This is a genomic window from Luteococcus sp. H91 (assembly GCF_038433135.1).
Taxonomy (GTDB): domain Bacteria; phylum Actinomycetota; class Actinomycetes; order Propionibacteriales; family Propionibacteriaceae; genus Luteococcus.
In genome coordinates, this window is sequence record NZ_JBCDMV010000001.1 from 1 (window position 1) to 56,924 (window position 56,924).

Sequence of the window (56,924 nt, forward strand, 5' to 3'; positions counted from 1 at the left end):
CCGACGAGCTGGCCACGCTGAACCTGAGCCCGTACACCGACGGTGACCAGGTGGATGCCGTCGTGGTGCAGGCCAACCACCCCGAGTTCAGCAAGCTCGGCAAGGACGACTTCCCCGGCGTGCAGGTCCTGGTCGACGGCCGCAACTGCACCGACCCCGCCCTGTGGGACGGCGTCAAGCGCTTCGTGATCGGCGACGGCGAAGCCTGATCCCAGCCTCATCACCCCCACGGCAAGACCAGACAGGGCCGCCCCGGAATCTCCGGAGCGGCCCTGTGGTCGTGCTGGATGACAACTCAGGCGAGCAGCCGGACGCCATTCCAGTTGCGCCCGATCCGCTTGCCCTTGGAGATCTGTCCGTCGACCAGCTGGTAGAGGTAGAGGTTGCCGTCGCTGCGGCGGGCCACGATGTCGGAGTAGGCATCGCCATCGACCGACCCGGGGGAGGTGACCAGGCTCATCGGATTCCACCCGCCACCGAGGCCTACGCAGTCATTCAGCAGGGAGTACTGGAAATCATGCTCGAAGTCGTAGTACGGAGCCGGGATTCGGGTGCACAGGGAGGCCTGCCCCGTGGCGCTGCGCGTGAACAAGCTACCCTGCCCCGTCGAGTTGGCGTGCTCGATCGAGACGAGCAGATCCTCTGAGGCCAGGTGCTCCTCCACCGTCCGGCCGGTGCGCTCGAAGCTGTCGGACGTGAGCACCCCGGCCTCGGTGATCACCTTGCCCGTCATCCCCAGCACCCCGGGCTGGTCCCAGTAGCGCTCGGTGTTCGCGCTGGTCACCACCCACGACTTCTGGCGTCCCAGACCCGTCGCGATCCGCTTGCCGTTCAGGAGCCGGCCGTTGGCGGCAATCGAGTAGAGCCACAGGCTCCCGTCGGAGCGGATGGCAGCCATCTGGGCGGGCTTGGCGAGGGAGGGGCGGATCCGCTGCAGGTGCACGATCGCCGACCAGTTGCGGCCGACCTTGCGGCCGTCGGCGAGCCGGTTGCCCAGGGAACGGTACAGGTAGAGGTCTCCGGTCTTGGTGATGCCGTAGACATCGGCCCGGGAGTCGCCGGTCTGGTCACCGGGGGCCAGCGGACGAGCGGTGGCCGAGCAGGGCTTCACTGTCGCCCAGTCACCGCGGGTGATTCCCCACCCAACGTCGTGTCCCTGCGTCGCCCAGGCTTCGATCCAGGCGTACTGGCCACCCGGGAGGTTGGTCCAGGTGCGGGTGCGCTGCTCCTCCCCGACGTAACCGGGCAGGCCCTGCACAACGCCGGTGACCCTGAGCCCTGGATTGTCGGACGTCTTGCGCCAGGTCATCGTGAGCGTCCCGCACCTGGGGCTGGTCACGGTGACCGCCTGGGACTCCGCTCGGGCTGGCGAGGTGTGGGCAAGGCTGCTGAGCATCAGGGTGGCAGTCATGGCGGCTGCGGTGGCGCGGCGCATTGGGGGTCTCCTCGCACATGGTCAGTAGTCCCAATCCAACCTCACCGCAAGCTCTCGCGGGGGTCTTTCGCCCGAGTGGTGGACCGCCCCCAGATTCATGTCGTCTCCCCCTGGCGTGCGCTGCCCGCATAGAGTGGATGAACATCGGATATCAATGGAGGTTCGCATGCGCTGGTTCGAGCACGCCATCTGGTGGCAGGTCTACCCGCTGGGCTTCACCGGCGCCCCGGTCCGCCCGTCGGGCGACCATGAACGGGTGCTCACCCACCGGCTTGGTCACCTGCACAACTGGCTGGACTATGCCCAGCGGCTGGGCACCAATGGCCTGCTCCTGGGGCCGGTCTTCAGCTCGTCGACCCACGGCTACGACACCCTGGACCACTTCAGCATCGATCCGCGGCTGGGTGACGACGCCGACTTCGACCAGCTGATCGCCGCCTGCCGCGAACGGGGCATCGTGGTGCTGCTGGACGGCGTGTTCAACCACGTCGGGGTGGAGCATCCGCTCTACCGTGCCGCCCTGGCCAACGGCCCGGATTCAGAACAGGCGAAGCTCTTTCGGATCGACTGGAGCCAGAACCCGCCGCGGGCCGAGGTCTTCGAGGGGCACGGGTCGCTGGTGGCGCTCAACCACGACGAACCCGCCGTGGCGGATCTGGTTGCCGACGTGATGAAGCACTGGCTGCGGCGCGGCATCCACGGTTGGCGGCTGGATGCCGCCTACGCCATCAAGCCGGAATTCTGGCAGGCGGTGCTGGAGCGGGTGCGCCCGGAATTCGGCGAGGCGTGGTTCGTCGGCGAGATGATCCACGGCGACTATGCCGACTATGTCCGCCGCTCCGGCCTGGATTCCATCACGCAGTACGAGCTGTGGAAGTCCATCTGGAGCTCGCTGAAGGACGCCAACCTGTTCGAGCTGGACTGGACGCTGCAGCGGCACAACGGCTGGCTCGACGGTGGTCTGGTGCCCCAGACCTTCGTCGGCAACCACGACGTCACCCGGATCGCCACCCTCGTCGGGCCCGAGCGGGTGCCCGCCGCCCTGACGGTGCTGTTCACCGTCGGCGGTATTCCGAGCATCTACCACGGCGACGAACAGGGCTTCCAGGGCACCAAGTTCGATCGAGAGGGTGGCGACGACGAGGTTCGGCCGATCTTCCCGGAGAATCCCGACCACCTGTCCCCGCTCGGACAGCCCATCTTCCGGCTGCACCAGGAGCTGATCGGCCTGCGTCGGCGCAATCCTTGGCTGGTGCATGCCCGCACCGAGAAGATCGAGCTGCGCAACGAGTTCTACCGCTATGCCGTCAACGGGCCGGGCGGTGAGCGGCTGGTGGTGACGCTGGATCTGGCCGGCGGGCAGGTGCGGATCGAGGACGGCGGGGGAGCGGTCCTGCTGCAGTCCTGAGACCGGCCCCGACGAGTGGTTGGTTTCTGTACCATCGCGGCCAAATTCTGGACGATTCTCGCAGATTGAGACGATCCGTCTACCATTTCGCCGTGACCCAGACTGAGCAAAGCCTTGACGCGGACCGCCGCGTCTCCGACGAGCACGCCCTGCACCGTGGCCTGACCAGCCCCCAGGTGGCGATGATTGGCCTGTCGGGGGCGCTTGGCACCGGCCTGTTCCTGGGCTCTGGCTCGATGATTGCCATCGCCGGCCCCTCAGTGATCGTCTCCTATGCCCTGACCGGCATCCTCTCCCTGGCCGTGGTCTGGGCGCTGGCCGAGATGACCGTGGTGCACCCGGTGGCCGGCGGTTTCGGAGCCACCGCGCACGCCTACCTCGGCCCGATCGGGGGCTGGTTCATGCGCTGGAATGTGGCCGTGGTGATGTGCATCGCCGTCGGGGTGGAGGTGGTGGCCACCGGCAAGTACCTGCACTGGTTCTGGCCCGGGCTGAGCGTGGAGCTGGGCACCGTGCTGTCGTCGCTGGTGATCGTCGCGATCAACATGGCGACGGTGAAGGCCTACGGCCACTCCGAATACTGGTTCAGCATCATCAAGGTCGGCATGGTGATCGCCTTCATCATCCTGGGCATCATCCTGATCTTTTTCGGTCTGCCCAGCGCCCCGGCCATCGGCCTGCACAACCTCACCAACGGTCACGGCTGGCAGGGCTTCGCACCCTTCGGGCTCAAGGGGATCCTGGTGGGTGCCGTGATGGCCATCTTCTCCTTCGGTGGCGTGGAGAATGTCTCCGTCGCCTCCGCTGAGAGCGAGAACCCGGAGCGCGACGTGCCCCGGGCGGCCCGCGCCATGATCCTGCGCCTGGTCTTCTTCTACGTCGGCTCCATTGCCGTGGTGATCGCGCTGCAGCCCTGGCAGCATTCGGCCACCACCAAGGAGAGCCCCTTCGTCACCGTGCTCTCGCTGGTCAACATTCCCGCGGCCGCCGGCATCATGAACTTCATCCTGATCACCGCCGCACTCTCGGCCGCCAACGGCTGCCTCTACGCGTCTGCCCGGATGATGCACTCGCTCGCCCTGGACCATCTGGCGCCCGCCGCCGTCGCTCGCACCTCCGCGCACGGCGCGCCGCGCAATGCCGTCGCCCTGGCCACCGTCGGCATGCTGGTGGCCTCCATCATCACCATCGTCAGCCCCGACAATGCCTTCCAGATCCTCTACGGCATCCTGGTCTTTGGCCTGCTGACCACCTGGGTCCTGATCATGATCACCTACCTGGGCTTCCGTCACGGCCGCGCCCAGTTGGGCCTGCCGGGAGCCAGCGCTCGGCTGTGGGGAGGGCAGATCACCGCGATGCTCACCCTGGCCGCCTTTGCGGCGGTCTACGTCGCCATGTGGTTCATCAAGGATCTGGCCTTCGCGATGCCAATCGGTCTGGGCTACGTCGCGCTGCTGACCGCGGCGTACTTCCTGGTGCGTACCCGGGTGAAGAAGTTTGGCCCCAGCGTGCTCGACGACGAACTGGCTGCCCGCGCGGAGGCCGGTGTGCTGCCGGACAACGCCCTGGCCCGCGAACGCGCCGAGCGCGCCCTGATGCGGGTCAATCGCGCGCACAGCTATGTTGCCGCCGGCAACGACGGCGAGGTGCCGGCGCCCCCGCGCCTGTGACCATCGCTTGGGTCACCTTGTTTTCCTGCCCCCGTCATGGCTGCTGCGGCTGGATGGGGCGTAGCGGTGAGGGCACTAGAGTTGTTCTGGCTCAACAACCTCAAGGAGTGTGCATGCCCGTCGCCATCAACGGCCGGTGCCGTCGCTGGATGGCCCGGACGAGTGCCGTTGCGCAGCCGGGAGGCACGCCGGCGTGACCGATCAGCCATCGCGGGCGGGGGCCCGGATTGCCCACCTCAGTACCGTGCACCAGTCCTGGGACAACCGGATCCTGAACAAGGAGTGCCGTGCGCTGGCCGAGGCCGGTTTCGACGTCCACCTGGTGATCTCCGCCGACGAGGACAGGGTGACCCACGGGGTGCAGGTGCACGCCATCACACCCCGCGGCCGGGCTGCCCGGCTGCTTGGTTCGCAGGCACAGGCCTGGCGGATCCTGGATCGGATCCGGCCCCAACTGCTGCACTTCCATGACCCGGAACTGATCCCGATGGCGCTGGCCTATGGCCGTCGCCGCGGCATCCCGGTGATCTACGACGCGCACGAGGACCTGGTCAAGCAGATCGACACCAAGCCCTACCTGCGCGGTCGCAAGGGGGTTGCCGCGCGCCGGGCCGCCCGACGGTTGGTGGCCCTGGCCGACCGGCGCTGTGACGCGATCGTCACCGTGATCGACGAGATCGCCCAGACCTTTTCCACCACCCGCGACGGTCAACAGCGGCCGGTGACGGTGGTGCGCAACCTGCCCTGGCGCAGCGACTTCACCGTCACCGACGTCCGTGCCACCGAGCCGGTGGCCGTCTACACCGGCGACATCAGCCAGGAACGCGGGCTGTCCCGGATGGTCGACGCCGTGCAGTCCGTTGACGGGGCCCGGCTGGTGCTGGCCGGGCGCAACCTGGTGGGCGACGAGCTGGCCGCCGATCCGCGGGTGGACTACCGCGGGCTGGTGCCGCCCAGCGAACTGCCCGGCATCATCGCCCAGGGGCGGGTGGGGCTGGTGCTGCTCTCCCGGCTGCCCAACTACGAGCATTCCCTGCCCACCAAGGTCTTCGAGTATCTGGCCTCCGGCCTGCCCTTCCTGGCCAGCGACTTTGCCTACTGGCGGGAGCTCTTCGGCGGGATCGACGCCGGTGTCTTCGTCGACCCGGAGGATCCGGCGGCGATCCGCACCGCCCTGGCCGAGCTGCTGGCCGATCCGGAACGCTGCGCCCGGCTGGGTGCCAATGGCCGTCGCGCGGTTGAGGAGCGGTTCAGCTTCGAGGCCGAGGCCACCACGCTGGTGGCGCTGGTCAACCAGTTGCTCGCCAGCTGACCCACCCGCCCCTGACCTCGCGGCCCCAGCGACGTCAAGGACCTGTGGCGATGTGCTGAGGGCGCTGGCCGGATCTGGCCAGTTTCTGGACCCTCATTGCAATGGGTAACTCCTTGATCTAACCTAACACGTGTTAGGTACTCAAAGAGGAGCCAGACAATGACAGACATCACACGCCGAGCTGTGCTGGGCGCGGCCGGGGCGGGTGCGGTGGGAACCGTGCTCTCCTGGAAGCGGCTGACCGGACTGGACATTCCGGGGCGCGGCGCCGACGCGCTCAACATCGCCATCAACGGCACCGCGCAGGACGCGGCCGCCAACCAGGGCCTGATCGACGCCTTCAACAAGCTGCACCCGGAGATCAACGTCCGGATCGTGCCCATCCAGGGCGCCGACTGGAGCGACTTCTTCGCCAAGATCCTCACGCTCGTCGCGGCCGGAACCCCTCCGGACGTCGTGATGGTGGCCACCGAGGGCACCCAGCTCTTCGCCGAGCGGCTGGCCCACCCGCTGGACGAGTTCGTCAACCGGGACAAGGAGGAGATGCGCGAGTTCTTCGAGGATGTGCACCCGTCGCTGATCGAGGCCTTCATGTACCAGGGCAACCTCTTCCAGCTGCCGCTCAGCTGGAATGCCGCCAACATGTACTTCTCGTCGAAGGCCATGGAGCGAGCGGGCCTTGAGTACCCGCGGCAGGACTGGAGCTGGGACGACTTCCATGGCTACCTGCGCCAGATGCGCAAGGCCGCGACGGGCACCTTCCGCCCCTTCTTCTGGACCAACCGACTGTGGGGCGGCGTGGTGCCGTGGCTGTACAGCAATGACACCTCCTTCCTGAAGCCCAGCCGCTACCCCGGCGGCGAATGGTTGTGGCAGGAGTTCTACCCGGAGCAGAAGGACCGCAGTGGCGGTTACCGCTGGGCCGAGCCCAATGCCGACGACCCCAAGGTGCTCGAGTCCTTCGAGTTCCTTCAAGGCCTGGTGGCCGAGAACCTGGGATCCTCCCCGGTGCAGGGCGGCGGCAATGAGCTGGTCAGCCGCTTTGGTTCCGGCGTGATCGGGATGACCCCGTCGGGAGGTTACTGGGTGCACGGCCTCAACCAGGCCGGGATGAAGCGCGACGACTACGACGTCGCCTTCTTCCCCAAGGGACGCACCCAGCAGCACCAGTTCGGCACCGCCGGCTACGCGATCATGCGGGCCTCCAAGCGCAAGGATGCCGCCTGGGAATGGTTGAAGTTCTGTGTCAGCAAGGACGGCATGGCCATCGCGCAGAAGAACCCGGATTCCAACAGCGCCCGGCGCTCGCACAACACCGAGCTCTACCAGAACGCCGGGCCCAAGCACTGGAAGGTCTTCTACGAGACCCTGGACACCTTCCCCACGACGGCGCCCGTCCCGGCACCGCCCCAGGAGGCGGCCGTCGAGACGGCCCTGATCAAGAATGTGCTCGGCGCCGTCACCGGCTCACGAGGCAATGTGAAACGCGCCCTGGGCACCCTGCAGCGTGACCTCGAGCTGGCCATGAAGGAGTCCCGATGAGCCTCCCCGTCAACACCGCCGCCGCCACTCAGGTGGCCGACCCCAGTGTCACCGCCGCCCCGGCCAAGCGCAGCGAGGGCCGCCTGGCCGCCCTGCTGCTGGCCCCCACGGTCATCGGGATCGCCCTGTTCACCCTGGTGCCGATCGTCGGCTCCATCGTGCTGGCCTTCTTCGACTGGGACATCATCTCCACCCCCAAATTCGTCGGTGTGAAGAACTTCCAGACCCTGGCCAGCTCAGCCACCATCCGGGTCAGCTTCCTGAACACCTTCGGCTTCGTGATCGTCGCCGTCGCCCTGCAGATCGCCGTCGCGCTGGCGCTGGCCGTGCTGGTGCAGTCCAAGATGCCCGGCTGGCTGCGCTCCTTCTTCCGCTCGGTCTTCTTCTTCCCACTGATCCTGTCCGCCGCATCGGTCTCGCTGATCATGAGCTACCTGTTCAACGAGGACTTCGGCACCATCAACAAGCTGCTCGGCCTGATCGGGATGAGCCCGGTGCACTGGCTGACCAGCACCACCGGCGCCATGATCGTCACCGTCCTGGTCTACGTCTGGCAGAACTTCGGCTTCACCTTCCTGCTCTTCATCGGCGGCCTGTCCTCCATCCCGCAGGACATCTACGAGGCCTGCGACATCGACGGGGCCTCCCCGATGCGGCGCTTCTGGCAGATCACCCTGCCGCTGGTCAGCCCGACGATGCTGGTGGCCACCGTGATGGCGATCATCGCCGCGCTGCAGATCTTCGACCAGCCCTATGTGCTGACCAAGGGCGGCCCCGGCGACTCCACCCGCACCGCGGTGATGGTGATCTACCAGTCCGCCTTCCAGGAGCTGCAGTTCGGGCTCGCCGCCGCCATCGGGCTGGTGCTGATGCTGATCATCATGCTGGTCACCTGGCTGCAATTCCGCCTGTCCAAGCGTTTCGTCTTCTACATGTGAGGGGCCACGACATGTCCACCGCAAGCCTTGCCCCCGACCTGACCGGGGCTCCCCGTCGTCGCTCCTCCGCGAAGCGACTCGCACCACTGGCCGGGCGCATCCTCGTCCTGCTGATCGCCCTCTTCCTCACCCTCGGCCCCGTCATCTGGACCCTGTGGGTGGCCTTCACCCCCACCGACGAGGCCGGCCGCCGAACCCTGAGCTTCGCCGCCTTCACCGACGCCTTCAGCAAGGTGAACATGGTGCGGCTGTTCTGGAACTCCATCCTGGTCACCGCGCTGTGCGCCGTCGGCCAGATGTTCACCGCCGCCCTGGCCGGCTATGCCTTTGCCCGGCTGCACTTCAAGGGCCGCAATGCCCTGTTCGCCGTGATCCTGGCCACGATGATGGTGCCGATGCAGGTCACCATCGTGCCGGTCTTCATGCTGATCCGCGGCATGGGGCTCTCCGACACCCTGCTGGCGCTGATCCTGCCCGCGCTGCCCACCGCCTTCGGCACCTTCCTGATGCGGCAGTACTTCATGGGCATTCCGGACAGCCTGGCCGAGGCCGCGCAGATCGACGGCGCCACCCCGTGGCAGGTCTTCTGGAAGGTCTACCTGCCGCTGAGCACGCCCGGCCTGGCCATCGTCGGCATCCTGGCCTTCAACGCCATCTGGAATGAATTCTTCCGCCCGCTGATCATGACCATCAGCCAGGAGAACTTCACCCTGCCGCTGGGTCTGGTCAGCCTGCAGGGCCAGCTGGGCACGGGCAGCATGAGCACCGTGCTGGCCGGTGTGGTGCTCTCCATGATTCCTGCCCTGATCGTCTTCGTCTTCGGGCAGCGGCCGCTGCGCGAGGGCCTCACCGCCGGAAGTGTGAAATGACCCCTGATGTCTGCCGTCCCACCCGACACATCCGCCCCGCCCGGGGCTGGATCAATGACCCCAACGGTCTGGTCTTCCACGACGACCGCTGGCACGTCTTCTTCCAGTTCAACCCCGACGAGCCCCGCCACGGCCAGATCCACTGGGGGCACGTCAGCTCCCAGGATCTGCTGACCTGGCGCGAGGAACCGATGGCCCTGCGCCCCCGGCCCGGCAAGCTCGACGAGGTGGGCTGCTGGAGCGGTTGCTGCACCCTTGACGAGGGTGTGCCCACCTTCTGCTACACCGCGGTGGACACCACCCCCGCAGATGCCGTCGGCGCCATCGCGAGGGGATCCGCGGACCTGGCCGACTGGACCCAGGCCGACCGGCCCAGCGCACCCCGTTTCGGGGAGCCGGTGGGCGAGACGCGGGATCCCTTCGTCGCCTGGATCGAGGGGAGGCGGTACATCGTCCAGGGTCATGGTGGCCCCGGGGTCCCGGCACAGGTCCTCGTGTACGACGCGACGGACCTGGCCGACTGGAAGCTGCTCGGTCCGCTGCTGGACACCTCCGATCCGGTGGCAGTGGAGTTCGCCGCCGCGGACATCTGGGAGTGCCCCAACCTGGTGCAGGTGGACGGGCAGTGGGTGCTGCTGCTCAGCCTGTGGCGGCACGACGGCGTCCAGGGCCAGCTCAGCGGTGTGCGCTGGCTGACCGGTGACATCACGGTGACCGACGGCTGCCCCCGCTTCAGCGCCGTGGCCGGAGGGGTGCTGGACGACGGCCCCGCCTTCTACGCCCCGCAGGTGATGCTGGACACCGACGCCGACGGTAAGGACCGGGCGTTGTTGCTGGGTTGGTCCTGGGAACTGGCCCGCGACGACGACTGGCTGGATGAGCACGGCTGGGCCGGTGTGCTGACCATCCCCCGTGAACTGCACCTGCGCGACGGGCGGCTGGTGATGGAACCGGCACCCGAGGTGCTGGCCGCGGTCGGCGCAGACCTGCCGAATCCCTGGCCCGCAACCCAAGGGGCCGTGCTGGCCACCACCTCCGGCCCCGGCCGGTTGCTCTGCTCCGAAGCGGATGGCCCCGCCGAGGTGGAGATCGGCAGCCCGGCCACCATCATCGTCGACGGATCCCTGGTGGAGGTCTTCACCGATGGCCGCGCCTTCACCACCCGGATCTACCCCGGTGATGCTTCGCAGTGGAGCATCGAGGCCGCCCAGGTGACCGTCCGCCAGCTCGGTTGAGCCCGGCCCTCACCTGGTCTGCGCCACAAACTGCATCCTCATTCGGGCCCAGTGCCTCCATGGCACCGGGTGCCAGTCAGGATGCAGTTTGTGGCGCAGGTCTGTTGGCGAGGCTGACCCATCCCGATCAAGGAAGCAGGATCACCCGACCCGCGGGGGCGCCACTGAGGAGCGGGGCACCGCCGGGCTGTCCACCGCGATCTCCCCGGTGGGCAGGTCCTTGCCCTCCAGGCGGTCCAGCAGCAGCGCGGCGGCGTGCTCACCCATCTTCCGGTGGGGGAGCCTTACCGTGCTCAGCCCCAGCTGGGGCGCCACATTGGGGTCGTCGTCATAACCGACCACAGACAGGTCCTCCGGGATGCGCAGCCCCAGCCGGGCGGCGGCCAGGAAGACGCCGGCGGCCACCCGATCATTGGCGCACAGCACAGCCGTGGGTGGCTCGGCGACGTCCAGCACCCTGCTGCCCACCGCCAGCCCGGCGTCGATCTGCCAGCCGCACTCCACCAGCTCCGAATGCGCTCCCGGCGCCTCGGCCAAGGCCCGCCAGTGCCCCGAGATCCGGCGGCCATTGGCGGTCACCTCGCTGGTGCCGGTCAGGTAGCGGATCCGGCGGTGCCCGGCCTCCAGCAGCATCCGGGTGGCTCGATAGCCACCCAGTTCCTCGTCGGAGACGACGCCGGCCACCCGTCCCTCGGGGTCGAAGGCGTTGAGCAGGAGTGACTTCTCCGCCAGGAAGGCGGGCGTCGGTTCCCAAGGGTGCAGGCCCTCGGCGGCAAAGAGCAGCGCGTCGCACTGCCGGGCCCGCAGCATGTCCACCGCCTCCACCTCCAGCTCCCGGTCCTGGTGGGAGTCGATGGCCAGCAGCAGGTAGCCCGCCCGGCCGGCCACCTCGGTGGCGCCCGCGATCATCGCGCCGCCATAGGCGCCGGAGGCGATCGAGTCGGTGATCACCCCGATGGTGTGGGTGGCGGCATTGCGCAGGCTGCGGGCGACGCGGTTGGGGCGGTAGCCCAGCTGCTGCGCCGCGGCCAGCACTGCCGCCTGGTTCTCGGCGGAGATCACCCCGTCGGCCCGCTTGTTCAGCACCAAGGAGACGGCGCTGCGTGACACCCCCGCCAAGGCGGCCACATCATGTGACGTGACGCGGTGCGTCATGCCAACCCCCCTTGTCAGTCACCGGTCAGTGCAGGACGACAGTGCCCTCGGGGAGCACCAGCTCGGAGGAGCCCTCCTCCTCAGCACCCTGGCTGGAGACCTTGTCGAACAGGATCTTGACGGTCTGCAGACCGATCTTCAGGTCCAGCATCGGGGAGTAGGTCTTGATGTACAGCAGGTCAAAGTTGAGCTTCGCCTGGAAGTCGCTGGCGTACTTGCCGTAGACCTGCGCATAGCCGGTCACGCCGGCGCGCACATTGTGCCGCAGCGGGTAGTGCGGGTTGATCTCGGTGAACTGCTCGACGAAGAAGGGCCGCTCCGGGCGGGGCCCGATCAGGCTCATGTCACCCCGCAGCACATTGATCAGCTGGGGCAGTTCATCGATGCGCATGCTCCGCAGGTACTTGCCGACACCGGTCACCCGGGCATCATTGCTGGTGGCCAGCGTCGGGCCCGACTTGGCCTCCGCATTGGCCGCCATCGAACGGAACTTCAGGATCTCGAACTCCCGGTTGTCCTTGGTGATCCGCACCTGCCGGTAGAAGACCGGGCCGGGCGAGGTGGCCTTCACCAGGATCGCGGTGACAAGCATGATCGGGCTGACCAGGATCAGCCCCACCAGCGCCGTCAGGAAGTCCCCGACGCGCTTGAGCAGGTCGAACTCCCCGGGGATCCGGAAAGGACTGACCAGCACGATCGACTCATCCTCGATGCTCATGATGTTCGGGTTGATCATCAGCAACCGCTGGAAGTCGGCAGTGAGGAAGATCTCCTTGCCCTGCTCCAGCAGGTAGTCGTAGATGCTGCGCCGAGTGTCGTCGTCGATCTGGTCGCTGACGTGCACCGAGTCATACTCGCCCAGGTGCTCGCGCAGGTGGGCGACGTAGTTGCCGTCGACGACGTGGGTCAGCTGGTGGCGTGGGCTGCGGTTGGACAGGAAATTGCGCACCGCTCGGGATTCGTGATCCGGCACGGTGAGGCACATCACCCGGTTGTCGCCGCGGACCTTGCGGTAGACGCCGTAGACGAGCACCCGCAGGATGGCCAGCGCGACGAAGCTGACCAGCAGGTTGATGGCCAGCACGCCGCGGGGGAAGGCGAACCAGTTGCCCGCGAAGGTGGCGGCCATGATGATGCCGGTGACGATGATCTGGTCGATCAGGGTGATGATCACCAGATCGAGCCGGGTCTTGTTGTACAGCACGTAGATGCCGGAGAAGACGCTCACCACGACGAAGCCGAGCAGCGCCCACCCGAAGGTGGAGCTGATGTCTGCCATGTTCCTTTCCGGAAAGGCTCCGCTGAAGCGCAGCCAGACCGACAGGATGAGGCAGGCGCTGAAGACGACCATGTCGGCCAGCACCATCAACGACTTCTCGGCCTTGGCGAAATTGTCCTTGCGCGCCACGTATTCCCCTTCACCCTGCCCGGACCCGGGGCCAGAGGGGCCCGGTGGTTTTCCAGTTTAGTCCGGCACCGACGGCTGCAGACTCAGCGACGACCCAGCCCGGCGCGGCGCGCGTGTCGCGCCGGTGGTTCGGCGATCGCCCGGGCAACCTGGCTGGCGGCCAGCCGCTGGTCAAAGTGCTCCTCCGCATGGCGACGGCACTCGGCGGAGAGCCGCTCGCGTTCCGCGTCGCTCAGTCGCAGCACCGCCTCCATCGTCTGGCGGGCACCCGCCACCGAGTACGGCGCGACGAAGCCCAACCCGGCGTCGGCCAACTCACCGGCCAGTTCCCCGCCACTGACGTAGACCGGGATCGCGCCACAGGCCATGGCGGCCAGGGTCTTGACCGGCCGGGCATCCTCATAGCCGGGGACGGGTCGCATGGAGCTCAATGCACCGGCGCAGCCACGGTAGAGCCGTGCGATCTGCTCCGGCGGCAGCGGATCCAAGAAGAGGATCCGGCCCTGGGAACGCTGCGCTGCTTCGCGGATCACCTCCGACTCGGCGCCGGAGCCGACGAAGACCAGCCCCACGTCCTTCCCCTCCGCCCACAGCTGCTCTGCCGCATTGACGAAGACCTCGGCGCCGTGCACCAGCCCCATCGTCCCCGCGTAGAGGAAGTAGTCCTTGGGTAGCTCCTGGCCCTCCCAGGCGGGGCCCTGCGGATGGTAGGTGCTCAGGTCGGTGCCATTGCGCACCAGCTCCACCCGCGACGACCAGCTGCGGGCGCGCTGGGCCAGCGCCGGGGTGCTGGCGGCGGTGACCCGGGCGGTGAGGGCTGCGGCCGCCTCCAGCAGGCCGAAGACCTTGCCGGCGGCATGCCAGGCCCGCGAGGGGCGCGAGGCGGCCACCGAGGCCCAGGAGTCGCAGTAGTAGAACACGCCCGTGGCGCCAGCCGCGCGGGCTCCCAGCATGGCGGCAAGCGCGACATAGGGCGGGGGATCGCTGATCACCACATCGTGCCGTCGCGCGGCGGCGGCGCCCCTGGCCGCCAGCACCAGGGTGCGGAAGACGCGGGAGCTGGGCATCCAGCCGCGGCTGGTGCCAATAACGGTCTCACCGCTGGGGCCGGTCAGTTCCTGGTCGGTTGACGACGTGAGGACGGTGACCGCCATCTGGTCGTCGACTAGGCGAGAGGTGAGCAGCTGCAGGCGGATCGCCGCCGCGCCGACCGCCGGATGGTAGTTGTGGGCCACCACCAGACAGGACTGGCGGCGAGTGGGCTCAGTCATCAGGAATCCCTTCATCATCCGCGGGCGCGGCGCGCGGCAAGACCGGGGCGCGCAGAACCGTCGCAAGTCTAGTGGTGCCGGATGCTCGGCGTCGTTGCTCGGCCGCACGGCACGATCGAAGCTGTTCGTCAGCTGAAGGAGACTGGCGGGTGGATCGATGCCGATGTGTTGCTGACAAGGGCTTGCGGGCAATGGTGGGGGGCCTGTGGGCTCCCACGGCTGTGCGTTGTCTGAAGGCCCCTCCGGGCTGTCGCCGACTTGGGGCATCGTGGACCAAGGAGTTCTGGGTAGAGGGGGGCTCGCGCGCGCCGGTGGAGGTGGGCGGGAGCCTCGGCGGGGGCCGATAACCTTGATCCGTGGGTACCATGACCAACTCTGGCCCGAACGGGGGTCAGGTTCCACGCCATGATGACGGGGAAGCCATTTGAATTGCAGCCATCGGTTGGCTTGCCGCGGCAACGAGCGGAGTGCTCTGCCGTGCGCGGGTGCTGAGGGCGTCTCAGGATTCTGGTCGTCCGTCCCTCATTGGGGTCAGCGGCTGAAGACCACTGCTCGCCGCACCCGATCCGGGGATCGTTCGTGGTGCGACGGGTTCTCGGGAGAGTTCGCGGATGGCCACCACTGGCTCCGGCGCACCTGCGTCGGGGCCGCCGACGTCGAGACGGGGGAGCGCACATGAGCAGTGCCGACGACCCCACGCACCCCGGTCTGCTGTCCCGGCTGAGGACCGCCGGCCGCCAGGACCACGGGATCCTGGCGGTGTTGCGCGGTCGGATCCCCACCGTCGTCGGGATGATCCTGCTGCCGTTGATGATTGCCTCCAGTCTGTTGTGGGGCACGGGCGGCAATGCCGGCCGGGTGCAGCGCGCCGAGGCCGCAATCGTCAACCTGGACGAGGGAACCACCGTCGGCGACACCCGCATCTCGCTCGGTCAGGACTATGCGCGGCATCTCAGGAACCAGCGGGGAGCGAATTTTGCCTGGCGCTATGGCGTGAGCGTGGAGGAGGCCGAACACGGCCTGGCGTCCGGTCAGTATTCCGCCGCGGTGATCATCCCCAGCGGCTTCTCCCGGGTGCTGACCGGCACCAGCGCGAAGGGCTCGACCGAACGGGCGACGCTGGTGGTGGAGAAGTCGCCGGTGGCCGGGGTCAGTGACCAGGTGGTCTTCGGGCAGCTTTCCACCGCGGCCACCCAGTCGCTGTCCAATTCGGTGACCAAGAAGTACCTGGACAAGCTCTTCGTCACCTCCACCGAGGTGGGCAGCGTCCTGGGCCAGACCTCCACCGCAGCTCGGGAGGCAGCTCTGGCGGCCGGCCAGCTGGACCAGCAGGCCAAGAGCGCGCGCGAGGCGTCGCAGGGGCTTGGCAGTCGGGCCGCCACCGCATCGGACACCGCGGACGAGGCGGCCAACAGCGCCCAGAAGGCAGCCAAGGGTGCGGCCGGTATCGCCACGCCCACCCCCGAGGGCGCCGCGACCGTCCCCAGCGACGCCAGCAGCGCCGCCGCCGAGGCGGCCAAGAAGGCCGGTGACCTGGCCCGTGCCACCACGACCACCAGGGAGTCCGCCGATCAGGCCGTGCGCCAGGCCGCCGCCGCGGGCGCCGACGGGGCTGCCATGCAGGGCACCACCCAGGCCATCGCCGACGCCGCGGCGGCAAACCAGGCTGCGGCCGGCGCCTACACCGGCAAGGTCGGCCAGGCCGTGCGCCAGCAGGCCGAGCTGCAGGCTCAACTGGCCCAGGTGCAGGGGGCGCTGACCAGTTACGTCAGCAATGTGCAGGTGGTGACCGACGCGGTGCAGCAGGCCAGCGGCACCATCAATGCGGTCAGCGGTGGCACCAGTCGGATCACCTACGACGCCGGGCAGGATTCCGCCGGCGGCAGCGGAGCCAACCGGCCCCGGTTTGCCCTCCTCGGCCCCGTGCGCGCCCAGAACCTGCCCCAATCGCCCACCGACGACGCCGTCGCCGCCCGCGACGAGCTGGTGAGGGCCCTGCGAGCGGCCGCCAGCGAACTCGGCACCAGCACCGCCGAGCTGGCCACCCTGCGGGCCGATGCCGAGAAGTCGGTCACGGCGGCAGAGGCGGTGCAGGACAGCTACGCGGCCCTGGTGAAGGACCTTCCCACCCAGGAGGTCAAGGTCAATCCCGGGCGGGGCAACGGGCCCGCGGCCTGCCGTGCGCTGGCCACCAAGAGTGAGATCGAGGCCTGCAAGATCGGCTACAACGCGGCCGTGGGGCAGGTCAACACTGCGCTGGCGCTGAGCGGGCTCGGCGCCCGAGCCGAGGCGATGGTGGCCCAGAGCAAGGCCACCCGCGACGGCCTGAGGAAGCTGCAGACCACCGGTGAACAGACGTCGCTGACCCTCACCCTGCTGGCGGGGCGGTTGGCGGAGCTGACCGTGGTGATCACCGTCAACCCCGGGAACCCGACGCCGGATCCCACCCAGACCCCCACCCCGCAGCCGACCCAGACGGTGACGGTCACGGCCAGTCCGGAGCCGGGTCAGTCCGTGACCCCACAGCCGACCGAGACGGTGACGGTGACCGCCAGCCCCACACCCTCGACACAGCCGACCGAACCCACGCCGACGAGCCAGCCGACCGCCGACCCGAGCGAGAGCCCGACCGACACGACGCCGGAGCCGACCGACACGGGCCAGCCCTCCCCGACGCCGGGCGCCACGGACGCCCTGGCGCCCGGGACTCCGACTGGGCAGCCGAGCGCCTCCCAGACCCCGGTGTCCTCTGAGACCCCGGTTGGCGCCGAGAATCCGGGGACCCCGGGCCCCTCCCAGGCCCCGGAGCCCTCCCCGACCAGCATGCCGGCCCCCTCGCCGGGCGGGCCGTCGCCGACGCCCGGACTGCCCACCAGCGAACGGCCCCGCCTGGGCCCAAGCCTGCCGACCGTCGTGCCGACCCAGCCCTCCGTGGCGCCGAGTCAGCCGTCGACCGGCGTCGAGTCGCTGCACACCCAGCGGGTGACCGCGGCGGTCAGCCAGCTGAACGCCACCAGCGCCACCGTGCAGCGCGAGCTCGACACCCTGGCCACGTCACTTGCCAGCGGGCAATCTGGTCTGGAGACCGTTGCCGCCGGTTCCGACGCGGAGCGTGCCCTGACCGACGGTGCCAGCTCCATGACCAGGGCGACCACCGCCCAGGCGTCGGTGGTGCAGCAGCTGACCGCCAGCCTGAGCAGCCTGAACGAGCAGATGGCCGGCCTGGGAACGTCGATCCGCGGGCTGGACAGTGGCGCCCAGTCGCTGAGCGAACAGAATGCGAAGGCCAGTGACAATGCCACCCGGCTCGCCGGGCGGGTGGACTCGCTGAACCAGACGATCACCGGCCTGCAGCAGTCCACCAGACAGGTGGCCAGCGACGCCGCCACCGCGGTCACCCGGACCGCCGAACTGCAGCGCCAGATCAGTGGCTTGCAGCAGTCCAGCGGGATCGTGGACACCCGCACCGGGGCTGTGGCGGAATCTGCCCGTAGCCACGCCAAGCAGTCGACGACGGTGGCCAGCCGGATCGGTGACGTGCAGACCCAGGTGCCGTCCTATGACGACGCCGAACGGCAGAAGCTGACCGACGTGGTCAGCCAGCCGATCGACACCTCCCACAGCAGCGCCTTCCGCAACATCGGGTGGATCAGCATGTTGATGCTGCTCTCCCTGTGGATCGGTGCGATGGGGCTGCACAGCACCTTCAATGGGATCAGCGAGCAGGCCCGTCGGTCGTCGGCCAGTTCCCGACGCCTGCTGGTGGGAGAGCTCGGTCCGGCCGCCGTCGTGGCGGTGCTGCAGGCCCTGGCGGTCAGCATGGTGGGGCAGGCGGTGCTGCAGATGTCGCCGATGCGCTGGCTCATGGTCACCGGAACCCTGGTTCTGGCCAGCCTGGCCTTCGCCGCGATCAACCACGCGCTGGTCGCCTTCCTGCGGGCCTTCGGCCGGCTGATTGCTGCCGCCTGCGCCGTGGTCACCGGGGTCACGGTGCTCACCCAGGCACACCCGACGGGAATGGGGCTGGCCCTTGGCCTGTCGCCCGTCACCCCGGCCGTGAATGCGGTTCGAGGTGTGATGACCGGGGTCAGCTTCCCCGCCAGCTACCTGGCGCTGCTGGCCTGGCTGGTGGTGGGCGTGCTGTTCAGCTCGCTCGCGATCCTGCGGGCACGGGTGCCGGAGCCGATCCGGGTGCCCACCATCCACGACGAGAACTGACACTTCCCGCGGGGCGGGTTGCTGGCCGGTGGCTGCCCCCGGCCGTCCTGATGAGCTCTACCCAGGCCGGCTGGCGGCGGTGTTTCCGAAAACCGACATCCGGAATCTGCCTGGTGAGCGGGGCTGAGCCTGCCGGGCCACGATGAGGCCCGATCTGGAGGTCACTTTTCGGAATCGCTCCGCCAGCCAGCGGCCGGGGCCCTGGTGAGGGCTTGAGGGATGCTCGGCTGGTTGGGGGCAGCCACGTCGCGCCTGGTCGGGCACGTTGCGCCAACCCTTACATCTGGCGCCGGGTATCCGGGGCGCGAGGAGTCATCCCCGGCGCAGGGTGCCACAACAGGCGCGACGTGCAACAACAGGCGCAAGGTGCCTCGGCCGGGTCTTGGGCGAAGGGGGCAGAGAAGCGGGGCTCAGCCGCGGATCTCGTCGATGGCGACGGTGGTCAGCCGCACCTCCACCGGAACCTCGTCGCCGACGGCAACCGAGCCGGCGCCGGGCAGGAAGACCAGCGAGCTCTGCATGTGCGGCGGCTCCACGAAGAAGCGCTTCTTGCCGGCGATGGTGTAGGGGCTGAGCGCGAAACCGAGAGCCTCCATGGATCCGGAGACCAGGGTGACGGCGCGCTGGCGCAGCGTGGCGGCCGACGTCGGGGCCTCCAGCGCGATGCCATTGGCGGTACCGCCGCTGACCACCACCACCCAGCCGTCGGAGGGCATCCGGCGTTGCCAGTAGCCGATCCGCTCGCCGCGGCGCACTCGGTGCATGTCCAGCACTCGGGCGGTGGTGCGACGGGTTCTCGGCGCCCCGAGCCAGAGTTTGGTGCCCACCCGCAGGTGGCAGTCGACACTGACCTCGCCGCGCAGGGTGTCGTATTCGACGGCGGTGAGGTGGCTGAGCCACAGCGGTGCGCGGTGCGCGGCCAGTGCGGCGGCGGACAGGGCCCGAGCCTCCGCCAGCCGGTTGGTGGCCACCATCGGCAGGTGGATGGTCCAGCCCTCGAGCCGCAGCTCACCCAGGCGCTCGGCGGCGCGCTGCAGGTCGGCCACCTCCAGGCCATGCCGGCGCATGGAGGTCATCACCTCCAGCACCACCCGGGCGCGGGGGTTCACGGCCTGCGCATCGGCCAGGTCATCCAGCCGGGCGATGGTGCTGATCACCCTCTCGTCGCGCAGCACGGCGTCGCCGTCGAAGCTGCTCCATGGGGTGAGCACCACGATGTCGCCGGACCAGCCGCCGGCCCGCACCGTGGCGATCTCCGGCTGGGTTCCGACGGCCAGCACCTGCGGCCCGTCGGGTTGGGCGGCCAGCAGGGTGGCCTCCTGCGCCAGCCGCTCCAGGCCGTAGCCGTAGCCATTTCCCTTGGCGACGGGGACCAGCCCGGGCGCCTGCTCCGCAAAGGAGCGCAGGTGGATGCGCCAGGCCTCGGTGTCGATCTGCAGGGAGAGACTCACTTCTGGGCCTCCTGCTGGACGGGGGTCTCCTGCTGGGCCCGCCTGGGCTGCCCGGTGCCCTGGGCTGTCATGCCGTCGGGTGCGACTTCGCCGGTCTCGGGCTGGGCGGTGCCCTCGGAAGCGGTGGCACCGGTCTCGGCGGTGGCGTCGCGCTTGCCGGGAACCACCTTGCCGGCCAGCCCCCTGGCGGCCGAGACCTTCTGGGTGACCGCGCCCTTGATCTTGCCGCGGTTCATGTATCCGTCGAAGGCCAGGTAGAGCGCCTTGTTCAGCGCCAGATCCCACTCGCCGGGGTAGGCGACGGCGCGACCGCCGGTGCCCACCTTGAACTGGATCAGGCCGATCTCCGGGTCGTCGGCGGCGATCCCCTCGGTGATGCCGCGCAGGTCGTAGACCGTCGCGCCCGCGGCCAGGGAGTCCTGGATCATCTGCCACTGGATCCGGTTGCTGCCGCGCACCTCACGCTTCTCGTTGGAGCTGGCTCCGTAGGAGTACCAGGTGTGCTTGCCCACACCGATCCAGGTGGTGGCGGCCACCACGTCTCCCTCGTGCTTGGCCAGATAGACCCGCATCCGGTCTTCCTTCTCCCCGTTCAGTGCGTCCCACATGGTCTGGAAGTAGGCCAGCGGACGGGGGTGGAAGTGGTCGCGTTCGGCGGTGACCAGGTAGACCTCGTGGAAGGCGGCCAGGTCATCCCGGGTGCCGCGGATGATCTCGACGCCGGCCTTGTCGGCCTTCTTGATGTTGCGCCGCCACAGCTGGTTCATCCCCTTGAGCACCTCGTCGGCGGTCTTCGGGGTGCCATCGTCGTGGGTCAGCGGCAGCTGGAAGTTGAACTTGGGCTGCCCGGCGGCAAAGCCCTCGCCGTCCTTGGGAGCCTTCCAGCCGAGCTTGCGCAGCGTTGCGGAAACCTTGGCGACGTTGGGATTGCTGACGTCGGGGGTGGCCTGGCTGAGCACCGTCATGGCCTCGTCGGCGACGGCGGTCTTGATGGTGTCCGGGCCCCAGGCGCGCTCGACGACGGCCGGGCCGATCCGAAGCCCGAAGGCGCCCTTGGCCTTCACATGTTCGGCCAGCGCGGTGAGGATCTCGTCCAGGTCGTCGCGCAGCCAGTCGACCACCGGGCCTTCGGGCAGGTAGGCCAAGTAGCGCTTCAGCTTGGGCAGCTGCCGGTAGAGCACCAGCCCGGCGCCGATCAGCTCCGAGCCGTCGAAGAAGCCCAGCGACTCATGCCCCCATTCCGGCTTGACCTTGGCCCACGCGGGCAGCTGCAGGAAGCTCACAGTGGTGGGGTAGTTCCGGTCCGCGGCCTTGGCCTCGACGAAGGCGAGGTGCTGGGCGGCGGTGATCTGGCGCACGGTGATCGTCACCCTTCGAGGCTACCGGATGGGTTCGCGGCCCTCGGGGGTTGTGCGCTCCAGCACGCCGTCGCCGTCGTCGCGCAGCACAGGGTTCAATCTCGGGGTCTGCAGCGAAACTTTAGGTCCTTATAGTCAACCGGATGATGGTCGTCTTTCCTCGGCGGGCGGGACGGCGCGGTATTGCCGATCGCGGCTCCTCGGCGGAGCGGTCGGCTCGACGAGTCCGTCGTCCATGAGCCGTTGAAGGTGGTTGAGCGCTGCCCGGCGGCTGAGGGAAAGCGCTGCTGCCACATCCGCACTGGACATGCTGTCGTGCTGGCGGATGAGCCGTAGGAGGTCACTGTCCGGAGCGGGGGGGTTGGTCGGAATCGGCCACCACCTGCTCATTCCCGGGCGGAGGAGGCTGGGGTGGGGCGTCGATGGCTTCGGCCAGCCGGTAGTGCGCTCCTCGCTTGTCCCCACGTTTGGTGGCGAGACCGGCCCGGACGAGCCCTGCCAGTTCCCGGGTGGCCTGCGCGGAATCGAGTCCCCACCCTTGGAGGGTTGCGCTGCGCACCGCGCGGCCGACCTTTCATCGTTGCATGGAAGTGTCATCGCATGCGATGACGAGCATGTGCGGGGGCGCTTACTCATGGATGGCCGCAAGGAAGGCTTCGAACTTGTCCTCCGGCAGCTCCATTGGGTCCAAGGATGGCAGGGGGGGCGGCCTCACTTAGCAACGCCACAAGATCGACTTCTTGGGGCACCGTCGAGACGCCCGCCGGTGGCAGAATCAGTGTCACGCATGACCAGCTCTTTCCCAGAGTGGAACGGACGTGGCCTCTGGCACTCAGGGGTCAGCGACCTGGCTCCCGCCGGTGCCGCCTTGACGTAGCGCGTCGTAGAAGCCCGAGGGGATCTTGGCGATGTCACCAAGAGTTCCGGGCTTATATCGGGCAGCACCCTCATCCAAGAGTTCGCTGGTGTTGATGTCACGACCGCTGGGGCGATGGATCTTGGATTCATAGGTGAAGTGACCGCGAAGGGTGTCGCTGAACTTCTCGCTGGCCCACGTAAAATCGGAATCCGGAACCAGTTGCCAGTAAGCCAGGCGGGCGGTCAGAGCACAGATCCAGTCGGCAAACTGGATTCCGCTGTTGAGCTTGCTCTCGATGTGCAGCGGTGCTTCGACGACGCGGAGCATCTCGGGGCGGCCGAGCTCCCTCTTGGAACGGTTGAAGATGTGGGCGTACATGCCCGCTACCACCTCCTGTCGGGTCTTGTCTGTGATGCTGTCGGTCAGAATGAGTAGGTCTCGGCTCCGCTTGTCAGCGTGAGTGCAGAGGCGGTTGACGGTCTCTCTCATCGCTCTCTGCGTGATCTCGGAGGAGTCGACGCCGGTCTGTTTGAGCGTTCCACGCAACTTCTCGTCGCCGTAGTAGAAGAGTTGACCGTCCAGCTCGTAGAGCGTTTTGAGCAGTGCCTTGAAGACGCGAACCTGCTCGGGCCTCTTGGTGATACTCCCTGTGGTGAAGTACTCCGAGCCCTTGCGCTCCCACTGGTGGGGGTTCTTGGAAGCCGCGATCTCTGTCTTGAAGAGCTCGGTCTTGGCCCTCTTGAAGCTGGCACCCATCTGGCGTGCATTGCTGGCTGGGAGGACGAAGCCGGCGTAACCGAAGACGGGGTGATCGTTGTACTTCTTGTGCTGGGGCGAGACGTAGGGCCCAACGTGGCCAAACTCGTCCAGGTAGGCGATCAGCATGACGTCGCCTCCAGGCATGCGAAAGCCCACGCCGAGGCGTGGGCTTCGAAGTGGCGCGCATCCCGTGTTTCAGGGGTCGCTTCCAATTGCGAGGTTACCACGCGAGCTGCGCGTGAGGGTAGTGCGAATGCGAACTCATGGGGAATCCTCCTTGGTGTCGTGCCCCGTCTGGTCGGCGCTGGTCAGGCGAGGCTCCTCTCAGCACGTATCAGCACTCTAGGCTGGGGCACCGACAACGCCTTGCGGATTGGCTCAGGGCGTTGTTGTAGGCGGCTCAGAGGCTGTCGAGGTGGGCCGCTGATTCGGCCAGTTGCGCCAGCTCGCCTGCATTGAGCAGGTAGCTCTTCTGGTCAAAGCCGCGCGGGCGAGTGCTTCGGACTCGCCGGTACTCCGCCAGCATGCGCTCGTAGACGCCCAGCATCGGTGAGTGAGAGTTGCCGTTGTCTGCCTTCTGGATCTGGGGGCTCAGCTCGGTCCAGCGGCCCTCGCTGGTGAGGTACTGGACGTAGCTCGCCATACGGCCCTCAAGGAGATCGTTATGATCGAAGCCCTGAAACTCCAAGCGGTAGGTGCCGTACTCAGCGATCTCCTCTGGTGTCTTGTCCAGGTCATCCAGGCTGAAGGTGATGATGCGGAACATGTCGAGGACATCCATCACGAATGAGCACTGGCTCTTGGTTAGCTCCGGGCGGAGGCTGATGAACTCGGTGCTGTAGCCACCGACGAAGCCATCCTCCAATACTCTGGCGAGCTTCAACTGGTCCTCTTCATTCCCATCCTCCTGGCTGGAGTCCTCTGGGATTACCCGAGCGAGGATCCGGTGCAAAAGAGCTAGCTGCTGGCGCTCAACAAGTGTCAAGGAGTCAGGGGAGAAGACGTCTGAGTCATCGGGTGGCCTCACGGGTTCGACTGCGGCGATGAGCCGGTCGCGAATGAACTCACTCAGGCTCTGTCCCTCTGTCGCAGCTCTCTCTCGCAAGAGTGCGTGATAGTGATCGTCGATGCGAACGTTGACAATGGCCATCTCTTCCCCCTTTTCGTATGACGGTAGTGTATCTGTGTCATACATGCAACCGATGGTTGATGGGTGGTCTATCTGGTGATGCTCTTCTCTGCCAGTGCAGCCATCTGTGTACGTCTGACCACCAAGTCGATCCACGGCGTAGGGTTCTTCGAGAGATTCAGCGGCGGGTGCCAAGCACGGATGAGCGCGGTTTCGGTGGCGTTGAGGTCGATGTCTGCGGGGGAGGGCCAGATGACAAGGGTGAGGTTGCGCCGCATCCAGTCGGTCAGGGCGGCCTCCTGGGCTTTTGTGGCGAGCTTCCACTTGCTGCGCGGGCTCTTCGCGCCACGGGGGACCGGGGTGAGGTGAAGATCGTTCGAGAGCAGGGCGGCGCAGCTGCGCCGGACGGTCGACCCGCCGGTGGCGCTGGACGCGAAGTGCTGGCGAGTGTCCCGCTTTCGAAGGCTCTTGGAGGCCAGGCCGACGTAGACAGGGGCGTCCGGGTCGTGGCCTCCCAGGCCGAGCTGGGTCAGGGCTTTCGGGGAGGCGTGCACTGAGTACAGGCCGGGGAGGTTCGGGGTGCTTGCCATCGCGTCGGCGATCGCCTTTCCCGGCTGCCGGAGAGCGGCCATGGCAGCATCGACCGCGGGCATCACAGGGCCACCTCGGCCAGCTCCTCGACCACCTCGTTGTCTGACGAGAGGCGGTCAGGAGGTCGGAGAAGGCTCGCCACCTCCCAGCCCGCGGCGCGCAGCTGGGCGTCGATCAGGTCACGGGCCCGTTCCTCTGCGTGAAGATTCGCGTCGTCGCTCATGACGTGAAATATAGGGCGGCCCGCAGGTTCTGTGTCCGAGGCTGTGGAAAACACCAGCCCCGCGGGAAGGAACCCGCGGGGCTGTGTGGGGCCTCGCCCGGCTCGGCCGTCAGTGTTTCGTTCAGGCGTCGGCGTCGACGGAGTTCGAGCTGATGCCCGGCTTCCCGTCGTGGACGATCTTGCCCGGGTTCAGGTTCTTGCCCGGGTCGACGCCCTCGAAGAGCTTGCGCTGGATGTGCACGCCGGCCGGGGAGATGTCCTGCGCCATCCACGGCGAGTGCTCCTCGCCCACACCGTGGTGGTGGCTGACCGTGCCACCGTGGTCCATGAAGGACTGCTGCACCGCGCGCTTCACATGGTCATAGGTGGCCATGTTGTTCTCCGAGCCATCGGCGACGGCGAAGGTGAAGTACTGGCAGGCGCCCGCGTGGTAGCTGTGCGAGACGTGGCACATGATGAAGCCCTTGTGCCCGGTCTCGGCAAAGGCCTTCTCCGCGGCCGCCACCGTCTCGTCGTGCATCTCCTTGGTGCGGCTCCACGGGGTTGCCGTCTCCGACACGTCAGCGGGAATCCCCATGTTCAGCAGGAAGTCGCGGATGTAGGGGATGTCGTACTTCTTCTGGTCGAACAGGGTGCCGGGGCCCTTGCCGACATTCATGCCGCCCTGGGCCTTGACGATCTTGTTCACCACGCTCTTGGAATAACGCACGTGGATCGGGCTGCCCTCGAAGCCGACGAAGCTGATGCAGATCTCGTCCAGGTTCCAGCCCTTGGCCTCCATCACCTTCTGCATCGCCTTGTTGATGTAGTGGCTCTTGGTGCTGGACTTCTTGCCATTGGCCATCGAGAACTGGGTCTCGGCGGCGTCGGAGACGCGCAACATCATCGGCTTGGCGTCGGAGTGGGCAATCAGCTCGGCGGCCTTCAGACCGGCGTCGTAGGTGGGGTAGAAGTAGGCTTGGATCTCCCGGGCCTCGGCAATGCGGTGCACCTGCATCCACGCCTGGGTGATGATGCCCAGACGCCCCTCGGAGCCCAGCACCATCTCCCGCACGCTCGGACCCGACGAGTACGACGGCAGGGCGCGCAGGCTCAACAGCTGGGTGCGCTGCTCGGAGCCCTCAGCAGCCGGCATCACCATCTCCAGACCACGGGTGATGTCCGCGATGTCGCCGTACTTGTCGGACTGCGAACCGGTGGAGCGGGTCGCGATCCAGCCGCCGACGGTGGACCACATGAAGCTGTCCGGGAAGTGACCCAACGTCCAGCCCTTGGCGTTGAGCTGCTCCTCCATGTCTGGGCCCAGCGCGCCGGCCTGGATCAGCGCAATCTCGGCGGTCTCGTCGATCTCCAGCACCTGGTTCATCCGGCCCATGTCACAGCTGACCACCACCCGCTGCTCACCGGGCTGGGCCTCCAGCGCGGCGACGATGTTGGAGCCGCCACCATAGGGGATCAGCACCGCATTGGCCTTCAGTGCGGCCTCCATCACGGCCCGCACCTCATCGGCATTGCCGGGGTAGACGACGACATCCGGCACCCGGCCCAGGATTCCCCGGCGCACCCGCACCAGGTCACGAACACCCTTGCCATAGGCGTGCACGACGCGCATCTCGTCGTCGAGCCGCACATTGGCCTCACCCAGTGCGCCGATCAATTCGCCCTTGAACTGGTCGTCGATGATGCTGGCCGGGACGTCGATGTCCGCCAGCCGGGGCTCCTCCAACTCCTTGGCCAGGATGTCCACGCCCAGCCGCTCCATCGCGAAGGGTGGGAACTTCGGCTTGTCGGCGACGGCATAGGGCTTGTCACCGTCAGCGCCCCAACCCCACCACTTCTGGTATTTGGCCGGGGACTTCGGATGGGACTTGGTCACTGCTTCTCCTGTGGTTTGGAATCCGTGGTGCGCGCCTTCTCCAAGGCGGCGGTGTGGGCATATTCGGCCAGCGTCTTCATGCCGTAGGCGCGGGCGGTGGAATCGTGCAGCTCCAGCACCTGGCGGCGCATCCGCTCGTTGAACTGGTGCGCGATCTCCCCGGGGTGCGGGTGCATCGGGGCGCCGATCACGACGTGCACGGTTGGCCGGTTCAGTGGCAGTGTCTTCTGCGTCGACGGCCAGGCGGCGTAGGCGCCCACCAGGGCGATCGGCACCGCGGGGACGTTGCGGCTGATGCACAGCGCGGCGGCGCCGGGCTTGAAGGGGGCCATCGCGCCGGTGCGGGAGCGGGTGCCCTCCGGGAAGAGCAACAAGGGGACACCGTCGGAGAGCAGATTGCCCGCCAGCCCCTTGCGGCCGCGGGTTCCCTTGCGGTCCACGGGAAAGGCGTTGAAGAACAGCGCGGTGGGGGCGGCCTTCCACCAGGCATCGAAGAAGTAGTCGGCGGCAGCCCCGGCGGACAGGAATTGCGACAACCGGCGCGGCAGTGAGCCGGTGATCAGCGGTGCGTCGAAGTGGCTGGAGTGGTTGGCCACCGCGACAAAGGCACCCTCCACGTCGTCCAGGTTCTCCTTGCCGAACACGTGCACGTCCAGTAGCCGCCAGATGGCGGGCTTGAGCAGTAGCAACTGGGCGCCACTGCGGGTGGCCGCCATCGGCTTGGAGCGATAGCGGGCGCGTTCGCCCCCCGGGAACTTGATCCGGTCGGTGATCGCGTTCACTTCTTGTGCCTGCTCGACGACAGCTTTCCGGAGAACCAGCGGATGAAGCCACGCGGGCCGTGGGTTGCCACCCCGATCGCGATCTTCCACTTGGTGGTGGGAATGGAGATCGGCTTGCCGGCATCCGCATCCTCCAGCGCCTCGCGCACCAGCACGTCGGGATCCACCCAGACGATGCCCGGTAGGTTGTCAGAGCTGATCCCGGCCCTCTGGTGGAACTCGGTGTGCACCCAGCCCGGGCACAACGCCGTCGCGGTCACCCCGCTGCCCTTCAGCTCGATGTTGAGGGCCTGCGTGAAGCTCAGCACCCACGCCTTGATCGCTGAGTAGTTGCCGCTGAAGATCCACGCGCTGGTGGAGGAGACGTTGATGATCCGGCCACTGCCGCGGGCCTTCATCGCGCGGCCGGCGGCGCCGGAGAGCTGCAGCACCGCAAAGCACATCACGTCCATCGCGCGACGCTGGGTCTCCAACTGCTCCTTGTCCAGCAGCTTGGCATGCAGCCCGAAACCGGCATTGTTGACCACCAGATCCAGCACATGCGCCGGATCCTCGATCCAGTCCGCGATCCGGGTCACGTCCTCGGGCCGCGCCAGATCCGCGGTCAGGCACTCGACCTGGATGCCGTGCGCTGCGCAGAGTTCGGCGGCGAGGGCGTTCATCCGCGCGGTGTCGCGGGCGACGATGACGATGTCGTCGCCGCGAGCCGCGAGCGCGCGGACGAAGGCGTTGCCGATGCCCGACGTTCCGCCAGTGACCAGAGCTGTTGCCATGCCCCAAACTTACGGCACTGCGGCAGACGCCGCATTTCATGGTGTGGCAGCGGCCGACGCCGATTGCTCCGCCGGGTGGTTCGGCATCTCCCGTAGGCTGTGCGGGTTGACGCTGTCGTCGACGTCTGGCCCTCCCCCGAGGGCAGCGCACACAAGGAGTCCACCATGTCGCTTCGCCACACCGCCCTGTCACTGACCGCCCTGCTCGCCCTGGCCCCAGTGGCCGCCTGCGGCGGTGGGGACGCCCCGGCCCCCGCCACCTCCGCACCGGTCGGCACGGCCTCACCTGCCCAGTCCGGTGGCGCCGCGTCCGAGGTATCCGAGCCCGAGGGTGCGACGCCGGACCCGAGCGCGGAGGCCAGCGTCGCCGACACCCCCGAGGTTGCGGTGACCGCCGACCCCTCGGCCGAGCCCAGCGGCGCGTCGCCCGCCGCCTCGTCGGCGGCCAAACTGCCCGCGGGAACCAAGAAGTTCGCCACCGCGAAGCTGCCCGCCACGGTGGGCAAGTACACCGGCAACGACGGCATGTACACCGGCGGCACCGAGGACGACATGGTGATGATGACGCTCTCCTCCTCCCTGAGCTTCGACAGGGTGGTCGCCAAGCTCTCCGGCAAGACCACCCAGGGGCTTGCCACCTGCGGTCAGGCCGAGGGTGTCACCGCCTGCTTCGCCCCGCTCGACGGCGGCGTGCTGTGGCTGAACGGCACGGACCAGACCAAGCTCCCCGAGCTGGCCAAGCTCACCAACGACGTCTACGCCACCTTCGCCTGAGCCGGTGCTGGCCCTCGCCGGCGGCTAGCGTGGAGATATCCGGCTGTCTCGTCGTTCCAACACACTGGAGTTGTCATGAAGCTGCGCCATGCTGCCATCTGGTCCCTCTGCTCGCTGACCCTGTTGAGTGCCTGCGGTGGCGGCGCCAAGCAGCCGACCACGGGATCCACGACGGTGGGTGGTGACCAGCCGGCGGCCAGCGCCGGGGCTGGCGGCGCGGGTGGTCAGGGCGGCGTGGATACCGCCGGCCGGAAGAAGGCCGCCACGGCCAAGCTGCCGGAGACGATCAAGGGGATGACGGCCAGGAGCCCCAAGGACGACAACACCATCGCCGTCGCCATGTACACCGGCACGGGAGGGACGCCCAAGGTCTACCTGACCACGTTGAAGCGGATTCCACCGTCGGGCAACGAAGCCTCGATGCTGGAGAAGGTGAAGACCACCGGCGACGTCACCTGCGGCGTGCTGGCGGCCGGCGACAAGGCTCCCGTCTGCCTGGCGATGCTCGACGGCGGCATGCTCAGCGTCAACGGCGGCGACACCAAGGAGACCACCGACGAGCTGGCCACCTTCGCCCAGGCGCTGTACGACAGTTTCGCCTGAGTCGCGCGCCTCAGCCGCGGCGAAGGGTGTTGTCCATCACATAGCTGTCGCCGCGGTAGGAGTGTTCCCCGTACTCAAGGGCCATTCCGTTGGCGTCGTGGCTGAGCCACTGCACCGTCAGCACCGCGTCGGCGCGGGTCAGCCCCAGCAGCCGGCGCTCCCGGGCGGTGGGCAGCCGGGCGGCGATCCGCTGCCGGGCCTCGGCCTTCTCGTGTCCGCGTTCGGCCAGCACCGCGTACAGGCTGCGATCGATGAAGTCGTCGGCGGCGACGTCGTTGAAGACCGGCGGGAGCCAACTACGCAGCACCACCAGCGGCTGGCCGTCGGAATAGCGAAGCCGCTCCAGGTAGACCAGCGGGGTGCCCGGCTTCAACCCGAGGGCCTCAGCCGCTCGACGATGGGGGCGCGAACCCTGCAATCGCAACACCTCGGTATGGGGCTTGCGGCCGGCGCCCTTCAACTCGTCGAAGAGCGGGGTCAGGGAGTCGCGCTGGCCGACCACCTGGCTGGCGACGTGTGTTCCCACCCCGCGCCGGCGCACCAGCAGGCCCTGCTGCACCAGCTCGTTGATCGCCTTGCGGATGGTGGGGCGGGACAGGTGCAGCCGCGCCACCAGCGCCAGCTCGTTCTCAAAGGGATCGCCCGGTTTCAGCGAGCCACTGCGGATGGCCCCCGCCCACTGTTCGGCCAGCTGGTGATAGAGCGGCACGGGGCTGGCGCGGTCCACCACCACGGGGAGGCTGTTGGGCATGGGGCCAAGCTACCGTGAGCCAATGTAAGGTGACAATGTTGAGCTTTGTCACATGTCATGTCCGGAGGATCCGTCGTGAAGCCCCGCCTGTTGTCATCGCTGGCCGTCGTCGCCAGCCTCTTGCTCGCCACCGGCTGCTCCGCCACCGGTGGGCGTGCCGCCGCCGAGAAGTCCGCCGCTGCCGGGGGCTGCGCCAGCACCACCATGAAGGTGACGATGATCACCCATTCCGCGCCCGGCGACGACTTCTGGGATCTGGTGCGCAAGGGTGCCGAGGATGCCGCCAAGAAGGACTGCATCGCGCTGGAGTACCAGGCCAGCCCCGAGGGTGCCGAACAGGCCAACCTGGTCAATGCCGCCGTCGACAAGAAGGTTGACGGGATCGCGGTGACGCTGAGCAAGCCCGACCAGATGTCCGCCGCCGTGAAGGCGGCCGTCAAGGCCGGGATCCCGGTGACCGCGATGAACGGTGGCGTCGACGTCTGGCAGCGCCTGGGCGTGCAGGGCTTCTTCGGCCAGGAGGACAAGGTGGCCGGCCAGAAGACCGGCGAGAAGCTCAAGACCGACGGCGCGGCAAAGGTGCTGTGCATCCTGCATGAGCAGGGCAATGTGGGCAACGAGTCGCGCTGTGCCGGCGTGAAGCAGGTGCTGCCGAATACCGAGACCCTCTACGTCACCGGGACCGACATCGCCGACGTCGAGACCAAGATCACCGCCAAGCTGCAGCAGGACAAGGAGATCGACACCGTCCTGGGGCTGAAGGCCTCGGTGGCCCTGACCGCCGTCAAGTCGGTGAAGGAGGCCGGCTCCAACGCCCGGATCGCCACCTTCGACACCAATGCCGAGCTGGTCAAGGCCATCCAGGACGGCAGAATCGCCTTCGCCGTCGACCAGCAGCCCTACCTGCAGGGCTACCTTGCCGTCGATGCGCTGTGGTTGTACAAGACCAATGGCAACTCGATCGGCGGCGGCACCGCGACGCTGACCGGCCCCGCCTTCATCGACAAGTCCAATGTGGACGCGGTCGCCAGCTACGCCGCGGCGGGCAAGCGATGAGTGCGGACACACCCGACGCAACCACGGCGGCCGAGCCTGTCGAGGCCGCATTGACGGCCGATGACCGCACCCGACGCCGCTCCCTGGCGACCCGGCTGCTGGTGCGCCCGGAGATCGGCTCCCTGGTGGGCGGCCTGGCGATCATGGTCTTCTTCCTGGCCGTCGCCCCCAGCTTCCGGAACCTGGACAACATCGGCACGATCCTCTACCAGGCGTCGACGATCGGCCTGATGGCCGTCCCGATCGCGATGTTGATGATCGGTGGCGAATTCGACCTGTCGGCCGGTGTGCTGGTCACCACCGCCGGGCTGGCCGCGGCGCTGCTGAGCTGGTGGTTCAACCTCAATGTCTGGGTGGGGGTGCTGCTGGCGCTGCTGGTCACCCTGGCAATCGGCCTGGTCAACGGCCTGTTGCTGGTGCGGACCAAGCTGCCCAGCTTCCTCACCACGCTGAGCACCTTCTTCGTGTTGCAAGGCGTCAACCTCGGTGTCACCCGGTGGGTCAGCGGCAATGTCTCGACGGCCGCGATCGACGACATGGCGGGCTGGGAATCGGCCCGCAAGGTCTTCGCCTCCCAGTTCGCGCTGCAGGTCGGCGGGCACAGCATCACGCTGCGGGTCACGCTGCTCTTCTGGCTACTGCTCACCATGCTGGGTGCGTGGATCATGCTGCGCACCCGGCAGGGCAACTGGGTGCTGGCCGTCGGCGGCGACGAGGCAGCGGCCCGCGCCTCGGGCGTGCCGGTGCGGCGCACCAAGGTGGCGCTCTACCTCTTCGTCGCCTTCTGTGCCTGGCTCAGCGGGATGCACCTGCTGTTCGGTTACGGCGTCGTCCAGTCCGGTGAGGGCGTCGGCAAGGAGTTCATCTACATCATCGCCGCGGTGATCGGCGGTTGCCTGATGAACGGCGGCTTCGGTTCGGTGGTGGGTGCGTCCGTCGGTGCGCTGATCTATGGCATGACCCAGCTGGGCATCAACTACGCCGGCTGGAATCCGGACTGGTTCAAGACCTTCCTGGGCGTGATGCTGCTGGCCTCCACGTTGTTGAATGTCTGGCTGAAGCGAAAGGCGGAACAGCGATGAGTTCGACGACGGGCGGTCTCCCCACCCCGAACCCCTCCGCGGCCAACCACCCTCGCTCGTCCCTCGCTCGGGGGCCAGTCCCATCCACGGCCTCGGAGGGGTCCGGGGCTGGGGAGGCCGCGATCTTGGAACTCAAGGACGCGGGGAAGAGCTATGGGAATGTCGAGGCGCTGCGTGGGGTGAATCTGGTGGCCCGGGCCGGCGAGGTCACCTGCGTGCTGGGCGACAATGGTGCCGGCAAGTCGACGTTGATCAAGATCGTCTCCGGGCTGCACGAGCACTCGTCGGGCGAGCTGCTGGTCAACGGTGAGCCGACGCACTTCGGGTCGCCGCGTGACGCGCAGGCCGCCGGGATCGCGACGGTCTACCAGGATCTGGCGCTGGCCCCGCTGATGGCGATCTGGCGCAACTTCTTCCTGGGCAATGAGCTCACCCGCAAGCCCTTCGGCCGGCTGGACATCGCCCGGATGAAGCAGATCACTGGCGAGGCTATGCGCCGGATGGGGATCGACATTCCGGATTTGGAGACTCCCGTCGGCTCGCTCTCTGGCGGGCAACGGCAGTGCGTCGCGATTGCCCGGGCCGTGCACTTCGGCGCCAAGGTACTGGTGCTCGACGAGCCGACCGCCGCACTCGGCGTGAAGCAATCGGGCGTGGTGCTGCGCTACATCGCCAAGGCCCGCGAGGCCGGCGTCGCCGTGATCTTCATCACCCACAACCCGAACCACGCCTGGCTGGTGGGCGACCACTTCGTCGTGCTCAAACTGGGCCGGGTCAGCCTGGACGGCACCAAGAACCAGATCACACTGGACCAGCTGACCACCGAGATGGCCGGCGGCGCCGAGCTCGACGCCCTGGCGCACGAACTGCAGGGCTGAGCCTCTTCCGCACGTCGCTATGGTTCTTCGACGTCGCGACCCTAGCTAGGTCAGCGACGTCAAACAACCATCGCGACGTGCGTCGCAGACCGTGGCACAGTTGACCGGGTGCGCGCTCCCTCCCTGTATCGACGGCTGTTCTGGCCGATCCTGGCCCCGTCGCTGCTGATCGGCGTGGCCGGTGGGGCGACCGTGCCGGTGCAGGTGCTGGCCGCCATGCAGCTGGGTGCCTCGGCTTCGTTGGCGGCGGCGATCGTCGCGATCGTCGGCGGGATCGGCCTGGCGACGACGGTGCATGCCGGCCGGTTGATCGACCGGCTGGGCGACAAGCGCGCGATGCTGCTGGCCACCGGGGTGATCACGGTCTTCACCGCCGTCACCATCGCCGCGCTGGTCTGGGGCGGGCGCGGGGCGCTGGCGCTGTTCATGGCCGCCGCCTTCGGCCGGGCACCCGCGATGAACATCTGGAGCCTGGCCCGTCAGGCTTACACCGCGGATCACGTAGGCCCCGACGAGGTGGGCCGGGCAATGACCGCGCTGGGTGGCACCATGCGGATCGGCAACCTGATCGGCCCGCTGGTGGGCGGTGTGCTGCTGCTCTGGCTGCCGTTGTGGAGCGTCTTCGTGCTGAGCGTGCTCTGCGCGGTGCTGGCCGTCGCGATCCTCTACCGCCCGGAAGCAGCCACGATGGCCGAGCCTGTCGAGGCCCCTTCCGCCCAACCCCTCGACAGGCTCGGGGACCACGCGACCACGACCGCCGAGCCTGTCGCGGCCTCCTCGCCCAGCGGCGTCCGCTGGAGCCGGGTGATCCTGGCGGGGATAGCCATCACCACCCTGGCCGTCGCCCGCGTCGCGCAGCCGGTGATCGTGCAGCTCTGGGGCGTGCACATTGGTCTGCATGAATCCACCATCTCGCTGGTGGTCGCCGCCGGTGCGGCAATCGAGATCATCCTGATGTTCCCCGGCGGCTACCTCAAGGACCGGCTGGGCCGGGCAATGATCCTGATCACCTGCTTGCTGATCTACGGCACCGGTTTCCTGCTGGTGGTGCCGTTCAGCGCCTGGTGGGGGCTGGTGGGCATGGTGCTGGCCGTCGTCGTGATGGCCGTCGGAAATGGTCTGGGGGCCGGGGTGAACATGACGATCGGCGCCGATCTGAGCCCCAGCCAGGGTCGCGGCCGCTTCCTGGGGGTCTGGGCGCTGTTCAGCAATGTGGGTGTGCTGGGCGGGCCGCTGCTGATCTCCCTGCTGGTGGCGACGGTCAGCGTCCAGGCGGCAGTGTTGGCGATCGGCGGGATCGCCGTCGCCGGTGCCGCGTGGATGACCGTCTTCGCTGGCCGGATCGGCCTGCCGAAGGGGATCGGCCGCACCACGCCAAGGTGAAGCTCAGGCGCTGATCGCCCTGATGGTCTCACGCACCATCGCCAGCTCCTCGTTGGTGGGGATCACCAGGATCTCGATCCTGGACTCCGGCGTGGAGATCCGGCGTGCCTGCTTGGAGCGCACCGCGTTCACCTCGTCGTCCAGCACGGCGCCGAAGTAGCCCAGCTTGTCCACCACGGCCTTGCGCACATCGGCGGCATTCTCACCGACGCCGGCGGTGAAGGTGATGCAGTCGATCCCCCCGAGGTGGGCGATGTAGTTGCCGATGTAGCCGACCAGTCGGTGGACGTAGACCTCCATGCCGATCTGGGCGTTCTCGTCACCCTGTTCGATCAGCGCAGCAATGTCGCGCATGTCCGTCTTGCCGGTCAGGCCGAGCATGCCGGAACGTTTGTTGAGCAGGGAATCCACCTCGGCGACGGTCAGGTTCATCTCACGGCCCAGGTAGGCGTGCAGGCCGGGGTCGACGTCGCCGGAGCGGGTACCCATCACCAGGCCCTGCAGCGGGGTGAGGCCCATCGACGTCTCGATCGGGTGCCCGCCGTCGATGGCGGAGACCGAGGCGCCATTGCCCAGGTGGCAGACAATCTGCTTCAACTCGGAGATGTCTCGCCCCAGGAATTCGGCGGCCTGGCCGCTGACGTACTGGTGCGAGGTGCCGTGGAAGCCGTAGCGGCGGATCTGGTGCTCGTGCGCCAGCTGCTGGTCGATCGCGTAGGTGTAGGCGGCGCGCGGCAGCTCGGCGAAGAAGGCCGTGTCGAAGACGGCGACGTGCGGCACATTGGGCAGGATCTCCCGGGCGGCACGGATACCGGCGATGCCGGGCGGGTTGTGCAGCGGGGCCAGGCCGGAGAGCTGCACCAGCTTGTCGATGACGGCCTGGGTGATGATGGTGGTGGAGTTGAACTCGGTGCCGCCGTGCACGGTGCGGTGGCCGACGGCGACGGCCTCGGTGATGTCCGGGCCGTGGTTGTCGAACATCTTCACCACGGCGGCGATCGCCTCGGTGTGGCTGGGGAAATAGGTGGAATCGTGGAATTCCTCGCCGTCCACCTCGTGGTCAATGGTGCCGGGCGTCGGCTCACCAACCTTCTGCACGAGGCCCACGGCCATCACGTCTTCGGTATCAGCGTCGATCATTTGGTACTTGATGCTGGACGATCCGCAGTTGAGCAGCAGGATGGGCTTCGGCATGGCGCCAGCCTATCGGGCGATCCCGGGGCAATTGACCCGGGGATCGCCGTGAGTGGAGGTGGGGGGCAGAGCCACGGTGCCGACCAAGGGGTGGCACGGGGCTGTTGGTGGACGGGACGGTCCAATAACTTTGAATCAGCGAGACGACGGCGTCCCGCGTCGAAGGAGTCATGTCGATGTCCAAGCGTCTCACCGCCACCGAATTCGTCCAGACCGTCGTCGATGAGGGCAGCTTCGTCCACTGGGGGCTGCCGCTGGAGAACCCCGAAGACCCGGATTATGCCGCCGAACTGGCCGCGGCCCGGGAGAAGACCGGTCTGGATGAGGCGGTGCTGACCGGCGAGGCCACCCTGGACGGTCATCGGGTTGCCCTGGTGGTGGGGGAATTCCGCTTCCTGGGCGGCTCGATCGGGCACGCCGCCAGCGATCTGGTGCTGCACGCCGTCGACCGTGCCACGGCCGAACGGATCCCGCTGTTGGCCGCGCCCTGCTCTGGCGGCACACGGATGCAGGAGGGCACCGCCGCCTTCGTGCAGATGGTCAAGATCGGCCAGGCGGTGCAGGCACACCGTCACGCCGGACTGGTCTATCTGGTGCACCTGCGGCACCCCACCACCGGCGGGGTGCTGGCGTCCTGGGGTTCGCTGGGCCAGTACACGACGGCCGAACCCGGCGCACTGGTGGGCTTCCTGGGGCCACGTGCGCAGGAGGCGATCGCCGGGGAGATGATCCCGGAGGGGATCCAGCGCGCCGAGAACCTGCAGGAGCGGGGGATCATCGACGCCGTCGTGCCCAATGACGAGTTGCGGGCAGTCTGGGCCCGGCTGCTGGCCGCGGCCGGCGCGCCCCGCGTCGGGCCCAAGCTGGTGCGCCGCGAGGCCTCCCACCTGGCCGAGGAAGCCGATCCCTGGGAGTCCGTCCAGGCCACCCGGCACACTGCCCGGCCAGGGCTGGTGGATCTGGCGCACTACGAGTGCACGGACATGGTCTGGTTCAGCGGCACGGGCGACGGTCAGGTGGACCCAGCGGTGCGCGTCGGGCTGGCCAAGTTCCGTGACATTCCGTGCGTGTGGGTCGGGCATGACCGCTCCGCCAGCCACGGTGAACCGCTCTCCCCGGCCGGGCTCCGGCTGGCCCGACGGGGATTCCGGTTGGCCGACGAACTGAACCTGCCCGTGGTCAGCATCATCGACACACCCGGCGCGGCGTTGACCCAGCAGGCCGAGGAGATGGCGCTGGCCGGGGAGATCGCCCGCACTTTGGGTTGGCTGGCGGACCTGCCGGTGCCCACCGTCTCGGTGATCCTGGGGCAGGGCGGTGGGGGTGCGGCCCTGGCTATGCTCCCGGCCGACCGCATGCTGTGTGCGGGCAAGGGCTGGCTCGCGCCGCTGCCGCCCGAGGGCGCCAGCGCCATCGTGCACCGCAATGCGCACATGGCCGCCGAGATGTCGCGTCGCCAAGGGCTGGGCGCCCATGACCTGCAGCGCGACGGCGTGGTGGACGAGGTGGTCGGCGAGCCCGATGAGATGTCCGGCGGCGGGGCCGAGGTCTTCTGTCACTCCGTGGGCGAGGCCGTGGCGCACCACCTGCAGGAGCTCCTGGACATGCCTGACGACCAGCGCCTGGCCCGACGCCGGGAACGCTTCCGCAGCATGGGTCGCTGAAAGTCTGGCGCAGTCGTCGGCCGCCACTCGTCGGCAGGCTCACGATCTGCCAGTGAGGCCTCTCGCCTGAGCGCTTCGACCCGCACAGTGCACCGTGACAGCGTCCAGCCACCTGGGGGTGAAAAAGCCCCTCGACGGGATCGGGGACAGGGTCCCGTCACCCGTCGAGGGGCTTGGTCAGAGCTGGCTCAAGCCTGACGCAGCGGCGAACCCGCACCGGCCGGGCGCTCCTGCGCCTGGATGGCGGTGATCGCCACGGTGCTGACGATGTCGTCCACCGTCGCACCACGCGAGAGGTCGTTGACCGCGCAGTTCAGACCCTGCAGGGCGGGACCGACGGCGATTGCGCCGGAGGTCCGCTGCACGGCCTTGTAGGTGTTGTTGCCGGTGTTCAGATCCGGGAAGATCAACACGGTCGCCTGGCCCGCCACCTCGGAGCCGGGCATCTTCTTCTTGCCGACGCCGGGATCAACCGCGGCGTCGAACTGGATCGGGCCCTCGATCAGCAGGTCGGGACGGGCCGCCTTGGCCAACGCCGTCGCCTCGCGCACCTTGTCGACGTCGGGGCCGGAGCCGGACTCACCGGTGGAGTAACTGAGCATCGCCACCTTGGGCTCGATGCCGAAGGCCTTGGCGGTGTCGGCGGAGCTGATCGCGATGTCGGCCAGCTGCTCGGCATTCGGGTTCGGGTTGACGGCGCAGTCGCCGTAGACCATCACCTTGTCCGGCATGCACATCAGGAAGGAGCTGGAGACCACCTTGATGCCCGGCTTGGTCTTGATGAACTCCAGGCTGGGGCGGATGGTGTTGGCGGTGGTGTTCACCGCACCGGAGACCATGCCGTCGGCCATCCCGAAGTGCACCATCATGGTGCCGAAGTAGGACAGGTCGGCCATCTTCTCCTTGGCTTGCTCGAAGGTGACCCCCTTCTTCGCGCGCAGCTTGGCGTACTCACCGGCGAACTGGTTGAGCAGCTCGTCGTCGGTGGGGTCGATGATCTTGGCTTTGGAGAGGTCGATCTTCAGCTTGCGGGCGCGCTTGTTGATGGTCAGCGAATCGCCCAGCAGGACGATCTGGGCCACATTGCGCTCCAGGATCGTGGCCGCCGACTCCAGGATGCGGTCATCCTGGGATTCGGGCAGCACGATGGTGCGCACGTCGCTGCGGGCCTGCGCCATGATCTGGTTCTCGAACATCAGCGGGGTGCGCAGGTTCGAGCTGTGCCGGCCGAGCGAATCCAGCAGCTGCGCGACGTTGACATTGTCCGCAAAGAGCTTGCGGCTGATCTCCATCTTGCGCGGCGAACTGGTGCGGGCGCCCTCCAGTCGGGAGAGCTGCTGGGCCGTCTCGTAGGTGGTGGTCTGCACGGTGCAGATCGGCAGCCGGGCGTCGATGCTGCTGAGCAGGGTGCGGACATTGGCCGGGATGTCGTAGCCACCGGTCAGCACCACGGCCGCCAGATCCGGGAAGGAGCTGGAGCGGTGGGCCAGCACCAGCCCGGGCAGCAGATCCACTCGGTCTGCCGGCATCACGACGGTGTGGTCGTTCTGCATGCGGTTCAGCAGGTTGGGCAGGGTCATGCCGGCCACGGTGATGCCCAGCGACTCCTTGCTCAGCTCGCGCTGGCTGCCCAGCCACAGGTCGGCCTTCAGTGCATCCACCTGCATCCCGACGGTGGGCGCGGCCAGCAGGCTGGTCTCGGGCAGCACTCCGGTGACCAGGTCGCCGCGGATGCCGGCCAGGGCGATCCGGGCCTCGTCGGCCAGCTCGGGGGCAATCCGGGTGGCGATCACCGCGAAGATCGAATTGTGCGCGCGCTCGAACTCGGCCAGGCCCACCTCGGCGGAGCGACGGGCCTCGTCGACGGTGCGGTTCTTGCCGCGCACGGCCAGCAGCACCGGCGCGTTCAGGTTGGCGGCCACCCGGGCGTTGAAGTTCATCTCGATCGGCGCCGACACGTCCGCGTAGTCGGAGCCGACGATCACCAGCGCGTCGTAGCGCTTGCGCAGGAATTCGTAGCGGTTGACGATCGTCGTCATCGCCTCGTCCGGATCGGCGGCGAATTCGGCATAGCTGATACCGATGGCGTCGTCATAGGACTGCGGGACCGCCTCGTGGGCGATCAGCGTGCGGGTGACGATGTCATCCTCGGATGACTTCACCAGGGGGCGGAAGACGCCCACGGAGTTGACGGTACGGGCTAGGGCTTCGACAAGGCCGAGCGCAATCGTGCTCTTGCCGACACCACCCTCGGAGGACGCGATGTATACGGCTTTGGTCACACTGCGACCCTACCCCCGTCGGGTAGCTCGTGGGAACGCGGGAGGCCTGCCCGCCGACGACGGGTCAGTGAATGGCCGACGACGACGTCGGACGGCTGGCCGCCTGCGACGCGCGATCGATGAAGTGCCCGGCGACGAGGCCGTCGAGCAGGCCCAGGCCACCGCCGACCCAGCCCATCCAGTCGTGGCCCCGCCACAGCAGTACACCCAGGATGGCGACCAGCAGGGCCACCAGGTAACCCGCCCAGAAGGGCCGGGCGAGATGGTTCAGCGAGCCGACCACCTGCTGGTGACTGCTGACGAACTTGCCGAGCGCGGCCACGCAGATGGCGATGATCGCCAGACCGACTGGCAGCGCGATCTTCCAGGACATCACGGCCAGCAGGAACCCGAGCACCAGCGCGGCGGCTCCGAGCAACACGAAGTACAGCGAGTACTGGCGCCCGACACGACGGGACATGGCGAGGAGTCCGGTGGTGTCGGCGATCTGCGACGGGTCCTGATGCTGGCTCATGCCCACAGTTTCGCAGATCCGGGCCATGAGGTGGCCCAAGCGCCGCTTCCACGACCGACGTTCGTCGCGTCGACGCGGGGACCAGCCCGACGATCCGCTCAGTGGCCAAGGAATGTGGGTGGTGGGAGTTAGGCTCGGAGCCATGATCTCCATGGGTGCCCACGTTGACCAGACCGACCCGATCGCCGAGGCGACCGCCCGCGGCGCAAGCGTCGCGCAGTTCTTCCTGGGGGATCCGCAGGGTTGGAAGGGGCCGCGGGTGGACTATGCCGGCGGCGCCGAGAAGCTGAAGGCCGATGCCCAGGCTGCGGGCATCCAGCTGTGGGTGCACGCCCCTTATGTGATCAACCTGGCCAGCACCAACAACCGGATCCGGATTCCGTCGCGCAAGCTGCTGCAGCAGCAGGTGAGTGCCGCGGCCGAGATCGGCGCCGCCGGGGTGATCGTGCACGGCGGGCATGTCGGCAAGGATGATGACGCGGCCGTGGGCTTCGACAACTGGCGCAAGGCCGTCGACGGGCTGGAGATGGCTGTGCCGATCCTGATCGAGAACACCGCCGGCGGCGCCAACGCCATGGCCCGCCACCTGGAGCGGATCGACCAGCTGTGGAGCACTATCGCGTCGGCCTCGGATGCCGACCAGGTGGGCTTCTGCCTGGACACCTGCCATGCCCATGCCGGTGGCGAGGAACTGGTCGGGCTGGTGGAGAAGGTGAAGGCGATCACCGGCAGGATTGATCTGGTGCACTGCAATGACTCCCGCGACGCCTTTGACTCGGGCGCGGACCGGCACGCCAACCTGGGGCAGGGGCAGGTGGATGCCGAGGGCCTGATCGAGGTGGTCAGGCTGGCCGCGGCGCCGGTGGTGCTGGAAACCCCGGGCGATGCCCAGGTGCACGCGCTGGAGATCGACTACCTGAAGGAGAACCTGGCCTGATGAGCGTCGACCATTCCTCCGGCAAGCCCACCGCGATCGCGCCCCGGCCCTACCTGCCGCCCGTTGCCCGCACCTCCCCGGCACAGCCCGTCGACGAATCCACTTTCCACCTGGCCCGAATGATCGCCGACTCCGCGACCCGCTTCGCCGACCGGCCAGCGACCCGGGTGGAGGGCTCCGACGGCAGCTGGCAGGTGGACGACTACCCGACCTTCCACGCCAAGATCCTGGGGTTGGCGCGGGCGCTGGTGGCCCGCGGGTTGCAGCCCGGTGACCGGGTGATGGTCTTCAGCAACAACCGGCCCGAATGGTCGGTCTGCGATCTTGGAGCGCTCAGCGCCGGCCTGATCGTGGTGCCGGTTTTCGCCACCTCCACCGCCGCACAGGTGCGGCACATCCTCACCGATTCCGGCGCCCGGCTGGCCTTCGTCGCGGGCCAGCGCGAGGCGGATCTGCTGGGCCAGGCCTGCGGCGACGACGTGACGGTGGACGCGATCAGCTTTGACCCGGTGCCCGGGCTGGCCAGCGTCGCCGACCTGCTGGCCGAGGACAATGCCGCGTACGCCGACGAGGTGGCCGCCCGGGTTGCCGCCGGCCGGCCCGAGGACGTCGCGACCATCGTGTACACGTCGGGCACCACCGGCATCGCCAAGGGTGTGATGCTCACGCACGGAGGCTTCGGCAACCAACTGGCCGCGATCGACGACTGCTGGGACTTCCAGCCAGAAGATCATTCGGTCTGCTTCCTGCCGCTGGCGCACTCGCTGGAGCGAATGTGGACCTTCCACCTGTTCCACTGCGGCTGCCAGAACACCTACTGCCCCAACCCGAAGAAGATCGGCGAACTGCTGCCCAAGGCGCAGCCGACGCTGCTGGTCAGCGTCCCGATGCTCTTCGAGAAGGTGATGGCCGGCGCCACGGAGAAGGCCTCCGGCGCGGCGGCCCGGCAGACCATGGAATGGGCGCTGCGGGTGGGCGGCCAGTGCCAGCGCGCCTACCGCAAGGGCAAGCAGCCGGCACTCTACTGGCGTAGCCAGCTGCCGCTGGCCGACAAGCTGGTGCTCTCCAAGATCCGGCAGGCCGTCGGCGGCAGCAAGACGCTGATGGTGAGCGGTGGCGCCCCATTGCGGCGGGAGGTGGAGGAGTTCTTCTCCGCCGCGGGAATCCTGCTGGGGCAGGGTTATGGCCTGACCGAATCCGGCCCGATGATGACCATCTACCGCAACAACAACTACAAGCTGGGCACCGTCGGTTTCGTGATCAAGGGCAGTGACCTGAGCATCGCGGACGGTGGCGAGATCCTGGTGCGCGGCGGATCGGTGATGAAGGGCTACTGGAACAATCCGGAGGCCACCGCGGCGGCGATTCGTGACGGCTGGCTGCACACCGGCGACGTCGGTTATGTGGATCCGGAGGGTTTCGTGACCATCACCGACCGGATGAAGGACATCATCGTCACCGCCAATGGCAAGAATGTGGCGCCGCAAGCGGTGGAGGCGGCGCTGATGGCGGACCCGATCTTCGAGCAGACCGTTGTCGTCGGCGATGCCCGGCCCTGCCTGGTGGCCGTGGTGCAGCCCAGCCGCGACGGGTGGAAGACCCTGGCCGACGAGTTGGGGCTGGCCGACGACCCGCAGCAGCTGACCCGCAATCCCACGGTGGTCGAGGCCCTGCGCGCCCGGGTGTCGAAGCTGACCGAGGAACTGGCGCACCACGAGCAGGTGCGAGGCGTGGTGCTGGCCAATGACCGGATCACCATGGCCAGTGGATTGGTCACGTCGACGATGAAGCTGAAGCGCCGGGATATCGAGAAGGTCTTTGCCAAGGAGATCGAGCAGCTCTACGCGGAACTCAGGCGCACTCGGCGTCGCTGAGCCGTAGGTCGGCTGAGGACTTGCGGGGGTTGACGTGGTGAAATCCCCCTGCGGATGCAAGAATCTTGCCTACGCAACCGTAGGTTCCTCGCCTCGGTCGATTCCGAAAGGTCTGGCATGGAGCACCTTGCCCACATGTTCCGTTCCGTCGTCGCCGAGCACGGAGACCGGCCGGCCACCCGCATCCTCGTCGACGACGAGTGGGTGGTGCAGACCTATTCCGAGCTCGCCCAGGCGGTGCACCGCACGGCGCGCGCCCTGGTGGACGCCGGCGTCCAGTTCGGCGACCGGGTCTCGATCTTTGCGCACAACTGCCCCGAGTGGACCCAGGCTGACTACGCCTGCATGACCATCGGCGCCGTGCCGACCCCGATCTATGCCACCAGCACACCGGAGCAGATCAAGCACATCATCAATGACTCCGGCGCGCGACTGATCTTCGTCAGCGGGGAATCCGAGGCTCGACGCTGCCTTGAGGTGCTGCCCGAGATGCCCAGTGTGCTGAAGCTGATCTCGATCGATCCGCTGCCCCTGGAGCTGATGGAGCCGGGCGTCGTGACCACCTTGGCGCAGTTCGACAAGGTGGCCGGCGATGAAGCGCGACTGGCGGAGCTGGATGCCGAGGTGGAGCGTCGTTTCAACGCCGTCAACCCGGAAGACCTGAGCGTCATCATCTACACGTCGGGCACCACGGGGGACCCGAAGGGCGTGATGCTGCAGCACAAGGCGATGATCGCGCAGACCGCAGGGCTGGAGGCGCACTTCAACTACGTCACCGCTGATGACCACAGCCTGTGCTTCCTCCCGCTCTCGCATGCGCTGGAGCGCGGCTGGTCCACCTTCGTGATGAGCCACGGCTGCATGAACACCTATGTGCCCGACGCCAAGCAGGTGGCGGACATGCTGGTGCTGGCCAAGCCGACGATGATGGCCAGCGTCCCCAAGCTGTACGAGAAGGTCTATGCCACGGCGCACGGCAAGGTGGCCAACGACCCGGCGCGCAAGAAGGTCTTCGACTGGGCGCTGCGGGTGGGCGGCCAGTGCCAGCGCGCCTTCCGCAAGGGCAAGCAGCCCAATTTGTACTGGCGGGCGCAGCTGCCGTTGGCCGACAAGCTGGTGCTCTCCAGCATCCGCGAGGCGATGGGTGGCAACAAGAAGGTGCTGGCCTGTGGCGGCGCTCCGCTGCGGATCCAGGTGGAGGAGTTCTTCTCCGCCGCCGGTCTGCTGGTGGAACAGGGCTTCGGGCTGACCGAGGCGTCGCCGCTGGTCAGCTTCAACCCGCCGACAGCCTTCAAGTTCGGCACCTGCGGCCCGGTGATGCCCGGCGGCGAGCTGCGGATCGGTGAGGGTGGCGAGATCCTGTACAAGGGCCCGAATGTGATGAAGGGCTACTGGAACAATCCCCAGGCCACGGCCGACGCCTTCACCGAGGACGGTTGGCTGCGTACCGGCGACGGTGGCTACGTGGACAACGACGGCTACCTGGTGATCAATGACCGCCTCAAGGACATCATCGTCACGCTGAACGGCAAGAATATCGCGCCGCAGCCGATCGAGGGTCTGCTGCTGGCCGATCCGCTCTTCGAGCACGCCGTGCTGCTCGGCGACAACCGCCCCTGCCTGACGCTGCTGGTCAAGCCATCGCTGCCACACCTGGCGGAGATCGCCGAGAAGCGCGGCATCAGCTACACCAGCCCCACCGAGCTGATGGAGAACTCCGAGATGGCCGAGGAGGTGCGCCAGCGCGTCGTCGCCCTGACCGGCAAGCTGCCCAGCCACGAGCAGATCCGAGACCTGCGGGTGCTCTTCGAGGACTTCACCATGGACAACGGCCTGCTCACGCCCACCTTGAAGGTGAAGCGACGCGAGGTGGAGAAGCGTTTTGGCGAGGTGATCGACGAGATGTACGCCAAGATGGCCGAGCGCCGCAAGGGTTCGGGGCAGAACACCGAGCGCTGACCCAGCTCCGGTCCCCGGGGCTGTCGAGGGGTCTCAGCCCTTGTCGCCGCCCTTGTACTGGGTGGGGGTGTCCAGCACTGCCATGGTGCAGCGGCTGACGCAGACCAGCTTGCCCGCCTCATTGGTGATCCGGATGTCCCAGATCTGGGTGGTGCGGCCCAGGTTGATCGCCTTTGCCTCGCCCGTCAGGATGCCGGGCAGGCCCGGGCGCACGTGATTGGCGTTGATCTCCATCCCGACGGCGTACTGCCTCGACTGGTCAATGGTGAAGGTGGCGGCCCAGCTGGCCAGGGTCTCGGCGAAGAGCACCGAGGCGCCACCGTGCACGACGCCTGCCGGCTGCACGGTGCGCTCGTCGACCACCATGCGGCCGATCAACGAGTCCTCGGTGAAGTCGGTGATCTCGATGCCCAGATGCTCGACGGCGGTGCCGCGGCTGCGCTCGTTGATCTGCTCGGGGGTGGGATGCTCGGTCCAGATGCTCATGGGCCTCTCCGTCGGGGCGGGGAATCTGTCTGGTTCTGCTGACGCCCCATTGTGCCCACGTCGGCTCCCACTGTGCACCCCCAAGCGTCACTCTGCACCCGCTGGGGCGGGTGCCTCGTGACGGGCCAGGGTGCACAGTGCACCACTGCCCGTCCTGTCGAGGCCCCCGGCTGGCTCAGCCGAAGCGCCACTCGATGGTGTTGCTCCAGGTCTCGCCCGGGCGCAGCACCGGGCTGCTTCCCCAGTCACGGTTGGGGCTGTCCGGGTGCTGGTGGGGTTCCAGCGCGATCGCGTCACCCTGGCGCAGTCGCTCGCCGCGGGAGCCGATCCAGCTGCCGTCCAGGAAGTTGCCGGTGTAGACCTGCAGCGCGGGCTGGTCGCTGAACAGCTCCAGCGAGCGGCCATTGGCCGGGCACTCCAGCCGGGCATGGCGGCGCATGCCCGTGCCGCGGATCTGGAAGGAGTGGTCGATCCCCTTGGCCAGGGCGATCTGCTCGTCCTCCTCGCGCACCCGCTCGGCGATCCGGGTGGGCTGGCGCAGGTCGAAGGGAGTATCGGCGACGTCAGCCAACTCGCCCAGCGGGATCGAGTGGACGTCGATCGGGACGTACTGGTCGGCGTCGACACTCAGCAGGTGCTCCTCCGCGGTGCCGCTGCCTGCCAGGTTCAGGTAGGCGTGGCTGGTCAGGCAGCAGACGGTGGGGGCGGTGGTGACGGCGGAGAGCTCCAGCCGGAAGCCGCACTCCAGCAGTCGGTAGGTGGCGGTGGCAGTCAGTTCGCCGGGGAAGCCCTGGTCACCGTCGGGGCTGACCAACCGGAAGGTGATGGCATCGTCCGCCTCGTTGGCCACCTCCCACAGCCGGAAGCTGAAGCCGTCGACGCCGCCGTGCAGCGCGGTGCTGCCCTCATTGGCGGTGAGCTGGTGGGTCTGGCCGTCCAGCTGGAAGCGGGCGTGGGCGATCCGGTTGGCGTAGCGGCCGACGACGGCGCCGAAGTAGGCCGATGCGGACTCCTGCTGCCGGTCCAGGGTGGAGAATCCCACCATGACCGCGCTGTCCGGGTCATCGCCGCGCAAACGGAAACCGTGCACCGCCGCGCCCAGATCCAGCAGTCGCAGCCGGGGCCCACCCTGCTTCCCCAGCAGGTATTCGGTCACCTCCCGGCCGTCGTCCAGCGTGCCGAAGGTCCGCTTCTCCAGAGTCATTCGCCCATCAGCTCCCTCAGGGTCTCCACCGGCAGTTTGGGCTGCCGGTTCTCGTCACACAGGCCATTGGCCTCCTGCAGGGTGTCGGTCAGCTGCGTCCAGCAGTAGCCGCCCAGCACTGGTGAGGCCTTGACTGCCTCCATGATCTCGCGGACGCGGTGCTCGAAGTCACCGGCATCCCGAGCAGAGGAATAACCCCACGTCTGGTCCGCACTCGGTGCTGTGACGAATTCCACTCCGCCGAACTCGCTGATGATCACCGGGAGGTCGAAGGCCTGGTCGGTGCCCAGCGCGATGGCCCGCCCGGCTGGACCGCTGGTGGCGATCATCTGCTCCAGACCCGCATCCGTGTACCGCTCGGTGAGGATGCCGCCCTGCCACTCGTAGTCGTGGATGGTGAGCAGGTCGGAGTCGGTGTGTTCCCAACCGTCATTGGAGATCACCGGACGGGTCGGGTCCAGCGCCCGCACCAGATCCGACAGGCCACGGGTGTAGGCCTGCTGGGCCCCGTCACGGGCCAGATGGGTCACACCCCAGGACTCGTTGAAGGGCACCCAGGCGACGATCGACGGGTGGCCCTCGTAGCTGCGGACAATGTCGATCCACTCCCGGCTGAGCAACTGCACCGCGCGGGAGTCGAAGGCATAGGCGGCGGCGCTCTCGCCCCACAGGGTGAGCCCGAGCTTGTCCGCCCAGAAGATGAAGCGCGGATCCTCCACCTTCTGGTGGATCCGGGCCGAGTTGAAGCCCAGGTCAAGGATCAGCTGCACCTCCTCGCGCATGGCCGTCAGCGACGGCGGGGTCAGGTGGGAGCTGGGCCAGTAGCCCTGCTCCAGTACGGATCGCACGATCGCGGGCCGGAAGTTCAGTTCCATCCGGTCCGTGCCGACGGCCACGTCGCGGAAGCCCAGGTAGCCGCTCACCTCGTCGGGAAGATCCGCGTGCAGGACGGCAGCCGCGTCCAGCAGCGTCGGCTGCCCGGGCTGCCACAGCAACTGCTCGTAGTTGACGCCATTGTCCTGGCCGGACAGCGGCAGGGTGATCTGGTTGTCCTGGGCGTCAACCAGCACGGTGGCGGCGGCCAGCCGACGCCCATCGTGGGCGACGGCCAGATCCAGCTCCACCGGGGTCGCGGGACGCCGGTTCAGCTCGACGTGGGCGGTGACGCTGCCCTGGGCGACGTCGCTGCGCCAGACCAGCCGGGTCAGGTGCAGCGGCGCCACCGACTCCAACCAGACGGTCCGCCAGATGCCGGTGGTGCGGTGGTACCAGATGACGTGCGGCTGTTCCTGCCAGTCCTGCTTGCCGCGGGGCTGGCGGGTGTCCAGGGGATCCTCGAAGGCCCGGACGGTGATCACATGCTGATCGGTGGATGGATCCAGCGCCGGCGTGATGTCGAAACTGAAGGCGGTCTGGCCGCCGACGTGGCTGCCCACCAACTGCCCGTCGACGAAGACCGTCGCCTCATGGTCAACCGCCCCGAAGTGCAGCAGCAGACGTCGCCCGTCGGCGTGGCCGGCGGCGCGCAGATCGTCATTGGAGACCTCGATCCGGTACCAGACGCAGGGGTGGAAGCCCTTGTCATCGATCCCCGAGGCCTGGGTCTCGGGGGCGAAGGGCAGCTGGATCTGGCGGTCGAAGGGTGCGGCGGTGCGCTCCCAGTGCTCGTCGATGCCCACCTGGTCGTCGTCGTGGGCGAAGCCCACCAGGCGATCCAGGCTCAGCCACGCCTCGCGCAGCAGGGTGGGGCGCGGATGGCTGCCGTCCTGCTGGCTGGCGGGGCACGACTGGGCGATGCGCAACGCGGCATTGGGCATGGCGGGACCTCTTTCGGTGGTGGTGCTGAGCTGAGTTGTGCTGAGCTGGGTGGTGCTGGGGGAGGGAAGGTCAGGGCTTGTCGGGGTGGTCGGTGGTGGGGGCCTCGATGGTCGCCTTGCGCCCGTCGAAGCGGACCTTGCTCAGCCACATCTGGCGGCCGGTGGCCTCGTCGCCGACGGCATCCGGCTGCCAGGCGTGGTAGACCATCCACCATTGTTCGCCGACCTTGATCAGCTGGCAGTGACCGGGGCCCGCTGCCACCTCATTGGCGGCCAGGGCCGGCTCGGGATCCTTCACGAAGGGGCCGAGCGGGGAATCGGCCACGGCATGCCCGACGGCATAGTCGGCCGATCCGTAGTCATTGGCGGAGTAGAACATGTGGAAGACCCCGTCGATCTCCACCACCGCCGGACCCTCCACCAGGTGCCCTTCCCAGGGCAGGTCCTGCTGGAAGAGCTTGGTGGGCTTGCCGACCAGACCCTTGCCGTCGGGGCTGAGCTGCTGCGCCTTGATCCAGGTGTCGGTCTTGATCGCATTGCCGTCATTCTTCCAGTACAGCCAGGCCTTGCCCGACGAGTCGATGAAGGGCGACTGGTCGATCGAACCACCCTCCTTGGTCTCGCAGACCAGCGGCTTGGCGGAGTCGTCGACGAAGGGTCCCTCCGGCTTGCCGGCGGTGGCCACCGAGATGCACTGCCACTGCGGGTCCGGTGCCTTGGTGGTGTAGTACAGCCGATAGCTGCCGTCGGTCCACTTGATGATCTCCGGCGCCCAGACCTTGCCGGAACTGGACCAAGGGGCGACGGTGGGCAAGGCGTCCTTGCCCTGGGTCCATTCGGTCATGTCCGGGCTGGTCAGCACCTGGACATTCATCCCGTTGCCATTGGTGGCGATCGCCAGGTAGCCGTCGCTGCCCTTGATCACCTGGGGATCGGGGAAGTTGTACGGGTAGACGGGGTTGGTGAAGCCGCTGGTCATTGACTGTCCTGAGGAGGTACTGGGGGTAGTGGTCGAGTCCGGGGTTGTCTGGCCACAGGCGCTGAGGCCGGTGGCCAGACAACCGGCCAGAAGGACGGCGACTGCATGGGACGGGCGAGACATCGTCGTCTCCTCTGGTGGTGGGGTGGGGACTACTTGAGGCCAGAGCTGGCGACGCCCTGGATGATGTAGCGCTGGAGGGCCACGAACAGGATCAGCACGGGCACCGCCGCGATCGTGGCGCCGGCCATCACCACCGGGTAGTCAATGGTGTAGGCGCCCTGCAGGCGGGCCAGGCCGATCGGAAGCGTCAACATGGTGTCGCTGAACATGGTGTACAGCGGCCAGATGAAGTCATTCCAGTTGGCCAGGAATTGCAGGACCAGCAGGGTCATGATCGCCGGCCGGGCATTGGGAAGCACGATCGAGAAGAAGGTGCGGAAGGGGCCGGCCCCGTCGATCCGGGCGGATTCCTCCAGCTCGAAGGGAAGCCCCAGGAAGAACTGGCGCATGAAGAACATCCCGAAGGCGCTGGCCGCACCGGGGATCACCAGGGCCTGGAAGCTGTCCAGCCACTGCAGCCGGCTCATCAGTTCAAAGTTGGGCATCAGGAAGACGAAGCCGGGCACGAACATGGTCGCGATGATCAGCTTGAACAGGGCATCGCGACCCCGGAAGGTCATCCGGGCCAGGGCATAGCCGGCCATCGCGCAGATGGTGACGCTCAGCAGCGCGAACAGCGTGGCCGCGATCGCGGAGTTGGCCAGCCAGCGGAAGACCGGCGAGGCGTCGTCGACGAAGAGCAGCGTGCGGAAGGCGCCCAGCGTGGGCATCTTCGGGAAGACCGTCGGGGGCACCGCCTGGGACTCGACGCGGGTCTTGAAGGCCGTCAGCATCATGTAGCCGATCGGGAAGATGAAGACCAGCGAGAGCAGGATCATCCCCAGCCAGAAGAAGGGATTGCGACGAGAGCGGTTCATGCGAGGGTTCCTTCCTGGAGGCCCTTGGCGCGTCGCCGGGCATTCTTGCGTTCCTTCTCGGCGTCCTTGTCGCGCATCAGCCAGAACTGGATGATGGAGACGATGGCCAGGCACAATGCCAGTAGGTAGCTCATGGCGGCGGCCTGGCCGGCCCGGCTCTCCTTGAAGCCCAGGTCCGTCATCACCATCAGGGCGGTGCGGGTGGACTCGGTTGGCCCACCCTTGGTGATCATGTACGACTGGCCGAACATGTTGGCACTGGCCAGCACGGTGGTGACCAGCACGAAGACCACCACGGGTCGCAACCCCGGCAGAGTGATGCTGAAGAACTGTTGCACCTTGTTGGCGCCATCCAGCGAGGCGGCCTCATACTGTTCCGGCGGGATGTCGCCCAGGCCAGCGACGTAGATGATCGCGTTGAAGCCCATCGTCCACCAGACCGTGACACCCACCAGCGAGATCCACGCCCAGGGCTGGTCGGTGGTCCACTGGATGTCGGTGTGCAGCAGCGAGTTGATGATGCCGAAGTTGCCGTCCAGGAAGTAGCGCCACATCAGGCCGATCACCGAGACGCCCAGCACATAGGGGGCGAAGAAGGTGGCGCGGAAGAAGGTACGTCCGGGGAAGTTGCGGTGCAGCAACATCGCCAGCAGCAGGGGCAGCGTCACCAGGAAGGGGACGCTGAAGAGCACGAAGAGCCCGGTGTTCTTCATCCCATTCCAGAAGGGCTTGTACTGCACCGCGGCCGGATCGAACAGATCGGTGTAGTTCTGCAGGCCGATGAAAGGCTTGCCCGGCAGGGTGAAGTCCCAGTCGTGCAGGCTGATCCACAGGCCGTAGAAGGCCGGCAGGATGGTGAAGATGAAGAACAGTGTCAGGAAGGGGGCCAGGAAGACCAGTGGCACCCAGGCCGCCTGGTGACGCCGGCCCTTGCGACGCGCGGCGGGCGCAGAGGCCCGCAGGCCGGGGGTTGCGGAACCCCCGGCCTGCGAGTTGACGGCGGAACTCATGCCCCGTACTTCTTCGCGTTGGCCTCGAGCACCTTGGTGGCGCGTTCCGCAGAGGAGTTCAGCACGGTGGCGACGTCCTTCAGGCCGAGGGTGATCTCATTGAGACCCTTCTCGAACTCGCCGAAGGCGTCAGCGATACCGGGGACGGCCGGCGGGAAGAACAGGTCGTCAACCTGAACAGCCAGGGCGGACTGCTCCTTGAGGGCCTTGAACTCAGCCGAGTCGCGCACGGTGTTGCGGGCCGGAACCTGGCCACCCTTGGCCCATTCCAGCGACTTCTGGGAGACCCAGTTCAGGAAGACCTTGCCAGCGGTCGCCTTGTTCTGGTCCTGGCTCTTCTGCACCGGCAGCACGAACTGGTGCGAGCCGGCCCAGGCAGCGTCCTTGCCGCCGATATTGGGCAGGCGGGTGACGCCCCACTGAAGGTCCTTCTTCTCGTTCAGGGTGTTGATGGACCAGATGCCATTCCAGTTGAAGGCATTCTGCCCATTCTGCAGGGCCAGGAAGTCGGCATCCTGGGCAACCTTGGCGGGGGAGTAGCCCTGTTTGATCAGGTTCTGCCACCAGGTCAGCGCCTTGACCGCGGCCTCTTCATTCCAGGTGGCCTTGGTGCCCTCGGCGTTGTAGAGACTGCCGCCGAACTGGTTGATCAGGCTCTGGGTGCTCATGCTGCCCGTGAACGGGAAGGGAGTGGCCCAGTGCCCCTGGATGCCCTTCGACTTGAGCTTGTCCAGCGCATCCATGTAGGAGTTCTCGTCCATCGGCGGCTTGTTCGGATCCAGGCCGCCCTTCTCCATCACGGCCTTGTTGTAGAAGAAGCCCAGCGGGTGCACGTCCAGCGGGATGGCGTAGCGGACATCCTTGTAGATGCCAGCCTTCCACGGAACCGGGGCAAAGTCGGTCTCGCTCAGGTTCAGTGCCTTGGCCACGTCATCGAGCGGCTGGATGATCTTGCGGGCCGCATTGGTGGCCACCGAGTCGACGTGCATGATGGCGACGTCAGGGCCCTTGCCGGCCTGCACCGCCGTGGGGAGCTTGGTGTAGTAGTCGGCCCACTGCATGGTCTGGACGCTGATCTTGATGTTCTTGTGGTCCGCCATGAACTGGTCGACCAGCTTCTTCATGAAGGCGCCATCGCCGCCGGTGAAGCCATTCCAGAATTGGAGCGAGACCTCCGGGCCGTCATAGCTGGTGGCCGCCGCGGTGGCGGGACCGGTGGCGGCGCCGCCCCCGGCGCTCTTGCCGCCGCCACAGCCAGCGAGGGTGGCGGCTGCGCCGAGGCCAAGACCTGCGGTCAAGATGCTGCGACGGGTGAACGAACTGTTCGGGATGGTCATGGCGGGATTCCTTCGGTCTGCGAATACAGGAGACGCGTTCACCAGTGAACGGGTCCGGGTGTTGATCGAGCGCTGTGTTGATCAGATGCTGTGCTGATCGGGCGCGTCCGGGAGGTGCTGCCATGCAACTCCCGTCGCGATAGAACCAACTTTGCAACGGTGGAAGTTCAAAGTCCAGTGCTTTCGAAGGATTTCCCGAAAAAAGTTGCAACGGAGGCAAAACTCTGGAGGTTGACTCCAGACATCCACGCCATCGGGCCTAGGCTGTGGGCATGGCGGTTCGACTGAGGGATGTGGCGGAGCGGGCAGGCGTCTCGGTGCGCACCGCCTCCAATGTGGTCAACGACTTCCCGCATGTGAAGCCGTCCACCCGGCTGCGGGTGCAGTCGGCCATCGACGAGCTTGGCTACCGACCCAATCTCAGCGCTCGGCAGCTCAAGTACGGGCGCAGCGGCTTCATCGCACTGGCCATCCCCCAGATCGACTCGCCCTACTTCGCGGAACTGGCGCAGAAGTTCACCGAGGCGGCCGCTGAGCGCGGCTTCATCGCCCTGATGGACGTCACGAATGGTCGACCCGAGCTGGAGAAGCAGGTGATGTCCGGCGTGCAGAGCCACATGGTGGACGGCGTCGTCTTCTCCCCGCTCTCGGTGAAGGCGAAGGACTTCCTGGCGCGAAAGGACACCACGCCGATGGTGCTCCTGGGGGAGCGGGCGGTCCCGGAGGGCTATGACCACGTCGCGGTGGATTCCATCGTCGCCTCGCGCGCGATGGTGGAACATCTCCTGGGGCTCGGGCGGCGCCGGATCGCAGTGATCGGTTATGAGGCCTTCGACGGCACCGCCTCCGTGCGGCTGCAGGGCTACCGGGATGCGTTGAGCGCGGCTGGCCTTCCCCTTGAGGATGAACTGATGGTTGGGGTGCCGGCCTACCTGCGCGCCGAGGGGCAGGCCGCCATGCAACGGCTGCTGGCCCTGCCGTCGCCGCCGGATGCCGTCTTCTGCTTCAACGACCTGATGGCCATCGGCGCCCTCAGCGCCTGTCGACAGGCGGGTGTCCGGGTTCCGGAAGATGTGGCGGTGGCGGGTTTTGACGGGATTGCGGAAGGGGTCTTCTCCGACCCTCCCCTGACCACGATCCAACCCGATCTGGGAGCGCTGACCACGCAGGCGCTGCGGCTCCTGCTGGGGCGGATTGACGGTTCGCTCACCAGCCCTGCGGAGGACTACAAGGTGCCTTGGAAGCTGGTGGTGCGGGCCAGCACCGTGCGCTGAGCAGTGGGCCCGTCCCCTCCCGGGGGCCGGCAAACCACGATTGCCGAGCTTGGCGGATGGCATGTCCGGTTTGGTCGCTCTCGCCCAGGTTGACGTCGCGCCTGATTGAGTTCGGTGAGCCGGTTTGTGCTCCTGGCGCCCGGCATTTCGGGCGCTGGGAGCATGAGGTGGCTCGGGGTGTCGGATGTGGCGCGACGTGGCGCGGTTGCCCCTCGACAGACTCGGGGATCGTGGTCGGCTTGGGCTGTTGGGGCGCCGGTCAGGCGTCGGTGTCGGGATCGCCCAGGCCCATGGCGACGTCTTCCGCGTCCTCCTCGGCCTGTTCCTCCGCCTCGATCGCCTCCAGCTTGTCGTCGTCGTCCAGCCGCTCCGCCGGCGAGAAGGCCACATCGGCGGCCTTGCACAACCGGGAGGCCACGCCGGGTAGCCGGGTGGTCCAGGCCAGCTTGTTCACCAGCGCCACCAACTGTTCACCGCTGAACGCAAGGCTCTCGTAAGAGGCGTCGGCGGTGGTGTGGGCATCCTCCACCAGCGTCGCGTCGTAGCCGCGGTAGAGCGCACCGAACAGGGTGCTGCGGACGCAGAAGTCGCTCTGCGCGCCGGTGATCCACAGGTGGCTCGCGCCGACGGCGGCCAGGGCATCGTCCAGGGTGGTCTCCGCGAAGGAATCGCCGAACCGCTTCTCGATGAGCTGCTCGCCGGGCTCGGGCATCAGCTCACCGACGATCTGCCACTCCTCGCTGCCCGCCTGCAGCCCCGGCCCCTGGTGCCGTACCCAGACCACCGGTGTTCCGGCCAGCCGGGCCCGTCGCACCAGATCCGCAATGGTGGTGATGATCCGCTGCGACTGCCACAGATCCGCCATCACGCCCACCTGGACGTCGACCACCAACAGGGCGTCGCCGGTGCGACCGGTGAACAGGCTCATCAGGGGCTCCTTCGCTTGGCTGATTGGAGCCTAGCGTCCTGAAGACGACGGTGGCCCGACTCCAAGGGAGTCGGGCCACCGGGGAAAGCTCGTGCTGGGCTTGCCTGTCGGGCTGCCTGGATCAGGCGGGGCGCACGGCGCCCGCGATCGGCATGGTGTTCATCGACACCTTGGCCACGGGCTTGCCGGGACGCGAGGCGTGGATGACCTGGCCGTCGCCGACGTAGATGCCGACGTGGCCGCCGCCGTAGAAGACGACGATGTCGCCGGGCTGCAGGTTGCTGGTGGACACGTTCTGCAGGCCACTCCACTGCGCGTAGCTGGTACGCGGGATGCTGACGCCGGCCGCAGCCCAGGCGGCGGAGGTCAGGCCGGAGCAGTCGTAGCCGCCGTTGCCGTTGCCGCCGTAGACGTACGGGGTGCCGATGGCGCCGTAGGCGAAGTTCACGGCGGCCTGGGCCTTGGAGGAGCCGGCCGACTCGCTGCTGGCGCTGCTGGTCACCGAGCGGCTGCTGGTGGCCAGGGTGCGGGCGCTGGAGGTGGTCTCCTGCGCATCAGCGTTGTCGGCGGTGCCGAGGGCGCTCATGGTGCGGGCGGTGGCGCGGCCGGTGACGCTCAGGCCATTGTCGGCCTGGAAGCGCTCCAGCGCACCGCGGGTGATGGAGCCGAAGTAGCCGGTGGCCGGCACGTCGTAGCCAGCGGCGGTGAGCTTCTTCTGCAGGCTGCGGATGGCCTCACTGCGATTGCCGAAGGCCACCGAGGAGCTGCTGCTGGCCGAGCTCGACGTCGACGAGGAGCTGGAGGTGACCTTGCGGGGCGCCGAGTAGGTGCTGGTGCTGGTGCTCGAGCTGCTGTCGGAGGTGGTTTCGGTCACCTGGGCATTGGCAGCCGGTGCGACGATCATCATGGAGCCGCCCAGCGCCATCGTGGCGATGGCGGTGCTGGAGATGGCGCGAAGCTTCGACATGGTCTTCCTTTGCTGTTGCATTGTTGGTCCCTGCGAGGCGGAGGGCCTGGACATCTGTCCTTGTCACCGGGCGGCGACGGTGTCCGACCCTAGGTTCCTGAGAGTCTCTTATCAAATTTTGAGTCGGGTCGGAACCCGACTGATCCCCTGCGGCGTCTCCCCTGGCGTTTGATGAACGGTTGGCAAAGTCCTTGTGGGCCAAGGGATTGACCACGGCCCCAATTTGCTCTGTGAAATATGTCTCAATTTCGGCTGGTCAGTCCATGTGGGCGTATCGGCGCTTCCCTGCGGACGACGTGGGGGGACCCCGATGAAAACAGGTGTCCCCCAGGGGGTGGAAATTTCTGTTTGGTTTCGGTTCCCGCTGCACGAAGACCGCCACCGTGCGGGGCGGCACCGTGAAGCTGCCGCTGGCCGCGTCGTAGCTGGACTTCTTCACCACCGGGTCGGAACCCTTGGCCTGCACCGGGCTGAGCGTGAAGGTGCTGCCCTTGAGGCCCTCGACCGGCTGCTGCTGGGTGTTCGGGGTGGTGTTGTAGACCACCACCAGGCCCTTCAGCGCCGGATCGGCATCGGTGCCAACGGTGTCGTCGATCCGCTGCACCAGCACACCCTGACGCATGGCCTTGGTGCCGGAGACTGGGTAGCTGACCTTCGCCTTGATCTGCTCCGCCGAGCCCAGCCGGAAGAGCTTGGTGGAGAAGCGCAGCTTCAGCAGGTCGGTGGCCT

At 67.5% G+C, this 56,924-nt stretch carries 46 protein-coding genes and 2 pseudogenes (1 of these 48 running past the window's edge); 20 read left to right on the top strand and 28 right to left on the bottom strand.

Going from position 1 to position 56,924, the window contains the following annotated elements:
* Positions 1-209 (top strand): annotated as a pseudogene (locus AAEX57_RS00005) (nucleotide sugar dehydrogenase); the annotation flags it as partial.
* Between the two features lie 86 nt (positions 210-295).
* On the opposite strand, the gene AAEX57_RS00010 reads toward AAEX57_RS00005, so the two are convergent.
* Positions 296-1,435: a hypothetical protein gene (locus AAEX57_RS00010; RefSeq protein ID WP_342090181.1), complete on the bottom strand. Its 1,140-nt coding sequence runs from the start codon at positions 1,433-1,435 to the stop codon at positions 296-298.
* A 154-nt stretch (positions 1,436-1,589) separates the two neighbouring features.
* Here AAEX57_RS00010 and AAEX57_RS00015 point away from each other — a divergent pair, with 154 nt between their 5' ends.
* The 7 genes from AAEX57_RS00015 to AAEX57_RS00045 all read left to right on the top strand — a co-directional run bounded on the left by AAEX57_RS00015 (position 1,590) and on the right by AAEX57_RS00045 (position 10,409).
* Positions 1,590-2,843, top strand: coding sequence for an alpha-amylase family protein (locus AAEX57_RS00015; RefSeq protein WP_446721039.1), 1,254 nt, complete (start codon positions 1,590-1,592; stop codon positions 2,841-2,843).
* A gap of 92 nt (positions 2,844-2,935) precedes the next feature.
* On the top strand, positions 2,936-4,513 hold the full coding sequence (locus AAEX57_RS00020) for an amino acid permease (RefSeq protein WP_342090183.1): 1,578 nt from the start codon (positions 2,936-2,938) through the stop codon (positions 4,511-4,513).
* Between the two features lie 193 nt (positions 4,514-4,706).
* Positions 4,707-5,825 (top strand): glycosyltransferase family 4 protein, encoded by a 1,119-nt coding sequence (locus AAEX57_RS00025; protein ID WP_342090184.1) that lies wholly within the window; start codon positions 4,707-4,709, stop codon positions 5,823-5,825.
* 159 nt (positions 5,826-5,984) lie between these two features.
* A complete protein-coding gene (locus tag AAEX57_RS00030) occupies positions 5,985-7,367 on the top strand; it encodes an ABC transporter substrate-binding protein (RefSeq protein ID WP_342090185.1) in 1,383 nt (460 codons plus the stop codon).
* Positions 7,364-8,305, top strand: a complete 942-nt coding sequence (locus AAEX57_RS00035; RefSeq protein WP_342090186.1) for a carbohydrate ABC transporter permease — start codon at positions 7,364-7,366, stop codon at positions 8,303-8,305. The genes AAEX57_RS00030 and AAEX57_RS00035 overlap by 4 nt, the downstream gene beginning before the upstream one ends.
* Positions 8,306-8,316: 11 nt before the next feature.
* The gene (locus AAEX57_RS00040) at positions 8,317-9,174 is read left to right on the top strand and encodes a carbohydrate ABC transporter permease (RefSeq protein ID WP_342090187.1); all 858 of its coding nucleotides are present in this window, start codon (positions 8,317-8,319) and stop codon (positions 9,172-9,174) included.
* Complete coding sequence (locus tag AAEX57_RS00045) at positions 9,171-10,409, top strand: glycoside hydrolase family 32 protein (RefSeq protein ID WP_342090188.1); 1,239 nt, start codon at positions 9,171-9,173, stop codon at positions 10,407-10,409. Before AAEX57_RS00040 ends, AAEX57_RS00045 begins: the two co-directional genes overlap by 4 nt.
* Positions 10,410-10,550: 141 nt before the next feature.
* On the opposite strand, the gene AAEX57_RS00050 is transcribed toward AAEX57_RS00045, so the two are convergent.
* The 3 genes from AAEX57_RS00050 to AAEX57_RS00060 form a co-directional block, all read right to left on the bottom strand.
* Entirely contained in the window at positions 10,551-11,564 is a 1,014-nt protein-coding gene (locus tag AAEX57_RS00050) for a LacI family DNA-binding transcriptional regulator (protein ID WP_342090189.1), read from the bottom strand.
* Between the two features lie 25 nt (positions 11,565-11,589).
* A complete protein-coding gene (locus AAEX57_RS00055; RefSeq protein ID WP_342090366.1) occupies positions 11,590-12,930 on the bottom strand; it encodes a sugar transferase in 1,341 nt (446 codons plus the stop codon).
* A gap of 125 nt (positions 12,931-13,055) precedes the next feature.
* Positions 13,056-14,243: a glycosyltransferase gene (locus tag AAEX57_RS00060; protein WP_342090190.1), complete on the bottom strand. Its 1,188-nt coding sequence runs from the start codon at positions 14,241-14,243 to the stop codon at positions 13,056-13,058.
* Between the two features lie 675 nt (positions 14,244-14,918).
* On the opposite strand from AAEX57_RS00060, the gene AAEX57_RS00065 reads away from it, so the two are divergent.
* On the top strand, positions 14,919-18,461 hold the full coding sequence (locus AAEX57_RS00065; RefSeq protein ID WP_342090191.1) for an ABC transporter permease: 3,543 nt from the start codon (positions 14,919-14,921) through the stop codon (positions 18,459-18,461).
* Between the two features lie 410 nt (positions 18,462-18,871).
* Here AAEX57_RS00065 and AAEX57_RS00070 read toward each other — a convergent pair whose 3' ends face one another.
* From AAEX57_RS00070 to AAEX57_RS00110, 10 genes and pseudogenes are all read right to left on the bottom strand, one after another.
* Positions 18,872-19,912, bottom strand: a complete 1,041-nt coding sequence (locus tag AAEX57_RS00070; RefSeq protein ID WP_342090192.1) for an alanine racemase — start codon at positions 19,910-19,912, stop codon at positions 18,872-18,874.
* A 224-nt stretch (positions 19,913-20,136) separates the two neighbouring features.
* Positions 20,137-21,282: pseudogene (locus AAEX57_RS00075) on the bottom strand (lipid II:glycine glycyltransferase FemX); the annotation flags it as partial.
* 123 nt (positions 21,283-21,405) lie between these two features.
* Positions 21,406-21,906 (bottom strand): winged helix-turn-helix transcriptional regulator, encoded by a 501-nt coding sequence (locus AAEX57_RS16185; protein ID WP_446721040.1) that lies wholly within the window; start codon positions 21,904-21,906, stop codon positions 21,406-21,408.
* 196 nt (positions 21,907-22,102) lie between these two features.
* Positions 22,103-23,014, bottom strand: coding sequence for a DUF3800 domain-containing protein (locus tag AAEX57_RS00080; RefSeq protein WP_342090193.1), 912 nt, complete (start codon positions 23,012-23,014; stop codon positions 22,103-22,105).
* A 274-nt stretch (positions 23,015-23,288) separates the two neighbouring features.
* A complete protein-coding gene (locus tag AAEX57_RS00085; RefSeq protein WP_342097724.1) occupies positions 23,289-24,038 on the bottom strand; it encodes a YfbU family protein in 750 nt (249 codons plus the stop codon).
* Positions 24,039-24,106: 68 nt separating this feature from the next.
* Positions 24,107-24,670: a GIY-YIG nuclease family protein gene (locus AAEX57_RS00090; RefSeq protein ID WP_342090195.1), complete on the bottom strand. Its 564-nt coding sequence runs from the start codon at positions 24,668-24,670 to the stop codon at positions 24,107-24,109.
* The gene (locus tag AAEX57_RS00095; RefSeq protein ID WP_342090196.1) at positions 24,670-24,831 is read right to left on the bottom strand and encodes a hypothetical protein; all 162 of its coding nucleotides are present in this window, start codon (positions 24,829-24,831) and stop codon (positions 24,670-24,672) included. The genes AAEX57_RS00090 and AAEX57_RS00095 overlap by 1 nt, the downstream gene beginning before the upstream one ends.
* Before the next feature lie 121 nt (positions 24,832-24,952).
* Complete coding sequence (locus AAEX57_RS00100; RefSeq protein WP_342090197.1) at positions 24,953-26,707, bottom strand: FAD-binding oxidoreductase; 1,755 nt, start codon at positions 26,705-26,707, stop codon at positions 24,953-24,955.
* The gene (locus tag AAEX57_RS00105) at positions 26,704-27,423 is read right to left on the bottom strand and encodes a lysophospholipid acyltransferase family protein (RefSeq protein WP_342090367.1); all 720 of its coding nucleotides are present in this window, start codon (positions 27,421-27,423) and stop codon (positions 26,704-26,706) included. The genes AAEX57_RS00100 and AAEX57_RS00105 overlap by 4 nt, the downstream gene beginning before the upstream one ends.
* 62 nt (positions 27,424-27,485) lie before the next feature.
* Positions 27,486-28,262: an SDR family NAD(P)-dependent oxidoreductase gene (locus AAEX57_RS00110; protein WP_342090198.1), complete on the bottom strand. Its 777-nt coding sequence runs from the start codon at positions 28,260-28,262 to the stop codon at positions 27,486-27,488.
* A 165-nt stretch (positions 28,263-28,427) separates the two neighbouring features.
* On the opposite strand from AAEX57_RS00110, the gene AAEX57_RS00115 reads away from it, so the two are divergent.
* Together AAEX57_RS00115 and AAEX57_RS00120 are read left to right on the top strand one after the other, a co-directional pair.
* Positions 28,428-29,036, top strand: coding sequence for a hypothetical protein (locus tag AAEX57_RS00115; protein ID WP_342090199.1), 609 nt, complete (start codon positions 28,428-28,430; stop codon positions 29,034-29,036).
* 75 nt (positions 29,037-29,111) lie between these two features.
* Positions 29,112-29,639: a hypothetical protein gene (locus AAEX57_RS00120; RefSeq protein ID WP_342090200.1), complete on the top strand. Its 528-nt coding sequence runs from the start codon at positions 29,112-29,114 to the stop codon at positions 29,637-29,639.
* A gap of 10 nt (positions 29,640-29,649) precedes the next feature.
* Here AAEX57_RS00120 and AAEX57_RS00125 read toward each other — a convergent pair whose 3' ends face one another.
* Positions 29,650-30,390 carry a GntR family transcriptional regulator gene (locus AAEX57_RS00125; protein WP_342090201.1) on the bottom strand — a complete coding sequence of 247 codons (741 nt, stop codon included), beginning with the start codon at positions 30,388-30,390 and terminating at the stop codon, positions 29,650-29,652.
* 75 nt (positions 30,391-30,465) lie between these two features.
* Here AAEX57_RS00125 and AAEX57_RS00130 point away from each other — a divergent pair, with 75 nt between their 5' ends.
* From AAEX57_RS00130 to AAEX57_RS00145, 4 genes are all read left to right on the top strand, one after another.
* Positions 30,466-31,446, top strand: a complete 981-nt coding sequence (locus tag AAEX57_RS00130; RefSeq protein ID WP_342090202.1) for a substrate-binding domain-containing protein — start codon at positions 30,466-30,468, stop codon at positions 31,444-31,446.
* Positions 31,443-32,528 (top strand): ABC transporter permease, encoded by a 1,086-nt coding sequence (locus AAEX57_RS00135; protein WP_342090203.1) that lies wholly within the window; start codon positions 31,443-31,445, stop codon positions 32,526-32,528. The genes AAEX57_RS00130 and AAEX57_RS00135 overlap by 4 nt, the downstream gene beginning before the upstream one ends.
* 125 nt (positions 32,529-32,653) lie before the next feature.
* On the top strand, positions 32,654-33,406 hold the full coding sequence (locus AAEX57_RS00140; RefSeq protein ID WP_342090204.1) for an ATP-binding cassette domain-containing protein: 753 nt from the start codon (positions 32,654-32,656) through the stop codon (positions 33,404-33,406).
* Between the two features lie 108 nt (positions 33,407-33,514).
* Positions 33,515-34,789, top strand: coding sequence for an MFS transporter (locus tag AAEX57_RS00145; RefSeq protein WP_342090205.1), 1,275 nt, complete (start codon positions 33,515-33,517; stop codon positions 34,787-34,789).
* 3 nt (positions 34,790-34,792) lie between these two features.
* Here AAEX57_RS00145 and AAEX57_RS00150 read toward each other — a convergent pair whose 3' ends face one another.
* The gene (locus AAEX57_RS00150; protein ID WP_342090206.1) at positions 34,793-35,983 is read right to left on the bottom strand and encodes an acetate/propionate family kinase; all 1,191 of its coding nucleotides are present in this window, start codon (positions 35,981-35,983) and stop codon (positions 34,793-34,795) included.
* 176 nt (positions 35,984-36,159) lie between these two features.
* Here AAEX57_RS00150 and AAEX57_RS00155 point away from each other — a divergent pair, with 176 nt between their 5' ends.
* The gene (locus AAEX57_RS00155; RefSeq protein WP_342090207.1) at positions 36,160-37,647 is read left to right on the top strand and encodes a carboxyl transferase domain-containing protein; all 1,488 of its coding nucleotides are present in this window, start codon (positions 36,160-36,162) and stop codon (positions 37,645-37,647) included.
* Between the two features lie 188 nt (positions 37,648-37,835).
* On the opposite strand, the gene pta is transcribed toward AAEX57_RS00155, so the two are convergent.
* Together pta and AAEX57_RS00165 are read right to left on the bottom strand one after the other, a co-directional pair.
* Entirely contained in the window at positions 37,836-39,929 is a 2,094-nt protein-coding gene (gene pta / locus AAEX57_RS00160) for a phosphate acetyltransferase (protein ID WP_342090208.1), read from the bottom strand.
* A gap of 64 nt (positions 39,930-39,993) precedes the next feature.
* Entirely contained in the window at positions 39,994-40,443 is a 450-nt protein-coding gene (locus tag AAEX57_RS00165) for a hypothetical protein (protein ID WP_342090209.1), read from the bottom strand.
* 142 nt (positions 40,444-40,585) lie between these two features.
* Between AAEX57_RS00165 and AAEX57_RS00170 the strand changes: the two genes are divergently transcribed.
* From AAEX57_RS00170 to AAEX57_RS00180, 3 genes are all read left to right on the top strand, one after another.
* On the top strand, positions 40,586-41,380 hold the full coding sequence (locus AAEX57_RS00170; RefSeq protein WP_342090210.1) for a deoxyribonuclease IV: 795 nt from the start codon (positions 40,586-40,588) through the stop codon (positions 41,378-41,380).
* The gene (locus tag AAEX57_RS00175) at positions 41,380-43,254 is read left to right on the top strand and encodes an AMP-dependent synthetase/ligase (protein ID WP_342090211.1); all 1,875 of its coding nucleotides are present in this window, start codon (positions 41,380-41,382) and stop codon (positions 43,252-43,254) included. The genes AAEX57_RS00170 and AAEX57_RS00175 overlap by 1 nt, the downstream gene beginning before the upstream one ends.
* A 135-nt stretch (positions 43,255-43,389) precedes the next feature.
* On the top strand, positions 43,390-45,213 hold the full coding sequence (locus AAEX57_RS00180; protein WP_342090212.1) for an AMP-dependent synthetase/ligase: 1,824 nt from the start codon (positions 43,390-43,392) through the stop codon (positions 45,211-45,213).
* A gap of 33 nt (positions 45,214-45,246) precedes the next feature.
* Here AAEX57_RS00180 and AAEX57_RS00185 read toward each other — a convergent pair whose 3' ends face one another.
* The 7 genes from AAEX57_RS00185 to AAEX57_RS00215 form a co-directional block, all read right to left on the bottom strand.
* Positions 45,247-45,699: a hotdog fold thioesterase gene (locus AAEX57_RS00185; RefSeq protein ID WP_342090213.1), complete on the bottom strand. Its 453-nt coding sequence runs from the start codon at positions 45,697-45,699 to the stop codon at positions 45,247-45,249.
* A gap of 175 nt (positions 45,700-45,874) precedes the next feature.
* Positions 45,875-46,903 carry an aldose epimerase family protein gene (locus tag AAEX57_RS00190; RefSeq protein WP_342090214.1) on the bottom strand — a complete coding sequence of 343 codons (1,029 nt, stop codon included), beginning with the start codon at positions 46,901-46,903 and terminating at the stop codon, positions 45,875-45,877.
* Positions 46,900-48,720 carry a sugar-binding domain-containing protein gene (locus AAEX57_RS00195; RefSeq protein WP_342090215.1) on the bottom strand — a complete coding sequence of 607 codons (1,821 nt, stop codon included), beginning with the start codon at positions 48,718-48,720 and terminating at the stop codon, positions 46,900-46,902. Before AAEX57_RS00195 ends, AAEX57_RS00190 begins: the two co-directional genes overlap by 4 nt.
* A gap of 70 nt (positions 48,721-48,790) precedes the next feature.
* Positions 48,791-49,699 (bottom strand): glycoside hydrolase family 43 protein, encoded by a 909-nt coding sequence (locus AAEX57_RS00200; RefSeq protein WP_342090216.1) that lies wholly within the window; start codon positions 49,697-49,699, stop codon positions 48,791-48,793.
* A gap of 152 nt (positions 49,700-49,851) precedes the next feature.
* Complete coding sequence (locus AAEX57_RS00205; protein ID WP_342090217.1) at positions 49,852-50,679, bottom strand: carbohydrate ABC transporter permease; 828 nt, start codon at positions 50,677-50,679, stop codon at positions 49,852-49,854.
* A complete protein-coding gene (locus AAEX57_RS00210) occupies positions 50,676-51,689 on the bottom strand; it encodes a carbohydrate ABC transporter permease (RefSeq protein ID WP_342090218.1) in 1,014 nt (337 codons plus the stop codon). Before AAEX57_RS00210 ends, AAEX57_RS00205 begins: the two co-directional genes overlap by 4 nt.
* On the bottom strand, positions 51,686-53,026 hold the full coding sequence (locus tag AAEX57_RS00215; protein WP_342090219.1) for an ABC transporter substrate-binding protein: 1,341 nt from the start codon (positions 53,024-53,026) through the stop codon (positions 51,686-51,688). The genes AAEX57_RS00210 and AAEX57_RS00215 overlap by 4 nt, the downstream gene beginning before the upstream one ends.
* 272 nt (positions 53,027-53,298) lie before the next feature.
* On the opposite strand from AAEX57_RS00215, the gene AAEX57_RS00220 reads away from it, so the two are divergent.
* Positions 53,299-54,300, top strand: a complete 1,002-nt coding sequence (locus tag AAEX57_RS00220; protein ID WP_342090220.1) for a LacI family DNA-binding transcriptional regulator — start codon at positions 53,299-53,301, stop codon at positions 54,298-54,300.
* Between the two features lie 259 nt (positions 54,301-54,559).
* Here the strand turns inward: AAEX57_RS00220 and AAEX57_RS00225 are convergent, their stop codons facing one another.
* The 3 genes from AAEX57_RS00225 to pulA form a co-directional block, all read right to left on the bottom strand.
* A complete protein-coding gene (locus AAEX57_RS00225; protein ID WP_342097725.1) occupies positions 54,560-55,228 on the bottom strand; it encodes an isochorismatase family protein in 669 nt (222 codons plus the stop codon).
* Between the two features lie 121 nt (positions 55,229-55,349).
* Complete coding sequence (locus AAEX57_RS00230; protein WP_342097726.1) at positions 55,350-56,195, bottom strand: C40 family peptidase; 846 nt, start codon at positions 56,193-56,195, stop codon at positions 55,350-55,352.
* A 256-nt stretch (positions 56,196-56,451) separates the two neighbouring features.
* Positions 56,452-56,924 carry the 3' end of a pullulanase-type alpha-1,6-glucosidase gene (pulA, locus tag AAEX57_RS00235; RefSeq protein WP_342097727.1) on the bottom strand. Its footprint extends 5,398 nt past the window's final position, so 473 of the gene's 5,871 nt are visible here — the last part of the coding sequence; its start codon lies beyond the right edge, outside the window — the gene reads right to left on this strand; its stop codon occupies positions 56,452-56,454.

What these genes read in the sequence shown, in the direction of transcription:
- AAEX57_RS00080 (WP_342090193.1), bottom strand. Translation starts at nt 23,014, where the DNA reads ATGCTGATCGCCTACCTGGACGAGTTTGGCCACGTTGGGCCCTACGTC.
- AAEX57_RS00135 (WP_342090203.1), top strand. Translation starts at nt 31,443, where the DNA reads ATGAGTGCGGACACACCCGACGCAACCACGGCGGCCGAGCCTGTCGAG.
- AAEX57_RS00105 (WP_342090367.1), bottom strand. Translation starts at nt 27,423, where the DNA reads ATGGCGGCCACCCGCAGTGGCGCCCAGTTGCTACTGCTCAAGCCCGCC.
- AAEX57_RS00170 (WP_342090210.1), top strand. Translation starts at nt 40,586, where the DNA reads ATGATCTCCATGGGTGCCCACGTTGACCAGACCGACCCGATCGCCGAG.
- AAEX57_RS00015 (WP_446721039.1), top strand. Translation starts at nt 1,590, where the DNA reads ATGGAGGTTCGCATGCGCTGGTTCGAGCACGCCATCTGGTGGCAGGTC.
- AAEX57_RS00055 (WP_342090366.1), bottom strand. Translation starts at nt 12,930, where the DNA reads ATGGTGCTGGCCGACATGGTCGTCTTCAGCGCCTGCCTCATCCTGTCG.
- AAEX57_RS00030 (WP_342090185.1), top strand. Translation starts at nt 5,985, where the DNA reads ATGACAGACATCACACGCCGAGCTGTGCTGGGCGCGGCCGGGGCGGGT.
- AAEX57_RS00050 (WP_342090189.1), bottom strand. Translation starts at nt 11,564, where the DNA reads ATGACGCACCGCGTCACGTCACATGATGTGGCCGCCTTGGCGGGGGTG.
- AAEX57_RS00040 (WP_342090187.1), top strand. Translation starts at nt 8,317, where the DNA reads ATGTCCACCGCAAGCCTTGCCCCCGACCTGACCGGGGCTCCCCGTCGT.
- AAEX57_RS00180 (WP_342090212.1), top strand. Translation starts at nt 43,390, where the DNA reads ATGTTCCGTTCCGTCGTCGCCGAGCACGGAGACCGGCCGGCCACCCGC.
- AAEX57_RS00175 (WP_342090211.1), top strand. Translation starts at nt 41,380, where the DNA reads ATGAGCGTCGACCATTCCTCCGGCAAGCCCACCGCGATCGCGCCCCGG.
- AAEX57_RS00150 (WP_342090206.1), bottom strand. Translation starts at nt 35,983, where the DNA reads ATGCCGAAGCCCATCCTGCTGCTCAACTGCGGATCGTCCAGCATCAAG.
- AAEX57_RS00185 (WP_342090213.1), bottom strand. Translation starts at nt 45,699, where the DNA reads ATGAGCATCTGGACCGAGCATCCCACCCCCGAGCAGATCAACGAGCGC.
- AAEX57_RS00065 (WP_342090191.1), top strand. Translation starts at nt 14,919, where the DNA reads ATGAGCAGTGCCGACGACCCCACGCACCCCGGTCTGCTGTCCCGGCTG.
- AAEX57_RS00200 (WP_342090216.1), bottom strand. Translation starts at nt 49,699, where the DNA reads ATGACCAGCGGCTTCACCAACCCCGTCTACCCGTACAACTTCCCCGAT.
- AAEX57_RS00220 (WP_342090220.1), top strand. Translation starts at nt 53,299, where the DNA reads ATGGCGGTTCGACTGAGGGATGTGGCGGAGCGGGCAGGCGTCTCGGTG.
- AAEX57_RS00060 (WP_342090190.1), bottom strand. Translation starts at nt 14,243, where the DNA reads ATGACTGAGCCCACTCGCCGCCAGTCCTGTCTGGTGGTGGCCCACAAC.
- AAEX57_RS00095 (WP_342090196.1), bottom strand. Translation starts at nt 24,831, where the DNA reads ATGAGCGACGACGCGAATCTTCACGCAGAGGAACGGGCCCGTGACCTG.
- AAEX57_RS00045 (WP_342090188.1), top strand. Translation starts at nt 9,171, where the DNA reads ATGACCCCTGATGTCTGCCGTCCCACCCGACACATCCGCCCCGCCCGG.
- AAEX57_RS00115 (WP_342090199.1), top strand. Translation starts at nt 28,428, where the DNA reads ATGTCGCTTCGCCACACCGCCCTGTCACTGACCGCCCTGCTCGCCCTG.
- AAEX57_RS00120 (WP_342090200.1), top strand. Translation starts at nt 29,112, where the DNA reads ATGAAGCTGCGCCATGCTGCCATCTGGTCCCTCTGCTCGCTGACCCTG.
- AAEX57_RS16185 (WP_446721040.1), bottom strand. Translation starts at nt 21,906, where the DNA reads ATGAGTAAGCGCCCCCGCACATGCTCGTCATCGCATGCGATGACACTT.
- AAEX57_RS00110 (WP_342090198.1), bottom strand. Translation starts at nt 28,262, where the DNA reads ATGGCAACAGCTCTGGTCACTGGCGGAACGTCGGGCATCGGCAACGCC.
- AAEX57_RS00215 (WP_342090219.1), bottom strand. Translation starts at nt 53,026, where the DNA reads ATGACCATCCCGAACAGTTCGTTCACCCGTCGCAGCATCTTGACCGCA.
- AAEX57_RS00035 (WP_342090186.1), top strand. Translation starts at nt 7,364, where the DNA reads ATGAGCCTCCCCGTCAACACCGCCGCCGCCACTCAGGTGGCCGACCCC.
- AAEX57_RS00090 (WP_342090195.1), bottom strand. Translation starts at nt 24,670, where the DNA reads ATGCCCGCGGTCGATGCTGCCATGGCCGCTCTCCGGCAGCCGGGAAAG.
- AAEX57_RS00165 (WP_342090209.1), bottom strand. Translation starts at nt 40,443, where the DNA reads ATGAGCCAGCATCAGGACCCGTCGCAGATCGCCGACACCACCGGACTC.
- AAEX57_RS00195 (WP_342090215.1), bottom strand. Translation starts at nt 48,720, where the DNA reads ATGCCCAATGCCGCGTTGCGCATCGCCCAGTCGTGCCCCGCCAGCCAG.
- AAEX57_RS00205 (WP_342090217.1), bottom strand. Translation starts at nt 50,679, where the DNA reads ATGAACCGCTCTCGTCGCAATCCCTTCTTCTGGCTGGGGATGATCCTG.
- AAEX57_RS00085 (WP_342097724.1), bottom strand. Translation starts at nt 24,038, where the DNA reads ATGGCCATTGTCAACGTTCGCATCGACGATCACTATCACGCACTCTTG.
- AAEX57_RS00155 (WP_342090207.1), top strand. Translation starts at nt 36,160, where the DNA reads ATGTCCAAGCGTCTCACCGCCACCGAATTCGTCCAGACCGTCGTCGAT.
- AAEX57_RS00210 (WP_342090218.1), bottom strand. Translation starts at nt 51,689, where the DNA reads ATGAGTTCCGCCGTCAACTCGCAGGCCGGGGGTTCCGCAACCCCCGGC.
- AAEX57_RS00125 (WP_342090201.1), bottom strand. Translation starts at nt 30,390, where the DNA reads ATGCCCAACAGCCTCCCCGTGGTGGTGGACCGCGCCAGCCCCGTGCCG.
- AAEX57_RS00010 (WP_342090181.1), bottom strand. Translation starts at nt 1,435, where the DNA reads ATGCGCCGCGCCACCGCAGCCGCCATGACTGCCACCCTGATGCTCAGC.
- AAEX57_RS00190 (WP_342090214.1), bottom strand. Translation starts at nt 46,903, where the DNA reads ATGACTCTGGAGAAGCGGACCTTCGGCACGCTGGACGACGGCCGGGAG.
- AAEX57_RS00225 (WP_342097725.1), bottom strand. Translation starts at nt 55,228, where the DNA reads ATGAGCCTGTTCACCGGTCGCACCGGCGACGCCCTGTTGGTGGTCGAC.
- AAEX57_RS00230 (WP_342097726.1), bottom strand. Translation starts at nt 56,195, where the DNA reads ATGTCGAAGCTTCGCGCCATCTCCAGCACCGCCATCGCCACGATGGCG.